47 protein-coding genes and 1 tRNA gene are annotated in these 57107 nt (G+C 70.3%); 29 read left to right on the top strand and 19 right to left on the bottom strand.

The window, feature by feature from the left end:
* Window positions 1-23: 23 nt before the first annotated feature.
* Entirely contained in the window at window positions 24-971 is a 948-nt protein-coding gene (locus ACIQM3_RS24340) for an NUDIX hydrolase (protein ID WP_401627530.1), read from the top strand.
* A complete protein-coding gene (locus tag ACIQM3_RS24335) occupies window positions 968-1798 on the top strand; it encodes an MBL fold metallo-hydrolase (protein ID WP_401627528.1) in 831 nt (276 codons plus the stop codon). Before ACIQM3_RS24340 ends, ACIQM3_RS24335 begins: the two co-directional genes overlap by 4 nt.
* A 71-nt stretch (window positions 1799-1869) precedes the next feature.
* Here the strand turns inward: ACIQM3_RS24335 and ACIQM3_RS24330 are convergent, their stop codons facing one another.
* The gene (locus ACIQM3_RS24330) at window positions 1870-2544 is read right to left on the bottom strand and encodes a Crp/Fnr family transcriptional regulator (protein ID WP_031090867.1); all 675 of its coding nucleotides are present in this window, start codon (window positions 2542-2544) and stop codon (window positions 1870-1872) included.
* A 277-nt stretch (window positions 2545-2821) separates the two neighbouring features.
* Here ACIQM3_RS24330 and nth point away from each other — a divergent pair, with 277 nt between their 5' ends.
* From nth to ACIQM3_RS24315, 3 genes are all read left to right on the top strand, one after another.
* The gene (gene nth, locus ACIQM3_RS24325; protein ID WP_401627526.1) at window positions 2822-3640 is read left to right on the top strand and encodes an endonuclease III; all 819 of its coding nucleotides are present in this window, start codon (window positions 2822-2824) and stop codon (window positions 3638-3640) included.
* Window positions 3641-3714: 74 nt separating this feature from the next.
* Window positions 3715-4452 (top strand): NUDIX hydrolase, encoded by a 738-nt coding sequence (locus ACIQM3_RS24320; RefSeq protein ID WP_401627524.1) that lies wholly within the window; start codon window positions 3715-3717, stop codon window positions 4450-4452.
* 91 nt (window positions 4453-4543) lie between these two features.
* Complete coding sequence (locus ACIQM3_RS24315; RefSeq protein ID WP_401627522.1) at window positions 4544-5749, top strand: MarP family serine protease; 1206 nt, start codon at window positions 4544-4546, stop codon at window positions 5747-5749.
* A 122-nt stretch (window positions 5750-5871) separates the two neighbouring features.
* Here the strand turns inward: ACIQM3_RS24315 and ACIQM3_RS24310 are convergent, their stop codons facing one another.
* From ACIQM3_RS24310 to ACIQM3_RS24285, 6 genes are all read right to left on the bottom strand, one after another.
* Window positions 5872-6075, bottom strand: a complete 204-nt coding sequence (locus ACIQM3_RS24310) for a hypothetical protein (RefSeq protein ID WP_401627520.1) — start codon at window positions 6073-6075, stop codon at window positions 5872-5874.
* 105 nt (window positions 6076-6180) lie between these two features.
* On the bottom strand, window positions 6181-7158 hold the full coding sequence (locus ACIQM3_RS24305) for an alpha/beta fold hydrolase (protein ID WP_104787027.1): 978 nt from the start codon (window positions 7156-7158) through the stop codon (window positions 6181-6183).
* Window positions 7155-7685, bottom strand: a complete 531-nt coding sequence (locus ACIQM3_RS24300) for a phage holin family protein (RefSeq protein WP_401627519.1) — start codon at window positions 7683-7685, stop codon at window positions 7155-7157. Before ACIQM3_RS24300 ends, ACIQM3_RS24305 begins: the two co-directional genes overlap by 4 nt.
* A 39-nt stretch (window positions 7686-7724) precedes the next feature.
* Entirely contained in the window at window positions 7725-9125 is a 1401-nt protein-coding gene (gene nhaA / locus ACIQM3_RS24295; RefSeq protein WP_401627517.1) for a Na+/H+ antiporter NhaA, read from the bottom strand.
* A gap of 399 nt (window positions 9126-9524) precedes the next feature.
* Complete coding sequence (gene acs / locus ACIQM3_RS24290; RefSeq protein WP_401627515.1) at window positions 9525-11492, bottom strand: acetate--CoA ligase; 1968 nt, start codon at window positions 11490-11492, stop codon at window positions 9525-9527.
* 186 nt (window positions 11493-11678) lie between these two features.
* On the bottom strand, window positions 11679-14186 hold the full coding sequence (locus ACIQM3_RS24285; protein WP_401627513.1) for a SulP family inorganic anion transporter: 2508 nt from the start codon (window positions 14184-14186) through the stop codon (window positions 11679-11681).
* Between the two features lie 298 nt (window positions 14187-14484).
* Here ACIQM3_RS24285 and ACIQM3_RS24280 point away from each other — a divergent pair, with 298 nt between their 5' ends.
* Window positions 14485-15858 (top strand): hypothetical protein, encoded by a 1374-nt coding sequence (locus ACIQM3_RS24280; protein ID WP_401627511.1) that lies wholly within the window; start codon window positions 14485-14487, stop codon window positions 15856-15858.
* Here ACIQM3_RS24280 and ACIQM3_RS24275 read toward each other — a convergent pair.
* On the bottom strand, window positions 15846-16841 hold the full coding sequence (locus ACIQM3_RS24275; RefSeq protein WP_401627509.1) for an ATP-binding protein: 996 nt from the start codon (window positions 16839-16841) through the stop codon (window positions 15846-15848). The genes ACIQM3_RS24280 and ACIQM3_RS24275 overlap by 13 nt on opposite strands.
* A gap of 101 nt (window positions 16842-16942) precedes the next feature.
* Between ACIQM3_RS24275 and ACIQM3_RS24270 the strand changes: the two genes are divergently transcribed.
* The gene (locus ACIQM3_RS24270) at window positions 16943-17767 is read left to right on the top strand and encodes an oxidoreductase (protein ID WP_401627507.1); all 825 of its coding nucleotides are present in this window, start codon (window positions 16943-16945) and stop codon (window positions 17765-17767) included.
* 436 nt (window positions 17768-18203) lie between these two features.
* On the opposite strand, the gene ACIQM3_RS24265 is transcribed toward ACIQM3_RS24270, so the two are convergent.
* Entirely contained in the window at window positions 18204-19043 is an 840-nt protein-coding gene (locus ACIQM3_RS24265; RefSeq protein ID WP_401627506.1) for an HAD family hydrolase, read from the bottom strand.
* A gap of 498 nt (window positions 19044-19541) precedes the next feature.
* Between ACIQM3_RS24265 and ssd the strand changes: the two genes are divergently transcribed.
* From ssd to ACIQM3_RS24230, 7 genes are all read left to right on the top strand, one after another.
* Window positions 19542-20681 carry a septum site-determining protein Ssd gene (gene ssd, locus ACIQM3_RS24260; protein WP_401627504.1) on the top strand — a complete coding sequence of 380 codons (1140 nt, stop codon included), beginning with the start codon at window positions 19542-19544 and terminating at the stop codon, window positions 20679-20681.
* Entirely contained in the window at window positions 20678-21826 is a 1149-nt protein-coding gene (locus ACIQM3_RS24255) for a TadA family conjugal transfer-associated ATPase (RefSeq protein WP_401627503.1), read from the top strand. Before ssd ends, ACIQM3_RS24255 begins: the two co-directional genes overlap by 4 nt.
* A complete protein-coding gene (locus ACIQM3_RS24250) occupies window positions 21823-22689 on the top strand; it encodes a type II secretion system F family protein (RefSeq protein ID WP_401627501.1) in 867 nt (288 codons plus the stop codon). The genes ACIQM3_RS24255 and ACIQM3_RS24250 overlap by 4 nt, the downstream gene beginning before the upstream one ends.
* A gap of 5 nt (window positions 22690-22694) precedes the next feature.
* Entirely contained in the window at window positions 22695-23498 is an 804-nt protein-coding gene (locus ACIQM3_RS24245) for a type II secretion system F family protein (protein ID WP_401628355.1), read from the top strand.
* 123 nt (window positions 23499-23621) lie between these two features.
* Window positions 23622-23858, top strand: a complete 237-nt coding sequence (locus ACIQM3_RS24240; protein WP_401627499.1) for a DUF4244 domain-containing protein — start codon at window positions 23622-23624, stop codon at window positions 23856-23858.
* On the top strand, window positions 23845-24225 hold the full coding sequence (locus ACIQM3_RS24235) for a TadE family type IV pilus minor pilin (RefSeq protein ID WP_401627497.1): 381 nt from the start codon (window positions 23845-23847) through the stop codon (window positions 24223-24225). Before ACIQM3_RS24240 ends, ACIQM3_RS24235 begins: the two co-directional genes overlap by 14 nt.
* 62 nt (window positions 24226-24287) lie before the next feature.
* Window positions 24288-24713: an Rv3654c family TadE-like protein gene (locus ACIQM3_RS24230; RefSeq protein ID WP_401627496.1), complete on the top strand. Its 426-nt coding sequence runs from the start codon at window positions 24288-24290 to the stop codon at window positions 24711-24713.
* Here ACIQM3_RS24230 and ACIQM3_RS24225 read toward each other — a convergent pair.
* Window positions 24631-27144: a DEAD/DEAH box helicase gene (locus ACIQM3_RS24225; RefSeq protein ID WP_401627494.1), complete on the bottom strand. Its 2514-nt coding sequence runs from the start codon at window positions 27142-27144 to the stop codon at window positions 24631-24633. The two genes, ACIQM3_RS24230 and ACIQM3_RS24225, sit on opposite strands and share 83 nt — an antisense overlap.
* Window positions 27145-27223: 79 nt before the next feature.
* Between ACIQM3_RS24225 and ACIQM3_RS24220 the strand changes: the two genes are divergently transcribed.
* From ACIQM3_RS24220 to ACIQM3_RS24170, 11 genes are all read left to right on the top strand, one after another.
* Window positions 27224-27577, top strand: coding sequence for an STAS domain-containing protein (locus ACIQM3_RS24220; RefSeq protein WP_003967428.1), 354 nt, complete (start codon window positions 27224-27226; stop codon window positions 27575-27577).
* Between the two features lie 205 nt (window positions 27578-27782).
* Window positions 27783-28232 carry an ATP-binding protein gene (locus ACIQM3_RS24215; RefSeq protein ID WP_401627492.1) on the top strand — a complete coding sequence of 150 codons (450 nt, stop codon included), beginning with the start codon at window positions 27783-27785 and terminating at the stop codon, window positions 28230-28232.
* A 401-nt stretch (window positions 28233-28633) separates the two neighbouring features.
* Window positions 28634-31087 carry a sodium-translocating pyrophosphatase gene (locus tag ACIQM3_RS24210; protein ID WP_401627490.1) on the top strand — a complete coding sequence of 818 codons (2454 nt, stop codon included), beginning with the start codon at window positions 28634-28636 and terminating at the stop codon, window positions 31085-31087.
* Between the two features lie 279 nt (window positions 31088-31366).
* Window positions 31367-32041, top strand: coding sequence for a small secreted protein (locus ACIQM3_RS24205; RefSeq protein WP_401627488.1), 675 nt, complete (start codon window positions 31367-31369; stop codon window positions 32039-32041).
* Window positions 32042-32214: 173 nt separating this feature from the next.
* Window positions 32215-33720 (top strand): methyltransferase, encoded by a 1506-nt coding sequence (locus tag ACIQM3_RS24200; protein WP_401627486.1) that lies wholly within the window; start codon window positions 32215-32217, stop codon window positions 33718-33720.
* A gap of 329 nt (window positions 33721-34049) precedes the next feature.
* Window positions 34050-34247 carry a hypothetical protein gene (locus ACIQM3_RS24195; protein ID WP_401627485.1) on the top strand — a complete coding sequence of 66 codons (198 nt, stop codon included), beginning with the start codon at window positions 34050-34052 and terminating at the stop codon, window positions 34245-34247.
* 281 nt (window positions 34248-34528) lie between these two features.
* Window positions 34529-37396: a type I DNA topoisomerase gene (gene topA, locus ACIQM3_RS24190; RefSeq protein WP_401627483.1), complete on the top strand. Its 2868-nt coding sequence runs from the start codon at window positions 34529-34531 to the stop codon at window positions 37394-37396.
* 190 nt (window positions 37397-37586) lie between these two features.
* Complete coding sequence (gene tmk / locus ACIQM3_RS24185; protein ID WP_401627482.1) at window positions 37587-40697, top strand: dTMP kinase; 3111 nt, start codon at window positions 37587-37589, stop codon at window positions 40695-40697.
* 115 nt (window positions 40698-40812) lie between these two features.
* Window positions 40813-42018, top strand: coding sequence for a DNA polymerase III subunit delta' (locus tag ACIQM3_RS24180; protein ID WP_401627480.1), 1206 nt, complete (start codon window positions 40813-40815; stop codon window positions 42016-42018).
* Between the two features lie 108 nt (window positions 42019-42126).
* Entirely contained in the window at window positions 42127-43656 is a 1530-nt protein-coding gene (locus ACIQM3_RS24175) for an alpha/beta hydrolase (RefSeq protein ID WP_401627479.1), read from the top strand.
* 98 nt (window positions 43657-43754) lie between these two features.
* Window positions 43755-43828 (top strand) — tRNA-Thr (locus ACIQM3_RS24170).
* Between the two features lie 276 nt (window positions 43829-44104).
* On the opposite strand, the gene ACIQM3_RS24165 is transcribed toward ACIQM3_RS24170, so the two are convergent.
* Window positions 44105-44950 carry an NAD(P)H-binding protein gene (locus ACIQM3_RS24165; RefSeq protein WP_401627477.1) on the bottom strand — a complete coding sequence of 282 codons (846 nt, stop codon included), beginning with the start codon at window positions 44948-44950 and terminating at the stop codon, window positions 44105-44107.
* Window positions 44951-45185: 235 nt separating this feature from the next.
* On the opposite strand from ACIQM3_RS24165, the gene ACIQM3_RS24160 reads away from it, so the two are divergent.
* The gene (locus ACIQM3_RS24160) at window positions 45186-45797 is read left to right on the top strand and encodes a TIGR03086 family metal-binding protein (protein WP_401627475.1); all 612 of its coding nucleotides are present in this window, start codon (window positions 45186-45188) and stop codon (window positions 45795-45797) included.
* 63 nt (window positions 45798-45860) lie between these two features.
* Here ACIQM3_RS24160 and ACIQM3_RS24155 read toward each other — a convergent pair whose 3' ends face one another.
* From ACIQM3_RS24155 to ACIQM3_RS24135, 5 genes are all read right to left on the bottom strand, one after another.
* A complete protein-coding gene (locus ACIQM3_RS24155) occupies window positions 45861-46895 on the bottom strand; it encodes a methyltransferase (protein WP_401627474.1) in 1035 nt (344 codons plus the stop codon).
* Window positions 46896-46938: 43 nt separating this feature from the next.
* The gene (locus tag ACIQM3_RS24150) at window positions 46939-48486 is read right to left on the bottom strand and encodes an FAD-binding oxidoreductase (RefSeq protein WP_401627473.1); all 1548 of its coding nucleotides are present in this window, start codon (window positions 48484-48486) and stop codon (window positions 46939-46941) included.
* Window positions 48487-48591: 105 nt separating this feature from the next.
* Entirely contained in the window at window positions 48592-50295 is a 1704-nt protein-coding gene (locus tag ACIQM3_RS24145; RefSeq protein ID WP_401627472.1) for an NAD(P)/FAD-dependent oxidoreductase, read from the bottom strand.
* A 111-nt stretch (window positions 50296-50406) separates the two neighbouring features.
* Window positions 50407-51882 (bottom strand): FAD-dependent monooxygenase, encoded by a 1476-nt coding sequence (locus ACIQM3_RS24140; RefSeq protein WP_401627471.1) that lies wholly within the window; start codon window positions 51880-51882, stop codon window positions 50407-50409.
* A gap of 199 nt (window positions 51883-52081) precedes the next feature.
* Window positions 52082-52477, bottom strand: coding sequence for a pyridoxamine 5'-phosphate oxidase family protein (locus tag ACIQM3_RS24135; RefSeq protein WP_401627470.1), 396 nt, complete (start codon window positions 52475-52477; stop codon window positions 52082-52084).
* A gap of 170 nt (window positions 52478-52647) precedes the next feature.
* Here ACIQM3_RS24135 and ACIQM3_RS24130 point away from each other — a divergent pair, with 170 nt between their 5' ends.
* Window positions 52648-53079: a winged helix-turn-helix transcriptional regulator gene (locus ACIQM3_RS24130; RefSeq protein WP_401627468.1), complete on the top strand. Its 432-nt coding sequence runs from the start codon at window positions 52648-52650 to the stop codon at window positions 53077-53079.
* A 63-nt stretch (window positions 53080-53142) separates the two neighbouring features.
* Here the strand turns inward: ACIQM3_RS24130 and ACIQM3_RS24125 are convergent, their stop codons facing one another.
* From ACIQM3_RS24125 to ACIQM3_RS24115, 3 genes are read right to left on the bottom strand one after another with little or no spacing between them, the layout of a single operon-like run.
* Window positions 53143-53682 (bottom strand): flavin reductase family protein, encoded by a 540-nt coding sequence (locus ACIQM3_RS24125; RefSeq protein ID WP_401627467.1) that lies wholly within the window; start codon window positions 53680-53682, stop codon window positions 53143-53145.
* A 13-nt stretch (window positions 53683-53695) separates the two neighbouring features.
* Window positions 53696-55039, bottom strand: a complete 1344-nt coding sequence (locus tag ACIQM3_RS24120) for a cation:proton antiporter (RefSeq protein WP_401627465.1) — start codon at window positions 55037-55039, stop codon at window positions 53696-53698.
* Window positions 55036-55485: a nuclear transport factor 2 family protein gene (locus ACIQM3_RS24115; protein ID WP_401627463.1), complete on the bottom strand. Its 450-nt coding sequence runs from the start codon at window positions 55483-55485 to the stop codon at window positions 55036-55038. Before ACIQM3_RS24115 ends, ACIQM3_RS24120 begins: the two co-directional genes overlap by 4 nt.
* Window positions 55486-55687: 202 nt before the next feature.
* Between ACIQM3_RS24115 and ACIQM3_RS24110 the strand changes: the two genes are divergently transcribed.
* Window positions 55688-56383, top strand: coding sequence for an antibiotic biosynthesis monooxygenase family protein (locus tag ACIQM3_RS24110; protein WP_401627461.1), 696 nt, complete (start codon window positions 55688-55690; stop codon window positions 56381-56383).
* Window positions 56384-56586: 203 nt separating this feature from the next.
* The coding region (locus ACIQM3_RS24105) for an SRPBCC family protein (RefSeq protein ID WP_401627459.1) at window positions 56587-57107 on the top strand (521 nt) is incomplete at its 3' end.

The following is a 57107-nucleotide window of genomic DNA, read 5'->3' as shown; positions in this document are numbered from 1 at the left end:
GCGGTTCCGGATAGCCTCCGGCCATGTCCAACGGTCAGTGGTACCCACCGGAATGGCCCGCCCGGATCCGGGCCCTCGCCAGCGGCGAGCTGACAGCCGTGACCCCCAGGCGTGCGGCCACGGTGATGCTGCTCCGGGACGACACGTCGGGGCCGGACACCTCCGGTCCCGCCGTGCACATGCTGCGCCGGCGCACCTCCATGGCGTTTGCCGGCGGTGCGTACGCCTATCCGGGTGGCGGGGTCGACCCGCGCGACGACGACCACCTCGTGCGCTGGGCGGGACCGTCCCTGGACACCTGGGCCGCCCGCCTCGGTGTCGCCACGGCCGCCGAGGCTCAGGCCGTCGTCTGCGCCGCGGTCCGTGAGACGTACGAGGAAGCGGGCGTCCTGCTGGCCGGGCCGACCGCCGACACCGTCGTGAGCGACACCACGGGCGCCGGCTGGGAGGCCGACCGTGAGGCCCTCGTCGCCAGGGAGCTGTCCTTCGCGGGGTTCCTGGACCGCAGGGGCCTGGTGCTGCGTTCCGATCTGCTGGCCGCGTGGGCGCGCTGGATCACCCCCGCCTTCGAACCGCGACGCTACGACACCTGGTTCTTCGTGGCCGCCCTCCCGGAGGGTCAGCGCACCCGGAACGCCTCCACCGAGGCCGACCGGACGGTGTGGATCCGGCCCGGCGACGCCGCCGACGGCTACGACAAGGGCGAACTGCTGATGATGCCGCCCACCGTGGCCACCCTGCGGGCGCTGAGGCCGTACGGGACGGCCGCGGAGGCGCTGAAGGCAGCGGATTCCCAGAACCTTGCTCCCGTGCTGGCAGAAGCCCGTATGGAGGGCGACGAGCTGGTGTTGAGCTGGCCGGGCCATGACGAGTTCACCAAACACGTCCCGACGGCAGGCGGAACCGCTTCCCCCTCAGCTGCGGAGGGCGCGGATCCCACCACCGGCATCACGGACGGGGCCGCCTCGTGAGCGACGCGGCCGCACTGCCCGGACAGCCCCGCGGCGGGGTCCTCCCCGGGCCCGCCACCACCCGTACGGTCAACGTCCTGGCCCCCAACGCGTCCGCGATGACCCTGGACGGCACGAACACCTGGATCGTCGCCGAACCGGACTCGGACCTGGCGGTGGTGATCGACCCGGGGCCGCTCGACGACGTACACCTGCGGGCCGTCATCGACACCGTGGAACGGACGGGCAGGCGCGTCGGTCTCACCCTGCTCACGCACGGGCACCCTGATCACGCGGAGGGTGCGCCCCGGTTCGCCGAGCTCACGCGCACGAAGGTGCGCGCCCTGGACGCGGCGCTGCGGCTTGGCGACGAGGGGCTCGCCGCAGGCGACGTGATCACCACGGGCGGGCTGGAACTCCGGGTCGTCCCCACGCCGGGACACACCGCGGACTCGCTCTCCTTCCACCTGCCGGCCGACCGGGCCGTGCTGACGGGCGACACGATCCTCGGGCGCGGCACCACCGTCGTCGCCCACCCGGACGGGCGGCTCGGGGACTACCTGGACACTCTGCGGCGGCTGCGCTCGCTGACCGTCGACGACGGGGTGCACACGGTGCTCCCGGGGCACGGGCCGGTGCTGGAGGACGCGCAGGGCGCCGTCGAGTTCTATCTCGCCCACCGGGCGCACCGCCTGGCCCAGGTGGAGACGGCCGTGGAGGCGGGGCACCGGACGCCCGCCGAGGTCGTGGCGGCGGTGTACGCGGATGTGGACCGTTCCCTCTGGCCGGCGGCGGAGCTGTCGGTGCGGGCCCAGCTGGAGTACCTGACCGAGCACGGCCTGATCTGACCCGGACCGGCCCCGGGAGGTACGCGAAAGGCCCCACCGGCGGTGGGGCCTTTTCGGCGAGCGTGCGTGCGTCAGCGGGACCGCTTCGCCAGCCGCTCCACGTCCAGAAGGATCACGGCGCGCGCCTCGAGCCGCAGCCAGCCGCGGCCCGCGAAGTCCGCGAGCGCCTTGTTGACCGTCTCGCGGGAGGCGCCGACCAGCTGGGCCAGCTCTTCCTGCGTCAGGTCGTGCACGACGTGGATGCCCTCCTCCGACTGCACGCCGAAGCGGCGCGACAGATCGAGGAGCGCGCGGGCGACGCGGCCCGGCACATCGGAGAAGACCAGGTCGGACATCTGGTCGTTGGTCTTGCGCAGGCGGCGGGCGACGGCGCGCAGCAGCGCGGTGGCCACCTCGGGGCGGGCGTTCAGCCAGGGCTGGAGGTCTCCGTGGCCGAGGCCGAGGAGCTTGACCTCGGTGAGCGCGCTCGCGGTCGCGGTGCGCGGGCCGGGGTCGAAGAGCGACAGCTCCCCGATCAGCTCGCCGGGGCCGAGGACGGCCAGCATGTTCTCCCGCCCGTCGGGTGAGGTGCGGTGGAGCTTCACCTTGCCCTCGGTGACCACGTACAGGCGGTCGCCCGGGTCGCCCTCGTGGAACAGCGCGTCACCGCGTGCGAGGGTCACCTCACTCATCGAGGCGCGGAGCTCCGCGGCCTGCTCGTCATCGAGCGCCGCGAAAAGCGGGGCGCGCCGCAGAACGTCGTCCACGAGTTCTCTCCTTGTCGGCCTGTTCAGGGAAGCGTCGTTTCCATGATGCCGGACGGTAAAACAGTGCGATCGATCACAAACCAGTTTGACGCACGGGCGTGCCGGACCCTACGGCAGGGGGCCGATTGGGCGTGGATACGCGGTGACCGGGGCGGATGTCAGCCCCTGGCTCTAGGCTGGCCGGGTGTCCGGAACGCCGGTGAGAGCGCAGGCCAAGGGGGCTGATGGGGTGTCGGGAGACAGGAATTCCGCTGTGGGCGAACAGGCCGCACGAGGTATGAAAAAAGCTGCAAATCGCCCGACGGGAGCAGCGTCGGGCAAGTCCGCGAAGCCTGAGTCGCATCTCGCGATGGTCCGCCGTGCCCGCCGGATCAACCGCGAGCTCGCCGAGGTCTACCCATATGCCCACCCCGAGCTGGACTTCCGCAATCCGTTCGAACTCCTGGTGGCCACGGTTCTCTCCGCCCAGACCACCGACCTGAGGGTCAACCAGACCACCCCGGCACTCTTCGCCGCCTATCCGACGCCCGAGGACATGGCCGCCGCCGTTCCCGAGAAGCTGGAGGAGATCATCCGGCCGACCGGTTTCTTCCGGGCCAAGGCGCGCTCCCTCATGGGCCTGTCGGCCGCTCTCAGGGACGACTTCGGCGGAGAGGTCCCCGGCCGGCTGGCGGATCTCGTGAAGCTGCCCGGCGTCGGGCGCAAGACGGCCAACGTCGTCCTCGGCAACGCGTTCGGTGTACCCGGCATCACGGTGGACACCCACTTCGGCCGGTTGGTCCGCCGCTGGAAATGGACCGAGCAGGAGGACCCGGAGAAGGTCGAGGCCGAGATCGCCGCGATCTTCCCGAAGAGCGAGTGGACGATGCTCTCGCACCGCGTGGTCTTCCACGGGCGCCGCATCTGCCACTCCCGCAAGCCCGCCTGCGGCGCCTGTCCGATCGCGGCCCTCTGCCCTGCCTACGGGGAGGGCGAGACGGACCCCGAGAAGGCGAAGAAGCTCCTGAAGTACGAGAAGGGCGGCTACCCGGGCCAGCGCCTCAGCCCGCCCCCGGACTATCCGGGCAGTCCCGCACCGCCGCTGGGAGCCGGGTGAGCGGCCGGCCCGCCCAGGCGGGCCCGTGCGGAACGAAATGGCCGACGACAGGCGTTGGAACGACGGGGGTGCCCATGACGCACGCACAGAGGACACGGGCCGCAGCCGACGCGGCCGCCACCGGGACGAGCACGCCCCAGGACAGCGCGCTCACCGTCACCACCGACGGCCTGCCCGGCTGGCTGGAGCCGGTGGCCCAGGCGGCGCGCACGGTGCGGGCGCACCAGCTCAGCCGCTTCCTGCCGCCTGAGAGCGGCGCCGGGCGCCAGTCCGCCGTCCTGATCCTCTTCGGCGAGGGTGAGCGCGGTCCGGAGGTTCTCCTGATGGAGCGTTCCGGTTCCCTGCGCTCCCATGCCGGCCAGCCGTCCTTCCCCGGGGGCTCCCTCGACCCCGAGGACGGCGACCACACCACCACCGGGCCGCTCAGGGCCGCGCTGAGGGAGGCCGAGGAGGAGACCGGACTCGATCCGAGCGGAGTCCAGCTCTTCGGGGTGCTGCCCCGGCTCTACATCCCGGTGAGCGGCTTCGTCGTCACACCCGTCCTCGGCTGGTGGCGGACGCCGAGCCCGGTGGGAGCCGTCGATCCGGCCGAGACCGCCCGGGTCTTCACCGCCCCCGTGGCGGATCTCACGGATCCCGCCAACCGTGTGACAGCCGTCCACCCCAGCGGCCACGAAGGTCCCGCATTTCTGGTCGAATCCGCCCTGGTGTGGGGATTCACAGCCGGGGTGATCGACAGGATTGTGCACTACGCGGGGTGGGAACGCCCCTGGGACAGGACCAGGCAGGTGCCGCTCGACTGGCGCGCATGACAGGCTGACTCCCGTGCTGCGCTGTTCCGGGCCTGGCCCGGACCCCGTCGAACCGGACGGGCCAGGTGACGAATCTGCGAGGCTATAGACGGTGAACGTGCTGGACATCCTGCTGCTCGTCGGCGCCGTGTGGTTCGCGGTCATCGGCTACCGCCAGGGTTTCGTCGTCGGCATCCTGTCCGTGATCGGCTTTCTGGGCGGCGGGCTCGTGGCCGTCTACCTGCTGCCGGTCATCTGGGACCAGGCGACCGACGGGTCGGAAGTCTCCTCCACCGCCGCCATCGTCGCGGTAGTGATCGTGATCGTGTGCGCCTCGGTGGGCCAGGCTTTCACCACCCACCTCGGCAACCGGCTCCGCCGGTACATCACCTGGTCGCCCGCACGGGCCCTGGACGCCACGGGCGGCTCCCTGGTCAACGTGGTGGCCATGCTCCTGGTGGCCTGGCTGATCGGCTCGGCGCTGGCCGGTACGTCACTGCCGACCCTGGGCAAGGAGGTCCGTAGCTCCTCGGTCCTGCTCGGGGTCTCCCGGGTGATGCCCGATCAGGCCTCCAACTGGTTCACGGACTTCTCGTCCGTCCTCGCGCAGAACGGCTTCCCGCAGGTCTTCAGCCCGTTCGCCAACGAGCCCATCACCGCGGTCGAACCGCCGGATCCCGCGCTGGCGGGAAGCCCTGTCGCCGCCCGCGCGAAGAAGTCCATCGTCAAGGTCGTCGGCATGGCCCCGGGGTGCGGCAAGGTCCTCGAAGGGACCGGTTTCGTGTTCTCCGACCGCCGCGTGATGACCAACGCCCACGTGGTCGGCGGCGTCGACGAACCGACCGTCCAGATCGGTGGCGAAGGCCGGCTGTACGACGCCAAGGTCGTCCTCTACGACTGGCAGCGGGACATCGCCGTACTGGACGTCCCGGACCTCGACGCCGAGCCGCTGCGCTTCACCGACACCGACAAGGACGCGGGGAGCGGTGACAGCGCCATCGTCGCCGGCTTCCCGGAGAACGGCGCCTACGACGTGCGCTCGGCGCGCATCAGGGGCCGTATCGACGCCAACGGCCCGGACATCTACCACCGGGGCACCGTGCGGCGCGACGTGTACTCGCTCTTCGCGACCGTCCGCCAAGGCAACTCCGGTGGCCCGCTGCTCACTCCGGACGGGAAGGTGTACGGAGTGGTGTTCGCGAAGTCGCTCGACGACCCGGACACGGGTTACGCGCTGACGGCCGACGAGATCCGCGAGGACATCGAGCTCGGCAGGTCCACGGCCCAGCAGGTCGACAGCCAGGGTTGTGCGCTCTGAGCCGTGGGTAGGCGGAACCGGGAACCCCGGACCACCTGACACTGCCGTACTGACCCACGTACGGTCCCCGGTCCTCACGGGCCGGGGACCTGCGCGCGGCGTGCTGTCGAACGGCTACCGCGTCATCCGCGGGGATGGCGCAGGCGCGCCGAGACCCAGCGGGCCCGGCGGTGGAGAATGCGCGGAATGCCCAGCCGGAGATCATGGAAATCGCTCACATCGTGCACCCGGCTCAGGGAGCCGCCCCCCTCATGAATGCTCTGACCAGCAGGAGCGGTCGAGCGGCGGTTGCGTGCTGCGTCATTGAAGTCGCGCGTCCAGCTCATACCCCGACGTCTGCCCGTGACCCAAGGTCGGTAATCGTGCGCGAGTCAGCCAATTGGCTTATGCGGCAGGCAATTGGCTGTTCGTCGGACAACTGTGCCCGTCGACTACCGGTCGGGCTCAGGATCCTTGAGCCAGTTGATGAGTTCGGCCGAGAAGCCCACCGGATCCTCCTCGTGGGGGAAGTGCCCCAGACCGTCGAAAAGTCGCCACCGGTACGGCGCCTCGACGTACTCGCCGGACCCCGCGGAACTACGGGTCCGGATCGCCGGGTCGAGCGAGCCGTGGAGATGCAGGGTGGGCACACGCACCGGGCGCTTCATTCGCCGGTTGAACTGGACGCCGTCCGGACGGGCCAGTGAGCGGACCATCCAGCGGTACGGCTCGATCGAGCAGTGGGCCGTCGAGGGGATGCACATCGCGCGCCGGTAGACGTCCGTGGTCAGGTCGTCGGGGAAGCCTGGTGTCCGCGGCCCCGACCAGTCGCGGATCAACCGCGCCACCAACGCCGCGTCGTCCGCGACGAGCTGACGCTCCGGCACCCACGGACGTTGGAAGCCCCACACATGCGAACCGGCGCGGGACTGAGCGAAGTCCGAAAGCATCGAGGAACGCCAGCGGCGCGGATGCGGCATCGACGACACGACGAGCCGCCGGACCAGCTTCGGCCGCATCACAGCCGCCGTCCAGGCGAGATAACCACCCATGTCGTGCCCCACGAGCGCCGCGTCCGGCTCGCCGAGGGAGCGGATCACGCCGGTGACGTCGAGGGCGAGATTCGCGGGGTCATAGCCCCGGGGCGTACGGTCGCTGCCGCCGACCCCGCGGAGGTCCATCGCGACCGCGCGGTATCCGGCGTCGGCCAGGGCGGTCAGCTGATGGCGCCAGGTCCACCAGAACTGCGGGAAGCCGTGCAGCAACAGCACCAGCGGCCCGTCGCCGAGCTCGGCGATATGGAAGCGCGCGCCGTTGGCGGCCACATCACGGTGGGTCCAGGGCCCGTCGAGGCGGACAGGGCTGCCGGAACCGGCAGCCGGCCCCAGCGGCCCCACCGGACCGGATGCGCTGAAATCGGGGTCGGTCATGTGGACGAGCGTGTCACAGAGACCGCCTTGTCCTGGACAGGACGGCTCTCGATGGCCATGTCCGCGAGTGTGCTGCCCTGTGCCTGCTCGATCGCACGCGCGCCAGCGGAGGGGCGGGGGTGGGGCTTCACGCCCTGGAGGACCGCCGCGGTCTGCTTGGCCGAGGCGATGGACTTCTCCGGCGGCTTGACCTTCTTGAACTTGGCGAGCCCGAAGAGGGCGAGCAGAATCCCCAGCAGGATGAACGCACCGCCGACGATCAGGAACGACCAGGCGAGCCCGAGCCCGAGATTGTGGATGCCGTAGGCGGCGGCGAAGCTCAGCACGGGGATCGCGAACAGGATCAGCACACCCGTGACGATGAAAGCCACGCTGCCGATCGCGCCACGCTTGACGTCCTGACGCATCTCGGCCTTGGCCAGCGCGATCTCGTCGTGCACCAGCGCGGACATCTCAGCGGTCGCCGAAGCGAACAGCTGTCCGAGACTACGATCGGTGCTGCCCGCGTAGTTGCCGGGGTCGCTCATCCCTGACTCCCTCTCTTCTTCCGTACATCCGATGTCAGATCATGCCGGACTGTCCGGCTTGCTGCTCGCTGCCCCCGCCCGTTCGGCAAGGCGACGGTGCTCGGCAGCCTTCCTGTCGTAGATCGCGGCCATGCGCAGGTGATACTCAGGGTCGTCCTGCTCGTAGACGTCGGGCACCCCCGATTCGTCCGCGTCGATCTCCTCGGCCTCGTACAGCGCCCTGTATCTGCGTACCCGCAGTTTGAGCAGTACACCGGAGAGTACGGCGGCAATCAGGGAACCGATGAGCACCGCTGCCTTCACGTCGTTGATCATGTCCTCGTCGCCGGTGAAGGCGAGCTCCCCGATGAGCAGCGAAACCGTGAAGCCGATACCGGCCAGCGTGGCTACGGCGAAGACATCTGCCCAGGCGAGGTCCTTGTTCAGCTGAGCCTTGGTGAAGCGGGTGATGAGCCACGTGCCGCCGAAGATGCCCACGGTCTTGCCGATGACCAGACCGAGAACCACGCCGAGCGTCTCGGGCCGGGTGAAGACACCGGCCAGGGCATCGCCCTTGAGGGTGACACCGGCCGAGAAGAGAGCGAAGAGCGGAACCGCGACGCCAGCCGACAGAGGGCGCACCAGATGCTCGATGTGCTCGCCCGGGGAGTGCGTCTCTCCCTCGCGCCTGGTGCAGCGCAGCATGAGCCCCATGGCCACGCCGGCGATCGTCGCGTGGACGCCGCTGTTGTACATCAGTCCCCAGATGACCAGGGCGAGCGGCAGATATACGTACCAGCCTCGCACCCCCGCGCGCAGCAGCACGTAGAAGACGAGCAGACCCGCGAAGGCGCCGCCGAGTGCCAGGAAGTCGAGGTCCTCGGTGAAGAAGACCGCGATGATGAGGATGGCGAAGAGGTCGTCGACGACGGCGAGCGTCAGCAGGAAAGCGCGTAGCGCCGACGGCAGCGAGGTGCCGATGACCGCGAGAACGGCGAGCGCGAACGCGATGTCGGTGGCGGTGGGGACGGCCCAGCCGTCGAGGGACCCTCCACCGAGTGCGGCGGTCAGTGTGTAGACGACGGCGGGGACGGCCATGCCGCAGAGCGCCGCCGCTACGGGCAGGGCCGCGGCCCGGGGGTCGCGGAGCTCGCCGGCGACCAGCTCCCGCTTGAGCTCGACGCCCGCGACGAAGAAGAAGATCGCGAGCAGCCCGTCGGCCGCCCAGTGGGACACCGAGAGATTGAGCCCCAGCACCTCGGGACCGAAGTGGAAATGGCTGACGGACGCGTACGTGGAGCCGAAGGTGTTGGCCCAGATCAGCGCGGCTACGGCCGCGACCAGCAGGATGACGCCACCGACCGTCTCGGTGCGCAGGGCCTCCGCGACGTAATTGCGCTCGGGGAGGGAAAGCCGGCCGAGCAGAGTGCGGCGGCCGGAAGGGGGGACGGGCGGGGCCACGAGGGAGACCTCCGGGTCGGATTACGGCAGTGGTGGCATGGCGGATACACATGCCGACCAGACTTCCCGGCGCCCCTGTGGAGATTTTCTTGTGCTGTTGTCGCTCGCGCGCCGCGCTAGGCGTTCGGGCTTCTCACCGGCGGGCACGTGATCGCGCTGACGCGCTTCGCCGACGAAATCACCACTCTACCTGGGCTATCGGAAACGTATCCGGATGCGGCGTGCCCCGCGCGACGGCGCGCACCGGCATCCGTACGTCTCTGCCATTCCCCGGCAGCCGGAAGGGGCACCCGCGTGATTCCGGGTGCCCCTCGGGGTATGCGAACGGAGCCCCTTCGGGCCCAGGTCCGTGTATGGGCCTGGCCCGACTCGACCCGTCTCCGCTCTTTCCGGCCCGGTCTAGTCCTCGGACGAGGCGGAAGGCAGTTGTGTCTGGATGAGTGCCATGACCGAGGAATCCGTGAGCGTGGTGACATCGCCCAGCTCGCGGTTCTCGGCGACGTCACGCAGCAGGCGGCGCATGATCTTGCCGGACCGGGTCTTCGGCAGCTCCGCCACCGGCAGGACGCGCTTGGGCTTGGCGATCGGCCCGAGCGTGGTGCCGACGTGGTTACGCAGCTCTGCGACCAGCTCCTCCGAGGCGGTGGCCGTCCCGCGCAGGATCACGAAGGCGACGATGGCCTGGCCGGTCGTCTCGTCGTTGGCGCCGACGACGGCTGCCTCGGCGACGGAGGGGTGCGACACGAGGGCCGACTCGACCTCGGTGGTCGAGATGTTGTGCCCGGACACGAGCATGACGTCATCCACCCGGCCGAGCAGCCAGATATCGCCGTCCTCGTCCTTCTTGGCACCGTCGCCGGCGAAGTACTTGCCCTCGAAGCGCGACCAGTAGGTGTCGAGGAAGCGCTGGTCGTCGCCCCAGATGGTGCGGAGCATCGACGGCCACGGCTCGGTCAGGACGAGATAGCCGCCCCCGCCGTTCGGCACTTCATGGGCCTCGTCGTCGACGACGGTGGCCGAGATGCCGGGCAGGGCCCGCTGGGCGGAGCCGGGCTTCGTCGCCGTGACCCCGGGAAGCGGCGAGATCATCATGGCGCCGGTCTCGGTCTGCCACCAGGTGTCCACGATCGGGCAGGCATCGGCGCCGATGTGCTTGCGGTACCAGATCCAGGCCTCGGGGTTGATCGGCTCACCCACCGAGCCCAGGACGCGCAGGGAGGTGAGGTCGTACTTCGCGGGGATGTCGTCGCCCCACTTCATGAACGTCCGGATCGCCGTCGGCGCGGTGTAGAGAATCGTCACGCCGTACTTCTGGACGATCTCCCAGAAGCGCCCCTGGTGCGGGGTGTCGGGCGTGCCCTCGTACATGACCTGGGTCGCGCCGTTGGCCAGGGGTCCGTAGACGATGTACGAGTGTCCGGTCACCCAGCCGATGTCGGCGGTGCACCAGTACACGTCCGTCTCGGGCTTGAGGTCGAAGACCGCGTGGTGGGTGTAGGCCGTCTGGGTCAGGTAACCCCCGGAGGTGTGCAGGATGCCCTTCGGCTTACCCGTGGTTCCCGATGTGTAGAGGATGAAGAGCGGCTGCTCCGCGTCGAACGCCTCGGGCGTGTGCTCGGCAGACTGCCGGGCGGTGATCTCGTGCCACCAGACGTCCCGGCCCTCGGACCATGCGGTGTCCTGCCCCGTGCGGCGGACCACCAGGACGTGCTCGACGCTGTCGATGCGCGAGACTGCGTCGTCCACCGCGGGCTTGAGCGCGGAGGGCTTGCCGCGGCGGTAGCCGCCGTCGGCGGTGATGACGACCTTGGCGTCGGCGTCCTGGATGCGGGCGGCGATGGCGTCCGCGGAGAAGCCGCCGAAGACCACCGAATGCGCTGCGCCGATACGGGCGCAGGCCAGCATCGCCACGGCGGCTTCCGGGATCATCGGCAGGTAGACGGCGACCCGGTCGCCCTTGCCGACACCGAGCTCCGTCAGCGCGTTGGCGGCGCGGGAGACCTCGTCCTTCAGCTCCGCGTAGGTGATCGCGCGGCTGTCGCCGGGCTCGCCTTCGAAATGGATCGCGACCCGGTCGCCGTTGCCCGCCTCGACATGGCGGTCGACGCAGTTGTACGCGACGTTGAGTTTGCCGTCCGCGAACCACTTCGCGAAGGGTGGATTGCTCCAGTCGAGCGTTTCGGTCGGCTCCGTGGCCCAGGTCAGGCGGCGGGCCTGCTCGGCCCAGAAGCCCAGCCTGTCCGCCTCGGCCTGCTCGTACGCCTCCACTGTCACGTTGGCGTTCGCGGCCAGATCGGCAGGCGGTGTGAACCGCCGCTCCTCCTTGAGCAGATTGGCCAGGCTTTCGTTGCTCACGACATCTCCCATTCCCAGGGTGTCCGTTGTGTCCCGGGGGACAGCTCATCAGGCTGCGGGCCAGGTGACAAGTGTCTGCCGGAAATTGGTTTAGACCTGTGCCTCGTGTTAGGGAGCCACACGTCCCGCTTTCGCAAGCAGCGCTGTGCGGTGCGAAAGCGGGACCACAAGGTCTCACGGACCGGGCGGGTGAGTGGTTCAGGCGTCGACGGCGGTACCGGGAGCCGGGTGCGGTGTCTCGATGCCGTCCTCGGCGCCCCATACCGCGCCGGGGGCGACCCGGGCGAAGACCTCGTCGGGTCCGGTACCGGAACTGGCGCCCTCGGTCAGTAGATAAGCCTGCGCCTCACCGACATGAAAGTACATGCCGTGCAGCTGCAGGGTCCCCGCCGCCAGTCGGCGGGCCACCGATTCGTGCGCCCGCAGGTGCTCCAACTGCTGCACCACATTGGTCAGACAGAGCTGTTCCACCGCATCGGTGGGCAGGCGTCCGGCGATGCGGGCCCAGGAGTGGTGGCGGGAGCGCATGCGCTCCAGGCTCGGCAGACCGTGCCGCAACCAGCGCCACAGCGGTGTCCGGGGTGTCTCCGGTGCGGCTCCCAACAGGGCCTGCATCGCCCCGCATCCGGAGTGGCCGCAGATGGTGATGGACTCGACCTCCAGCACATCCACCGCGTACTCGATGGCGGCGGCGACGGAATCGTCGTTGCTCTCAGCATCCCCTGCGTCCGGAGGCGGCACCAGATTGCCGACATTCCGCACGGTGAAGAGGTCTCCCGGGCCACTCGCGGTGATCATGCTGGTGACCAGACGGGAGTCGGCGCAGGTGAGGAACAGCTGCGAAGGCCGCTGTCCCTCTGCAGCCAGCCGGGCCAGCTCCTCACGGACCAGCGGGGCGGTGGTGCGCTGGAATGAACTGAGGCCACTGAGAAGCCGATGGGCGCCGCGCCGGCGACCCGAGGGGCTTTCCGGGGCCTTGGAAGGAGAAGCCTTCGAGACGACGTGCGAGTCTGGGGCCGCGGTGGTCGGCGCGGTGTCCTGCACGCCGTCGTGGCAGTGATGGTTGCGCCACGGCGTCCATGGGCGGCAGCAGGAATGGGCGGCCGAAGCAGGCTCGGCGATCCGGCCACCCGAGCGCCCGGTGAACTCGATCCGGCCACCCAGCGCGGTCTGCGCCGCATACCAGTCCTGGATCGTCTCGTACGCCGCGTGGTCCATGAAGAAACCGTCCAACTCGACCACCGCGTCGACCCCTTGCGGGAGCTTGCCGAGCACGCGGCTGAGCCGGGGGACGGCCAGGAAGGTCAGCTGCCCGCGAGCGGCCACCAGATAACGGCCGTCCTGCTCGGTCACGGTGATCCTCGTGCGTGCCAGCCGGTGCAGGGCGACGGCCACCGCCACGACGATGCCGATCGCCACCCCTTCGAGCACCCCGGCCAGAACCACGCCGCTGATCGTGGCGCCGTACACCAGGAACTCCCGGTGTCTGTGGACCTTGCGGATGTGGGCGAAGCTGACCATCTGGATCCCGACCACCATGACCAGCGCGGCGAGGGCGGCCAGAGGGATCCACTCCAGGGCTGTGACCAGCAGCATGGCCGCCAGCAGCACCCAGACGCCGTGCAGCACGGTGGAGGCGCGGCTCGTCGCGCCCGCCCGCACGTTCGCGGAGCTGCGCACAGCGCCGCCGGATACGGCCAGCCCGCCGGCGAGCCCTGATACCGCGTTGGCGACACCCTGGGCCCGCAACTCCCGGTCGAGGTCCGATCGCTTGACAGGAGCGGGCGGCGTCGATCCGTCCTTGGTCGCGGTTGTCGAGCGGTCTGCGGCCAGCTTGTCCACCGAGACAGCGGCCAGCAGGGATTCGAGGCTGGCGACGAGCATGACGGTGAACACGGCTGTGGCCAGTGCGGCCACCGGGCCCTGCGGGAGTTCAGGCAGTGCGTGCGAGTGCCATGACGGCAGGTCCACCCGGGCGATGCCGGGTGCCGCCGCGGCGGCGACAGCAGTCGCGATGACCACGGCGGCGAGCGCGGCAGGAATTCTGCGCAGCGCCGCTCCGATCTGTCCGGGCATGCGCGGCCACGCGATGAGAAGAGCGATCGTCAGTGCGCCGACGAGGGGCCCGGCCGGCTCGAAGTGCGCCAGGTGGGAGGGGAGCGACAGGACGTTGTCGAGGGCGGAGCTCCGAGGTACCTCGCCGAACACGATGTGCAGCTGGGCGAGAGCGATGGCCACGCCGATTCCGGCGAGTGTGCCGTGCACGATGGCCGGGCTGACGGCGAGGGCACTGCGGGCCGCCCTGAGTGAACCCAGCAGGATCTGCAGGAGTCCCGCGCCGACGGTGATCGCGCACGTGGTGCGCCAGCCGTAGATCTGGATCAATTCTGCTGTGACTACGGTCAGTCCGGCGGACGGGCCACTGACCTGGAGCGGCGTGCCGCCCAGCAGTCCGGCGACGATGCCGCCGATGGCCGCCGAAACCAGTCCGGCGGCGAGCGGTGCGTCCATGGCGACGGCGAGACCGAGCGACATGGGAACGGCGATCAGGAAGACAGTGATCGATGCGGACAGATCCGCACCCGAGACGCGGAAGCGTCCGCGGCGGGGAGGCGGCGGACTGTGTGGACGCTTGAATCCCGAGGCCCGAGAAGGGCGCGAACTGCGGGATGAGTGGTCGTTGCGAGTGGGGACGCAGGCAGACATGTTCCCGTCTCCTCCGGGGCAGCGCGGTCGCGGTATGTGAATGACGGCGGCCGTAGGTCACGGCGTGCAGCGGTGGGGTACAACGGCGGGATTTCTCAACTCTCCGTAAACGAATCGTAATGGAGGGTAAAGAAAGGTGTCCATGCTTTCGAGCAAATAGCCCAGCCAGTCACTCTTCTCAGTGAATAAGCAGCTTTTCATCCGGCTTGTCGTACTGATTCCGGCAGAGCTGCGTGTGAGGTTGACCGCGCCGCGTCGGCACGTCAACGCACGAATCTGCAAGGAAGAGGGTGGACGGATGATGGCCGCCACGAAGCGGATCGCCCTGGGTGCCGTGGTCACGGCGCTGATCGCCGGCCTGGCCGGCTGCTCGGAGCCAGGTACGGGGGCAGCCGGATCCGCGCCCGGAACCGGGAAGCGGTCCGCCCCCGACGCGGATGAGAACTCTCCGGCAGCGGCGCCGAAGGGCGCGGTCAAGCTCATCGGCGACGGCTCCACCGCCTTTACGGGAGCCCAGCCGAAACTCCCGGTCGCCAAGCGTCTCAAGCCCGGCCAGAAGCCTCCGCAGTTCGTGGTGTTCTCCTGGGACGGTGCGGGTGAGGACAGCCAGAAACTGTTCTCGCATTTCCGCTCGGTCGCGAAGAAGTACGACGCCAACATGACGTACTTCCTCAGTGGCGTGTACCTCTTGCCGGAGAAGAAGAAGGAGCTCTACGACCCCCCGCAGCATTCGGCGGGCCGTTCCGACATCGGCTTCAACGACGCGGAGGGAATCCGCGACACGCTGACGGAACTGCGAGCCGCGTGGCTGGAGGGCAACGAGATCGGCACGCACTTCAACGGGCACTTCTGCGGCCCGGACGGGGGTGTCGGCACCTGGTCGGTCGACGAGTGGAAGAGCGAGATCAGCCAGGCGAAGTCGTTCGTGAAGAGCTGGAAGACCAACACCCCGGGCCTCAAGGGCGAAGCGCCGCTGCCCTTCGACTACGACAAGGAGCTGATCGGCGCTCGCACCCCGTGCCTGGAGGGGCAGAAGAACATGGTCGCTGCCGCGCGGACCATGGGGTTCCGCTACGACTCCAGCGGCATCGGAAACCAGGTCTGGCCTGCGAAGAAGGACGGGCTCTGGGATCTCCCCCTGCAACTCGTCCCCGTGCCGGGCCGCGCGTTCGAGACGCTCTCGATGGACTACAACTTCATGTTCAACCAGTCCGGTACCACGCAGGGCGACCCGGACAAGCACGAGTACTGGGGCAACCAGATGCGGGACGGCCTGCTTCAGGCGTTCGACCGCGCCTACAACGGGAACCGGGCTCCCCTGATCATCGGCAACCACTTCGAATCCTGGAACGGCGGCACCTACATGCGCGCGGTCGAGGAGACGATCAAGACGGTGTGCACCAAGCAGGACGTGCAATGCGTTTCCTTCCGCCAGCTCGCCGACTGGCTGGACGTGCAGGATCCGGCGACGCTCGCCAGACTCGGGACGCTGAAGGTGGGCCAGGAGCCCGAGCCCGGCTGGACCGCGTTCCTCGCGGGGACGGCTCCGGGTAAGCCCGCGGGCAGCCCCGTGCCTGCCAGGCCGGCGGATCAGCCGGCAGGCAAGGGGGCCGACGGGAGCGCGGAACAGGGTTCGTCCTCCGGCGTCGCTCCGTCCGGTCAGGCCGGCTGAACGGCGCCCGTCTCGGCGCGGTGCTCCTGCAGGACGAAGGCGGGGTCGACCTGGGCAGCCAGGTCGGCGCCCGTCTTCTCGTTGCCCCAGCTCTCCGCGTTCTTCAGATGGAAGTGCACCATCTGCCGCGTGTAGCGTTCCCAGTCGCGCAGCCCGTACGAGTCCTCGGCGGCGTCCTGCAGGGCCTGCAGCGCCATCCGGTTGTCCGCTTCCAGCAGTTCGAACGGGGCCGGCCGGCCCTTTTCCATCGTCCGGACCCAGTCGGACTGGCCGACGCCGACCAGCAGGTCGTCGCCGACCTCGGCGCGCAGGAAGTCGAGATCGTCCTCCCCCTGCACCTTGTTGCCCACGACCTTCAGGGCGACACCGAAGTCACGCGCGTACTCCTTGTACTGGCGGTAGACGGAGACGCCCTTCCGGGTCGGTTCGGCGACCAGGAAGGTCATGTCGAAGCGGGTGAACATTCCCGACGCGAACGAATCCGACCCTGCCGTCATGTCGACCACCACGTATTCGTCGGGGCCGTCGACCAAGTGGTTGAGGCAGAGCTCGACCGCTCCGACCTTGGAGTGGTAGCAGGCGACACCGAGATCGGACTCGTCGAACGGTCCGGTGGCCATCAGCCGGATTTCCCCGTCGTCGAGACGGACCGTGCGGGCGCAGGCGTCGTAGACCGGGTTGTCCTCGCAGACGCGCAGGAGCCGGGATCCTTCCCCGGGCGGCGTCGTCTTGATCATCGTTGCGGCGGAAGCGATGCGGGGGTTGCTTCCGCGGAGGTAGTCCTTGATGAGGGGCAGCTGGGCACCCATGGCCGGCAGAGCGGCGGCTTCCTTCTCGTCCAGGCCGAGGGCGGCCCCGAGGTGCTGGTTGATGTCGGCGTCCACCGCGACGACTTGGGCTTCATTGGCAGCGAGGTGGCGGATGAAGAGCGAGGACAGCGTGGTCTTGCCGCTGCCGCCCTTCCCTACGAAAGCGATCTTCATGTTCACCTAGGGTAGCGGTGTCATCGCTCACTGCTGTCATCTTCGTGAAGAAGGACACTCCTGGGCGGTATCCGTGGCGGGGGCGCGTAGCCTCGCTACTTATGAGTACGACTTCCCCTGACCCGCTTGCCGCTCTGGGTGACCTGCCGGGGGTCTCCGACGCGGTGGACTCCGTACGCAAGGCCGTGGACCGGGTCTACGGGCACCGGGTCATGCGGCGCCGCAGCAACGAAGTCACCGCGGAGGCGGCCCTGCGTGGAGCTCGTGGTTCGGCGGCGCTCTCGGGCGCCGACTGGAACCTCGAGGAGGTGCGCCGGCGCACGGACTTCAGCGGTGAGGACGAGGCCCGCACCATCGGTGCCGCGTTGAGACTCACGGCGGAGGCGGGGCAACTGCTCTCGATCTGGCGGCAGTCACCACTTCGTGTGCTTGCCCGCCTGCATCTGGTGGCGGCGGGCGGAGCGACTCCGGACGAGACGGTCGGCAGGCCGCGACTGGTGGGCGAGCCGGTCGACGAGCCGTTGATCGAAGCGCCCGTGCCGGGCGCGGACGAGGTGTCCGGACGTCTCGAAGGGCTGTCGCAGCTGATCATCGCCGGCGGCTCGGCGCCCGCACTTGTGACGTCCTCGGTAGTCCACGGCGAACTGCTCGCGTTGCGCCCCTTCGGGTCACACAACGGGTTGGTCGCCCGGACCGCCGAGCGGATCGTGCTGATCGGCAGCGGGCTCGACCCCAAATCGATCTGTCCTGCTGAAGTCGGTCATGCGGAGCAGGGCCGCGCTGCTTACGTGGCTGCGTTCGAGGGATATCTCTCGGGCAGGCCGGAGGGTATGGCGGCCTGGATCGCTCACTGCGGACGCTCTGTGGAGCTGGGCGTCAGGGAGTCCACGGCTGTGTGCGAGGCGCTGCAGCGCGGCGCGGCCTGAGCCGCGTTGCCCGCGGGGCTGATCGCGCGGTGGGCGCGGCCGGGTGCAGGGAGAGGGTTTCGGGCATGTGGGCAGGTCCCGGAAAGGGTTGCGGCGGTACCGGTTCCGGTACCGCCGCTGGCACGTCCGCCCAGTTACCAAGCGTCCTCGTTGTTTGCCCATCAGGTCGGGTTCTTTGCCCGTCACCTGGTGCGGCTGGCCCGTAATCGACGGGTCGACGTCGCGTGGGTACTCGGCTTTCGTGCTCGGTCCGTGGGGCCTTCTGCGTAACAGGTGATCCTCTCGGATGTCCTTGGTCTCGCGGGCCGTTGAGTCCTTTGTACTCCAGGACAAGGGGGAGCGGAAGTCCTGGCCGTTTTTCTTTACTTTTGTATTCAAATACGGGTGAGTCGGGCATTGAGGGTCGACGACAGCTCCCGCCCTCGACGGCCGGCTGTCAGGCGGTGATCGCGGCGGCGCGGCGACGATTGGCGTACCAGACGAGCCCTGCGGTCGCCGCGGCCGCGCCCACTGCCGCTGCCGCCACGAGCGCCGGCCGCGGTGGCATCGAGAACCCGGGCAGGCGCTGCTTGAGCCGGACCGGACGGTCGAAGGTGAGAATCGGCCACTCCCGGAGCGTGGCCTCGCGCCGAAGGGTCCGGCTGGGGTTGACGGCATGGGGGTACCCCACGGACTCCAGCATGGGTACGTCGGTGGCGGAGTCGCTGTACGCGTAGCAGCGCGACAGGTCGTACCCTTCCGACTCGGCGAGCGTCCTGATCGCCTCGGCCTTGGTCGGCCCGTAGGCGTAGTACTCGACCTCGCCGGTGAAACAGCCGTCGTCGCCCACGACCATCCGGGTCGCCACGACCCGGTCGGCACCCAGTAGTTCTCCGATAGGTTCTACGACTTCGGCGCCGGAGGTCGAAACGATGACCACGTCACGCCCGGCGGTGTGATGCTCCTCGATGAGAGTCGCAGCCTCGTCGTAGATGATCGGGTCGATCAGGTCGTGCAGGGTTTCGGCGACCAGATCCTTGACCTGCTGGACGTTCCACCCCTTGCAGAGCGCTGAGAGGTATTCGCGCATCCGCTCCATCTGGTCGTGATCGGCGCCCCCGGCGAGGAACACGAACTGTGTGTACGCAGTGCGCAGTACGGCACGACGGTTGATCAGCCCACCTTGGTAGAAGGACTTGCTGAAGGTCAGTGTCGATGACTTCGCAATGACCGTCTTGTCCAGGTCAAAGAAGGCTGCTGTACGCGGCGAGAAGCAGTTTTCCACAAAGGTGAGCATAGGGGCCCGCCATTCGGCGTAAAATCCGGCAGGTGGGTTTGCCTGAGAAGGGGCTCGGGTACACCATGGAAGTCACGGATCGTTCGCGACCGTGCTAACCCGGTCCGACTCCTCCCCCCCCGAGTCGGCCGTGGGGACGACCCCCGCTCTCCCCCCCGGCGGGGGTCGTCGCATGTCCGGATGCGTTTCGCGGCCGGGCATTTCGGCCCCCCTCTCTTGTTGCCGGTGTCGGCTGCCCTCTCGTGCGGGTTCACTCGATCATGACTCGTCACCGTACGTAGTGGAAGGGCTGCGCTGCGAAAGTCCCCTGTACGAGCTACCGAGATATTCACAACGCTTGAGTTGTCCACAGTTTTTGAGCAAGATCCACATGTTTTTCCGTGCCGTTGCATGTTGATTCCACCCGCGAAGTCCGTGGGTTCCGGAATCGCGCGTCTCGGAAGCGTTCGAGATCGCCGCGAAACCGCACTGGAGGAGACAGTGAGAGGGGCGGAGATCGTGGCTGGATCTTTCGTGGGCCAAGGGCCGTCGGGCGCCGAAGGGCGGCGGGACGGACCGCTGATCCTCACCGAGGACCCGGATCTGCTGGACGATCTGCTCAGGCTGTGCGCGGCGGCCGGGGCGGTGCCGGAAGTGCAGCACAGCCCTCCGGGGGAGAGGGGAGGCTGGGACCGGGCGCCGATGGTCCTGGTCGGTGACGACGCGGCGCGGGGATGCCGTGGAATGCCTCGCAGGCCCGGCGTGATGCTCGTCGGACGGGACCAGGAAGACCCCGACGTGTGGCGCCACGCGGTGGAGATCGGGGCCGAATACGTGCTGAGACTGCCCGCTTCCGAAGGCTGGCTCGTCGACCAGATCGCCAATGCGGTGGAGGGCGTGGGCAGGCCTGCGCTCACCGTGGGAGTGATGGGAGGCCGCGGCGGTTCCGGCGCGTCCACGCTGGCCTGCGCACTTGCCGTGACAGCCGCGAGGTCGGGCCGGCGGACGATGCTGATCGACGGTGACCCCTTGGGCGGCGGGATCGACGTCCTGCTCGGCGGTGAGGAATCCGAGGGCCTGCGGTGGCCGGATTTCGCCCGTTCGAAAGGGAGGCTGGGCGGAGGTGCGCTGGAGGACTCACTGCCGGCGTTGCACGGGCTGCGGGTGCTCAGCTGGGGCCGGGGCGACGAGGTGATCGTTCCGCCACAGGCCATGCGGTCCGTGCTCGCCGCCGCTCGCCGGCTGGGTGGAGTGGTGGTCGTGGATCTGCCGCGCCGGTTCGACGAGAGCGTGACAGAGGCGCTGGCGCAGCTCGACGTGGGGCTGCTGGTCGTGCCCGGGGAGTTGAGAGCGGTGGCGGCGGCGCAGCGCGTGGCGGCTGTGGCCCGCACGGTCGTGGAAGACCTGCGCGTCATTGCGCGGGGGCCCTACACGGCAGGTCTGGACGAGCAGTGGGTGGTGCGGGCGCTGGACCTGCCGCTCGTCGGTGACCTGCCCGCGGAGCCGGCGCTGTCTTCGGCTCAGGACAGCGGTGTGCCCCCGGGCGGTAATTCCCGCGGGCCACTGGCCCGCTTCTGCACGGCCTTCTGGGATCTGGCGGATGTCCCGGTCCGTCCGGACGCCGTTCCGGCCCGGTCTCGCGGGGGAGTGGCGTCATGACGGACGCGCTGCTCGAGGCCGTACGTCAACGACTGGCCCGTAGCGGTGCGGCGCCCACCCCGGCGGGGGTGGCTGCCGCGCTCAGGGAGCAGGGCCGGCTGCTCGGTGACGCGGAAGTGCTCGGTGCGGCCGAGGAGCTGCGGGGAGAGCTGGTCGGCACAGGAGTGCTGGAGCGGCTCCTGGCAGACCCGGCGGTGACCGACGTGCTGGTGTCCGCTCCGGACCGGGTGTGGGTGGACCGTGGCGGCGGACTCGAGCTGACCCGGGTCGTCTTTCAGGACGCGGCGGCTGTCCGGAGGCTGGCTCAGAGGCTCGCCGCGGTAGCGGGGCGACGACTGGACGACGCCCGGCCGTGGGTGGACGCGCGGTTGCCGGACGGGACGCGCATGCACGCTGTCCTGCCACCGGTGTCCGTCGGATCGACGTGCCTCTCGCTGCGTGTGGTGCGCCCCCGCGCCTTCACCTTGGCGGAGCTCGTGGCGGCGGGGACGGTCCCGCCCGGCGGCGACCGGCTGCTGAGAGCTCTGGTGGAGGCCCGGGTCTCGTACCTGATCAGCGGAGGGACGGGCGCGGGGAAGACGACACTGCTGTCGAGTCTGCTGGGTGCGGTCGGTGAGCGGGAGCGCATCGTGCTGGCAGAGGATTCGGCGGAACTGCGCCCGGATCACCCGCATGTGGTCCGGCTGGAGACACGGCCCGCCAATCAGGAAGGTGCCGGGCGTGTGACGCTACGGGACCTGGTGCGCCAGGCGTTGCGTATGCGTCCTGACCGGCTGGTGGTGGGAGAGGTCAGGGGCGCCGAGGTGACGGAGCTTCTGGCAGCCCTCAACACCGGGCACGAAGGCGGTTGCGGCACGGTGCACGCCAATGCGGCCGAGCACGTCCCGGCGCGCCTGGAGGCTCTCGGGACGGCTGCCGGCCTCGACCGGGCCGCTCTGCACAGCCAGTTGGCGGCAGCGCTGTCCGTGGTCGTCCATCTCGTACGCGACAGGGGCGGGCAGCGGCGTGTGGCCGAGGTGCATGTCCTCGAGCGGGATGCCGCAGGCCTGGTCGTCACTGTGCCCGCGTTGCGCTGGGGTGCCGAGGGGTTCGGGACGGAGCGGGGCTGGGAGAGGCTCGGGGCGCTGATCGGAGACAAGCCATGACCCCGGTGGGATCCGACGCGCTGATGCAGGTGCCGGCGTGGTCGCTGGCCGGTTGCGCGGGCCTGGCGGGCGCTCTGGCCGTGGCCCGGGGCCCAGGAGCCCGGCGCGCCCGGGTGCTGACAGCTCGGCGGGAGGATCCGTGGGGGCCGGCGGTGTGGGCCACGGCCCGCGCGATCCTCGACGGGCGGAAGGAATGGCTGTGCGCCCCTGTAGCGGCTCTTCTCGCGGCGCTGGGCGAATCGGCGCTTCCCCTGTTCGCAGGCGCTGTGGCGGTACCGCTCGTGCGGCGCTGGCTGCGTCGGCGGGCACGGCGGCGTGAGCGTGAGGAGGCGGCCGACGCGGTGACGTCGCTCTGCGGGGCAGTGGTCGGCGAGCTGCGAGCCGGGCACGAGCCAGGGCAGGCCTTGCTCGCCGCCGCGCGGAACGCTGGTGCACTGGGCGCCGCCGAGCCTGCAGTGCTGGCCGCCGCGCGGTTCGGTGGCGATGTGCCGGATGCGCTGCGGCAGGCGGCGGCAGGGCCCGGTCTCGACGGGCTCGCCGGTATGGCGGCGTGCTGGCGGGTGGCGGTGGACGGCGGAGCAGGTCTGGCGGCCGGCCTGGCGCGCCTGGAGAGCGCACTGCGGGGCGAGAGACGGCGGCGGGAGGAGCTGCGGGCACAGCTGGCGGGCGCCTGGTCGACGGTTGTGGTCCTGGCGTTGCTGCCGGTGGTGGGTCTGGGGCTGGGGGCGGCACTCGGCGCGGATCCGCTGGAGGTTCTCCTGCACAGCCCGGCGGGACTCGTCTGCCTGGCGGCGGGTGGGCTGCTGGAGGCGGCGGGGCTGTTCTGGGCATCGCGGATCGTGCGGGCCGGGGAGGCGGTGTGAGCGGGATGTCCGGTGCGGGGGGCGCGGCGGGGGCGGCCGGGGCGGTGGGGGTGGCGCTGGGCACAACCGCGTACCTCGCCTTCGCGCTCACAGGCCGGCGGCATGAGCGGGCGATACGCAGACGGGGGGCGCTGCTGGCCGGGTGCTGCGCGAGCGGCCCGGGACCGAGGCGGATGGACCTGCGGGCGCCCGGGTGGAGCCGTGCGCGGCGGTGGACGGTGTTCCTGGCCGTCTGGGCAGGCGTCTGGATTCTCGTCGGCGGAGTGGCCGGGAGCGGGGCCGGTCTTGCGGCGGCGTACGGCGTTCGGCGGTGGCGGCGCTCCGTCAGGGGGCGTGGGACCGCCGGCCGGGACGCCGAGGCTGCTCTGGTCGCCCGGCAACTGCCGATCACCGCAGATCTGTTGGCGTCCTGCCTCTCGGCGGGTGCCGGACCGCGGGAAGCCGCCGAAGCGGTCGGGGAGTCCGTCGGAGGCCCGGTCGGTGAGCGGCTGGCACGCACAGCGGCCGAGATCCTGCTCGGAGGTGAACCTGCTGAGGCATGGGGCCGGTTCGGGGAGCTTCCCGGTGCCGCGCCGCTGGCCCGCTGCCTTGAGCGTGCCGCGACGACGGGGGCTCCTGCCGCGGAGCCGGTTTCCAGGCTGGCCGACGAGATGCGCGCCGAGCGGGCGAGTGCGGCTGTGGCACGTGCCCAGCGGGCCGGTGTGCTGATCACCGCACCGGTGGGGCTCTGCTTCCTGCCCGCCTTCCTGGCCGTGGGTGTGGCGCCGGTGGTGATCGGGCTGGCGACTGGCCTGTTGCACCGCGGGTGAGCGGGAACAGCCGCCTCTCCCGGAAGCAGGCATCGAAGGGCGCGGGGCCGGACTCCCGCTTGCTCGAAGTGCGGGACCGAAGTTCTGAACGAAACAACGTGGTTTGCGGACATGGGGGTTGAGATGAACAGGAAAGCCGTGGAGTGGTCTCTGAGTGCGCTGCGTCGTGCGTGGGAGGCCAGGTTCGGCACGCGTGCCCGGCCCCGAGGCCTCGACAGGGGGATGACGACGTCCGAGTACGCGGTGGGGACCATCGCCGCCTGCGCGTTCGCGGCGGTGCTCTACAAGGTGGTTACCAGCGGGGCGGTGCTGTCGGCCTTGCAGTCGCTGATCAAGGACGCCCTAGATGCGAAGTTCTGAGGAGCTGTGGAGGGGCCGGAGCGGCGACCGGGGAGCGGTGACGGCAGAGGCAGCCATGGTCCTTCCCGTGCTGGTGGCCTTCGTCCTCGCCCTCGTCTGGGCGCTGGTTGCTGCCTCGGACCAGATCCGCTGTGTGGACGCCGCACGTGCCGGAGCGCGGGCCGCTGCCCGGTCGGAGCCGGAGGAATCGGTGCGGTCCGCGGCTCAGGCGGCGGCGCCGGGAAGGGCCCGGGTCGCGGTGGAACGGACCGGAGGGCTGTGGCGAGTCCGGGTGGAGGCGCCGACGCCGGGGCCTGGACCACTGGGCCTGACGCTGAGCGCTGAGGCGGTCGCGTTGGCCGAGGACACCGTGGGGGCAGAGCCGTGAGGAGGGGGAGTGCCGCTCCTGGGGCACGGGACCGGGGGCTGGCGACGGTCTGGACGGCCGTCATGACGGCGACGCTCTGCGTGGTGTTCGCGACGGTGCTCGCTCTCGGACAGGCCGTCTCCGCCCGTCACAAAGCCGGCGGCGCGGCGGATCTGGCTGCGCTCGCCGCGGCTGACCAGGCGTTGAGGGGTACGGAGACGGCGTGCGGGGCCGCTGGAGAGGTCGCCTTGGCCCAAGGGGCGGAGATCGTGCGCTGTGCGGTCCAGGGCGAGATCGCCGACGTGACCGCTCGGGCGCGCTTCGGCCCGTACGCACCTGAGGTCAGGTCGAGGGCGGGCCCTCCGGGCCTCTCGCCGCCCCCGGCGGCGCCGTCGTCCGCCGAGGAGGCCCGGCATGCGCGTGGCCTCATCCCGCCGCGCTCTCCGGCCTGGGGCCCTCCGGGCCCTCCGCCGGACGGCCTTCCGTGGGCTCGGACGGCGCGGTCCTGAGCAGCTCTGTCAGGAGGCGTACGGCGCCTCGCTTGTGCAGTGGCTCGTTGCCGTTGCCGCACTTGGGGGACTGGATGCAGGACGGGCAGCCCGCGTCGCACTCGCAGGACGCGATGGCCTGGCGCGTTGCCGTGAGCCACGTACGGGCCGTGTGGAAGGCGCGCTCCGCGAAGCCGGCACCACCCGGGTGGCCGTCATAGACGAACACTGTGGGAAGGAGCGTGTCGGGGTGGAGCGGCACGGAGACACCGCCGATGTCCCAGCGGTCGCAGGTGGCGAAGAGCGGCAGCATCCCGATGGAGGCGTGTTCGGCGGCGTGCAGGGCCCCTCCGAGGATCTCCGGGGTGATTCGGGCGGCATCGAGCTGGTCCTCGGTGACCGTCCACCACACGGCACGGGTGCGCAGGGTGCGGGGCGGCAGGTCGAGTTTGGTCTCGCCCAGGACCTCCCCGGTGATCAGCTTGCGGCGCAGGAAGGAGACGACCTGATTGGTGACCTCGACGGAGCCGAAGCAGAGCCGCCCGTCACCCCAAGGGATCTCGGTGTCCGTCTCCAGCACGGCGATCGCGGTCGTGTCCCGGGCGTTGGTCGAATACGGAGGGACGGCTTCCTCCACCAGGGCCACGGAGTCCTCCAGGTCCAGTGCGCGGACGAGATATGTCCGGCCCTGGTGGAGATGGACGGCACCCTCGTGGACGGCGGTGTGCGCCGCTGATTCGTCGACGGTCCCCAGCAGCCGGCCGGTGCCCTCCTCGACGATCTGGATCGGACGGCCGCCCCCACCACGGATGTCGGTGAGGTCGGCAGCACGTTCACGGCGCGTCCAGTGCCAGCCCGTCGTACGTCTGCGCAGCAGCTTCGCTGCCTCCAGCTGGGGCAGGAGCTCGGGTACAGCGGGGCCGAAGAGCTCGATGTCGGATTCCGTCAGGGGGAGTTCCGCGGCCGCGGCGCACAGGTGGGGAGCAAGGACGTACGGGTTGTCCGGATCCAGGACGGTCGACTCCACGGGCTGCTGGAACAACGCCTCGGGGTGGTGGACGAGGAAGGTGTCCAGCGGGTCGTCCCGGGCCACGAGGACTGCGAGGGCGCCCTGCCCCGAGCGCCCGGCGCGGCCGGCCTGCTGCCAGAGGGAGGCACGGGTACCCGGATAGCCGGCGATGACCACGGCGTCCAGGCCCGAGACGTCGATGCCGAGCTCCAGGGCGGTCGTGGCGGCCAGGCCGAGCAGGTCTCCCGAGTGCAGCGCTCGTTCCAGGGCCCGGCGTTCCTCAGGCAGGTAACCGCCGCGGTAGGCGGCGACGCGCCCGGGCAGCGAGCGGTCCACCTCGGCGAGCCGCTCCTTGGCGATGAGGGAGATGAGTTCGGCGCCGCGCCGGGAGCGTACGAAGGCGACCGAGCGCACACCCTGCAGGGTCAGGTCGGTCAGGAGGTCGGCGGTCTCGGCCGTGGCGGTACGGCGTACGGGTGCCCCCTTCTCGCCGTGCAGTTCGGTCAGCGGAGGCTCCCAGAGGGCGAAGACCAGCTCTCCCCGCGGCGAGGCGTCGTCGGCGACCTCCTTGACGGGCAGGCCTGTGAGACGGCCGGCGGCGACCGAGGGCTGCGCCGCGGTCGCGGAAGCGAGGAGGAAGACGGGTTCGGATCCGTAGCGGGCGCAGAGACGGCGGAGGCGGCGGAGCACCTGGGCGACGTGGGAGCCGAATACGCCCCGGTAGGTGTGGCACTCGTCGATGACGACGAAGCGGAGAGAGCGGAGGAACGAGGCCCAGCGGGGGTGGGACGGGAGGATGCCCCGGTGCAGCATGTCGGGGTTCGTGAGGACGTAATTGGCGTACTGACGCACCCATTCGCGTTCTTCGACCGGCGTGTCCCCGTCGTAGACCGCAGGCCGGATCGCGGAGCCGAGGGGCTCCGCGAGCGCCTTCACCGCACGGCGCTGGTCGGCGGCCAGAGCCTTGGTGGGGGCGAGGTACAGAGCGGTGGTGCCGCGGCCGTTCGGAGCACGGGAGCCGTCGAGGAGGGTACTCAGCACCGGAGCGAGGTACGCGAGCGATTTGCCGGACGCCGTCCCTGTGGCGATCACCACGGACTCGCCGTCCAGGGCGTGCTCAGCCGCGGCGGCCTGGTGCGTCCACGGATGGTCGATTCCGGCCCGCCCGATTGCCGAGACCACTTCCGGGCGGATGCGATCAGGCCAGAGGGCATGGGTTCCCGCACGCGGGGGCAAGTGCTCCGTATGAGTGATGCGCGCTGCCCGGCCCGCCGCTGCGGCGAGCCGGTCGAGAACCACCGTGGGAGAGGGGCGCGAGCCCGCGTTCTCGGGTGGTCGACTGGGGCGGTGATTCTTGGCCATCGGCACCGAGTGTGTCACTGGCGTGACGGACAATGGTCCCAAGGCGTCGTGCATGGCTGCTGGTAAGTGATTGAATGCCATCGCGGCTGGCGATCCGTCCCCTGGCCTCCGTCGGGGAGACCGAGGGGCGACCGCTCGATAGCAAGGTGCTGGAGGATCCGTGGACCTGTCCCTGTCGACTCGCAATGTGTCCGGACCTGGTGGCGACCGTACGGTCGTCGAGGTCGGTGGCGAGATTGATGTGTATACCGCGCCCAAGCTGCGCGAGCAGTTGGTCGAGTTGGTGAATGACGGCAGCTACCACTTGGTTGTCGACATGGAAGGCGTCGACTTCCTCGACTCCACCGGCCTCGGCGTGCTCGTGGGCGGCTTGAAGCGTGTCCGGGCCCATGAGGGCTCGCTGCGCCTGGTGTGCAACCAGGAGCGCATTCTCAAGATTTTCCGGATCACAGGTCTGACCAAGGTGTTTCCCATCCACACCACGGTCGACGAGGCTGTCGCGGCTACCGACTGACCGTCGGTGCAGGCCGGCGGCTCCAAGGCCGGCAGGCACGCTGCGACAGACCGGCAGGCGGCAGCAGACAGGCCGCCACGAGCAGGCGGTCGACCATGTGGTCGGCTGCCGGCTTCGTCGGTTCCCGGAGGAGAATGAGAGCAGGGGTACCGGGCGCCACGCCCGGGCCCCTGAGATGCACGCCCGTACGTTCGAGGGGGATGGCATGCCAACCGTTGAACTCCGCTTCAGCGCTCAGCCCGAACACGTCAGGACGGCCCGCCTCGTGGCAGCCGCCGTGGCGCGCCGGGCCGGTGTCGACGAGGCGGTGCTCGACGAGGTCAGGCTCGCGGTCGGCGAGGCGTGCAGCCGCGCCGTAGGGCTGCATCGCAGCCATGACATCGCCGCCCCGGTCACGGTCGTCCTGACCGAGGAGGACAAGGCGTTCTCCATCGAGGTCGGCGACGGGCACGTCGCCCCGGGTAGCGACGCCTCGGCGACGGGAGCGCCTGGCGGTGGAGGCCCGGACGATCCGGAGACCGACGCCGACAGCGAGGACGAGATGGGCCTCGCGGTCATCAGCGGGCTGGTCGACGACGTGGAAGTCCGCACGGGTGCGGACGGCGGAGTGATCCGCATGTCCTGGCCGACGACTCCCGCCGTAGTGCTTCCCTGAGACTGCGCCTGACGCCTGACGCCTGACGCCTGACGCCTGACGCCTGACCCGAGCCCTCCGGACCACTGTGCGCGGTACGGCCCCTGCTCTGCCCGGTGCGGTGCGGGCTTTCGCCAGCCGACGCCTCGTCCCGCGCCGTCCACACCCCGTCGGGTGGCAGGTATGATCATGTTTTCCGGTCCTGCTGAGCAGGGCCTTTTTATTTGTGCTTGATCAATGATCTACGGCAATTTTGTGGATGCCATGCGTCTGTCCCATTACTGCATTCGGGTTCACATGCGAGCGAGATCATTTGCCATTGGGTGGACGGAAGTCGATTTCATTGACCACCCACTGTTTTGATCAGGCTCCGCTCCCTACAATCCGTCCACGACTTGAGCGCTCAGCGTCAAGGAGGACGTATGGCGGAGTTCTTCAATACCCCACTGGCAGAACTGACGCACGTTCCCGTACCTTCCGGCCGGTCCACCTCACTCGCAGCCGCAGTACTCACCGACAGCAACCGGCTGATCGTCGTCGTCATCGCGGTCGTCGCCCTTGCCGCGCTGGTCGTGGCCCAGTTGCTCGTACGCCAGGTGCTGGCGGCGGGTGAAGGCACCGAACGCATGAAAGAGATCGCGGCAGCCGTCCAGGAAGGCGCGAATGCCTATCTGGCCCGGCAGCTGCGTACCGTCGGCATCTTCGCCGTCGTCGTGTTCTTCCTGCTCCTGCTGCTTCCGGCCGACAACTGGTCGCAGCGTGCGGGGCGCTCGCTGTTCTTCCTGGTGGGGGCGCTTTTCTCGGCGGCCACCGGATACATCGGCATGCGGCTCGCAGTACGCAGCAATGTGCGTGTGGCCGCCGCCGCGCGTGAGGCGACTCCAGCGGAAGGAGAACCGGAGAAAGATCTCACCACCGTTTCGCACAAAGCGATGAAGATCGCTTTTCGCACAGGCGGTGTGGTCGGAATGATCACGGTGGGCCTCGGCCTGCTCGGTGCCTCCTGCGTGGTGCTCGTCTACGCCGCCGACGCGCCGAAGGTACTGGAGGGGTTCGGCCTCGGCGCCGCGTTGATCGCCATGTTCATGAGGGTCGGGGGCGGCATCTTCACGAAGGCCGCCGACGTGGGTGCCGACCTCGTGGGCAAGGTGGAGCAGGGCATCCCCGAGGACGACCCGCGCAACGCCGCCACCATCGCCGACAACGTGGGCGACAACGTCGGTGACTGTGCGGGCATGGCCGCCGACCTCTTCGAGTCGTACGCCGTGACGCTCGTGGCCGCGCTCATCCTGGGCAAGGTCGCCTTCGGCGACGCGGGGCTCGCCTTTCCGCTGATCGTCCCGGCGATCGGGGTGGTCACGGCGATGATCGGGATCTTCGCGGTCGCTCCCCGGCGCGCGGACCGGAGCGGGATGAGCGCCATCAACCGCGGATTCTTCGTCTCCGCCGTGATCTCGCTCGTCCTCGTGGCCGTGGCCGTCTTCGTCTATCTGCCGTCGTCGTACGCCGGGCTGGACGGGGTCACCGACGACGCCATCACCTCGCACGGCGGTGACCCGCGCGTCTTCGCCCTGGTCGCCGTGGCCATCGGGATCGTGCTCGCCGCCCTGATCCAACAGCTCACCGGGTACTTCACCGAGACCAGCCGGCGTCCTGTCCGGGACATCGGGAAGTCCTCGCTGACCGGCCCGGCCACCGTCGTGCTCGCGGGCATCTCCATCGGCCTGGAGTCGGCCGTCTACACCGCGCTCCTGATCGGTCTCGGTGTCTACGGGGCGTTCCTGCTCGGCGGTACGTCGATCATGCTGGCGCTCTTCGCGGTCGCCCTGGCAGGGACGGGCCTCCTCACCACCGTGGGTGTCATCGTCGCGATGGACACCTTCGGACCGGTCTCCGACAACGCCCAGGGCATCGCCGAGATGTCCGGGGACGTCACGGGTGCGGGAGCCCAGGTCCTCACCGACCTGGACGCCGTCGGCAACACCACCAAGGCCATCACCAAGGGCATCGCGATCGCCACAGCGGTCCTGGCCGCGGCCGCGCTCTTCGGCTCGTACCGGGACGCCATCGCCACCGCGGTCGACGATGTGGGGGCGCGGGCGGGGGAGCTCGGGCTGAGCCTGGACATCTCGCAGCCGAACAACCTGGTCGGTCTGATCCTCGGAGCGGCGGTCGTCTTCCTCTTCTCCGGGCTGGCCATCAACGCGGTCTCCCGTTCGGCGGGGGCCGTGGTCTACGAGGTGCGGCGGCAGTTCCGGGAGCACCCCGGGATCATGGACTACACGGAGAAACCGGAGTACGGCCGTGTCGTCGACATCTGCACCAAGGACGCGCTGCGGGAGCTGGCCACACCCGGGCTGCTCGCGGTCCTCGCGCCGATCGCGGTGGGATTCTCCCTGGGGGTCGGTGCCCTCGGCTCCTATCTCGCGGGCGCGATCGCCACGGGCACCCTGATGGCCGTGTTCCTCGCCAACTCCGGTGGTGCGTGGGACAACGCCAAGAAGCTCGTCGAGGACGGCCATCACGGCGGCAAGGGCAGCGAGGCCCATGCCGCGACGGTCATCGGCGACACGGTCGGCGACCCGTTCAAGGACACGGCGGGCCCCGCCATCAACCCGCTCCTCAAGGTGATGAATCTCGTGGCGCTGCTCATCGCCCCCGCGGTGGTGCAGTTCAGTTACGGGGACGACGCGAGTGCGGGCGTGCGGGCCCTGGTGGCCGTCATCGCCGTCGTCGTCATCATCGGCGCCGTCTACGTGTCCAAACGGCGGGGAATCGCCGTGGGCGACAGCGACAGCGGTGGCCCGGGCGGCGACGGCGGTGACGACGGCGGGGGCGGCCCAGCCAAGTCAACCGACCCTGCGTCCGTTTCCTGACGCGAGAGGTCATGTGAGGAGCGGGCCCGTATCCGACACCCGCTCAGTACGGCGGCGGGCGACGCATTCTGATGCGTCGTCCGTCGTCGCATGTCCAGACGCCTCGCAGTCGGCAGGGCCACTCGGACATGTGTCCGAGTGGGCAGGTGAGTTGTATCTCCCTCGTTACCCTTGGTGCAAATGGCTGCAAAAGAATATATATCGGATGCACGCCGCCTGATTGCCGCCCGCTTGGCGTGTAAGTTCCGGGGCCGAGAGCCTTGGAAGGGACCCAATCCGGTGAACAAGAAGCTTGCAGCCGCACTGTCCGGCGGTGCGGTACTCGTACTGACGCTGTCGGGCTGCAGCGACGACAGCGACAACAAGGTGAACGACTGGGCGAAGAAGGTCTGCGACCAGGTTCAGCCGCAGTTGCAGAAGATCGCGAACGCCAATGCCGCGATCCAGCAGCAGACTGCCGACAACAGCAAGCCCGCTGACGTCCAGAAGACCGACTCGGCCGCCTTCCAGCAGATCTCGGGGGCCTACAAGGCGCTGGGCACGGCCGTGCAGTCGGCGGGCGCACCGCCCGTGGACGGCGGGGAGACCACCCAGAAGGAGGCCGTGAAGGAGCTCAACGCCTCCTCGGTGGCCTACGCGAACCTGAAGACGAAGGTCGACGCGCTCGACACGAAGGACCAGGCGAAGTTCGCCGACGGTCTCAAGGACATCGCCGACGAGCTGAACAAGATCAGCACCAACGGTGACCAGGCGCTGAAGAAGCTTCAGTCGGGCGAGGTCGGCTCCGCGATGGCCAAGCAGAAGGGCTGCCAGAAGCCGACGGCCTCGGCCCCGCCCGCCTCCGCTCCGTCCGCCCCGGCGTCGCCTTCGACGAGCGAGAAGGCGAGCGACGAGAAGGCGAGCGAGAAGGCGAGCGACGACAAGGCGAGCGACAAGGCGAGCGAGAAGGCGTAACGGCGGACAACGCCGGACGAGGGGCAGCGCGCAGCCGTCGTGGCGGACGAGCACCACCGCGACCTGCTGTAACAGCGCGACGCCGCCGTGGAGGAGACCTCCTCGCAGCGGCCGGCCGTCCCCATGGGCGCCCGGCCGCTGCCGTTGTCGGCGGGAGCGGACACAATGGGCGGGTGAGTACGTCCAGCCTTCCCGCATCCGACCGTGCCCCCCGGCTCCGCGAAGCCCTGATTGCCGCCGCCTTCACCGCCGACGGCCTCCTGGAACGCCTCGGCGCGCCCGCGTACACGGCGCTCGCCCGTAGCGAGACCGTCCCGGCGCTCCGGGCCACCCGCGGGGGCTCGCCGCTCGACACGCTGGTGCGGCTGTTCCTTCTGCAGCGCCCTGTCCCGGTCGCCGAGGCCTCCGCTGCCCTCCCGCTGGAGGCGTGTGTCGAGGACGGCTGGGTGGTCCACGAGGGCGACCTGGTCAGAGCGACCGTCGACGTGCGGCCCTACGGCGGGCCCGAGGGTCAGGACTGGTTCATCGTGTCCGACCTGGGATGTGCCGTCGGCGGGGCCGGCGGCATCGGCTCGCACGACGAGGGCGTCGTCCTCGGCGTCGGCGGTGCCTCCACCACGCTCGCCGGGATCACCGTGCGCAGGCCCGTGGCCTCCGCTCTCGATGTCGGTACGGGGTCCGGCATCCAGGCCCTGCACGCCGCCCAGCACGCCACCAGGGTGACCGCGACGGACGTCAACCCGCGCGCCCTGGAATTCACCCGCCTCACCCTGGCGCTGTCCGGAGCCGCCCCCGCCGACCTGCGTGAGGGCTCCCTCTTCGAACCGGTCGGTACGGAGACGTACGACCTGATCGTGTCCAACCCGCCCTTCGTCATCTCGCCCGGCGCCCGACTGACCTACCGCGACGGCGGCATGGGCGGCGACGATCTGTGCCGGGCCCTCGTGCAGGAGGCCGGGGACCGGCTCAACGAGGGCGGGTACGCGCAGTTCCTCGCCAACTGGCAGCACGTGGAGGGCGAGGAGTGGCAGGACCGGGTGCGCTCCTGGGTGCCCGCGGGGTGTGACGCCTGGATCGTGCAGCGCGAGGTGCAGGACGTCACGCAGTACGCCGAGCTGTGGCTGCGCGACAGCGGCGACCACCGGACCGACCCCGCCCTGTACACCGAGCGGTACGAGGCGTGGCTGGACGAGTTCGAGGCCCGCAGCACCAAGGCCGTCGGCTTCGGCTGGATCACACTCCGGAAGTCCGCCGCGGCCGCCGCCGGGAATCCCTCGCTCGTCGCCGAGGAGTGGCCGCACTCGATCGAGCAGCCCCTCGGGCCTGCCGTCGAGGCCCATTTCGTGCGGCAGGACTATCTGCGCGAACACGACGACGCGGCGCTGCTCGCCGCGCACTTCACCCTTGCCGAGGAGGTCGTGCAGGAGCAGGTCGGGCTGCCGGGGGCGGAGGATCCCGAGCATGTGGTGCTGCGTCAGCACCGCGGGATGCGCCGGGCGACCAAGGTCGACGCCGTCGGCGCCGGCTTCGCGGGCGTGTGCGACGGATCGCTGCCCGCGGGGCGGATCCTGGACGCCATCGCCCAGCTGATGGCCGAGGACCCGGTGCTGCTGCGCGACCGCACCCCGCAGGCGATCCGGCTGCTGGTGGAGGAAGGTTTCCTGGACCCCGTGCGGTGACGCGGCCGCCGCGCCACCGGTCTCCCGGCTCCTCCGCCGCGCCACCGGTCTCCCGGCTCCTCCGCCGCGCCACCGGTCTCCCGGCTCCTCCGCCGGGCTCCGCTCCGTATGTCCGAGGCTCGCGCTCCGGCGCTCAACACCCCTCTGACCAGGGCCTGCCCGTCTGCTCGCGCGCCGTCCCGGTGCGGTGGGCGGGTTCCGCTCACGGTCGTTCGCCGGGTGGCCGCACGGCGTTCATCCGGGGTTCGCGCCGAGGTCTCCCCGGCGTGGCAGCCTCCCCTCTGCCGAGGGCCGAGGCGCCCGCAGGCCAGAGCGTGAGGGGTACGGACATGGAGAGTGTCACCGCGGTCTTCGCCGGTGCGGCCTTCGCGCTGTTCGGTGCCGCCCTCCTCGTCTGGACGGGGGCTCGCACGATCCAGCGCGCGCCGGTCGCACTCGGTGTGAGCCCTGTCGCCTCCACCGCTCTCGCCACCCTCTTCGGCGTACTCTTCCTCGCCCTCGGCGTGTGGTGCTTCATGGGCGTCTGATCCGCATGTCCGGCGGGGGCACCGTCCGCCGGACGGCCGTCCCCGCAGGTCCCCCCGCTGGACCGCGAAACCCGCAGGCGACAGCCGGGCGCGGAGCGGACCGGGCGGTCCGGGCGGCAGGAATGGCGGAAGTCGGGTTACCGTTCGAGTGGCCGTTGCGGGCTTTTGCCGTTTGACACGGGGGCGGGTTGTACCGTCACACTCCGCAGCGACAGCACCGCGGGCAGCGTAAGAGCGCTGCCCGGATGCCCCACGAGTGCCGACCGGAGAGAAGAGCGAAGTTGTCCCCGACCAGCGAGACCGCAGGCCGCCGACTCGTCATTGTCGAGTCGCCTGCCAAGGCGAAGACGATCAAGGGCTATCTCGGCCCCGGATACGTCGTCGAGGCGAGCGTCGGGCACATCCGCGACCTGCCGAACGGCGCCGCCGAGGTGCCGGACGAGTACACCGGTGAGGTACGCCGCCTCGGCGTGGACGTCGAGAACGACTTCCAGCCGATCTACGTCGTCAACGCAGACAAGAAGGCCCAGGTCAGGAAGCTCAAGCAGCTCCTCGCCGAATCCGACGAACTCTTCCTCGCCACCGATGAGGACCGCGAGGGCGAAGCCATCGCGTGGCACCTGCAGGAAGTCCTCAAGCCCAAGGTCCCGGTCCACCGGATGGTCTTCCACGAGATCACCAAGGACGCGATCAGGGCCGCCGTAGCCAACCCGCGCGAGCTCAACCAGCGCATGGTCGACGCCCAGGAAACCCGCCGTATCCTCGACCGCCTCTACGGCTACGAGGTCTCGCCGGTCCTGTGGAAGAAGGTCATGCCGCGGCTCTCGGCGGGCCGTGTCCAGTCGGTCGCCACCCGCCTCGTCGTCGAGCGGGAGCGCGAGCGCATTGCCTTCCGTTCCGCCGAGTACTGGGACCTGACCGGCACCTTCGCCACCGGCCGCGCCGGTGACACCTCCGACCCCTCGACGCTCACCGCCCGCCTCAGCGCGGTCGACGGGCGCCGCATCGCCCAGGGCCGCGATTTCGGCTCCGACGGGCAGCTGAAGCAGGGGTCCGCGCAGACACTGCACCTGGACGAGGCGAACGCCCGCGCCCTGGCCGCCGCCCTCGCCGACTCCTCGTTCGCGGTGCGTTCGGTCGAGTCGAAGCCGTACCGCCGCTCGCCGTACGCGCCCTTCCGTACGACGACCCTCCAGCAGGAGGCGAGCAGGAAGCTGGGCTTCGGGGCGAAGGCCACGATGCAGGTGGCGCAGAAGCTGTACGAGAACGGCTTCATCACCTATATGCGTACGGACTCCACGACCCTCTCGGACACCGCGATCTCCGCGGCCCGGGCGCAGGTCACGCAGCTGTACGGTGCGAACTACCTGCCCGACAAGCCCCGCACGTACGCCGGGAAGGTCAAGAACGCGCAGGAGGCGCACGAGGCGATCCGCCCCTCCGGGGACCGCTTCCGCACCCCGGCCGAGACGGGCCTCACCGGCGACCAGTTCCGGCTCTACGAGCTGATCTGGAAGCGGACCGTCGCCTCCCAGATGAAGGACGCCACGGGTAACTCCGTCACGGTGAAGATCGGTGGCCGGGCGAGCGACGGCCGTGACGCCGAATTCTCCGCGTCCGGCAAGACGATCACCTTCCACGGCTTCATGAAGGCGTACGTCGAGGGCGCGGACGACCCGAACGCCGAGCTGGACGACCGTGAGCGCAGGCTGCCGCAGGTCGCCGAGGGCGACGCGCTGACCGCCGACGAGGTCACGGTCGACGGCCACGCCACCAAGCCGCCGGCCCGTTACACCGAGGCCTCGCTGGTCAAGGAGCTCGAAGAGCGCGAGATCGGCCGCCCGTCGACGTACGCCTCGATCATCGGGACCATCCTCGACCGCGGTTACGTGTTCAAGAAGGGCACGGCCCTGGTGCCGTCGTTCCTGTCGTTCGCCGTGGTCAACCTGCTGGAGAAGCACTTCGGCCGGCTCGTCGACTACGACTTCACCGCCCGCATGGAGGACGACCTCGACCGCATCGCGCGGGGCGAGGCCCAGTCCGTGCCGTGGCTGCGGCACTTCTACTTCGGCACGGGTGACGACACGACCGGCGCGGGCGCGGCCTCCGCCGCGGGCAACGGCGACGGGGACCACCTCGGCGGTCTGAAGGAACTGGTCACCGACCTGGGCGCCATCGATGCCCGGGAGATCTCCTCGTTCCCCGTCGGCAACGACATCAAGCTCCGCGTCGGCCGCTACGGCCCGTACATCGAGCGCGGCGAGAAGGACTCCGAGGGCCACCAGCGCGCGGACGTGCCGGAGGACCTGGCGCCCGACGAGCTGTCCGTGGAGCTCGCGGAGGAGCTGCTGGCCAAGCCGAGTGGCGACTTCGAGCTCGGGGCGGATCCGGTCAGCGGCAACCAGATCATCGCCAAGGACGGGCGCTACGGCCCGTACGTCACCGAGGTGCTGCCCGAGGGCACGCCCAAGACGGGCAAGAACGCGGTGAAGCCGAGGACCGCGTCGCTCTTCAAGTCCATGTCGCTCGATACGGTGACGCTGGCCGACGCGCTCAAGCTGATGTCTTTGCCGAGGGTCGTCGGCGAGGACGCCGAGGGCGTCGAGATCACCGCGCAGAACGGCCGCTACGGTCCGTACCTCAAGAAGGGCACGGACTCGCGTTCGCTGACCTCCGAGGACCAGCTCTTCGACATCACCCTCGAAGAGGCGCTGGCGATCTACGCCCAGCCGAAGCAGCGCGGGCGGGCCGCCGCCAAGCCGCCGCTGAAGGAGCTGGGCACGGACCCCGTGAGCGGAGCCCCGGTGGTCGTGAAGGACGGCCGCTTCGGTGCGTACGTCACCGATGGCGAGACGAACGCGACGCTGCGGACCGACGACAGCGTCGAGGACATCACGCCGGAGCGCGGTTACGAGCTGCTCGCCGAGAAGCGGGCCAAGGGGCCGGCGAAGAAGAAGACGGCGAAGAAGGCTCCGGCCAAGAAGGCGACCGCGAAGAAGGCCACGGCGGCGAAGAAGACGACCGCCAAGAAGGCCACCGCCACCAAGACGACGGCCGCGAAGAAGACGACCGCCGCCAAGAAGGCGCCGGCGAAGAAGGCGACCGCCACGGCGAAGAAGACCGCTTCGGCCTCCTCCGAGGAGAGCTGACCGCGAGCTGAGCCGCCGGCAGTCGGCTGCGGGAGCCGCGAGGAGCAGGTGGTCAGGCGTGCACGAACGCCGGAAGGGCCGGGGAGACCCGGCCCTTCCGGCGTTCTCGCGAGGTGCGGACAGCGTTCCCGTTGGGCATATGTTCGGACGCGGCCCCCGGGCACCGCACCGCTCCCGATAGGCTGGGCGGATGACGCGAGCCGAGCAGCCACCGGTCGTGAGCCCCACCTCCGACACACTTGCCGCAGACTCACGCGAGCGCGCCGTACGAGCCCTGTTGCGTGTTCCCCCGCTCAGGCGGTTGTGGAGCGCCCAGCTCGTCGGCAGTATCGGCGATTCACTCGCCCTTCTTGTGCTTGTGCTGTTGTCGCTGCAGGCGGCGGTCCTCGAGGGCTCCTTCGGGGCCGGATACCGCGGGGCGGCTTTTGCCGTCGCCGCCGTGTTCGGTGCCCGGATTCTTTCCACCGTGCTCTTCGGAGCCGTACTACTGGGACCTCTGACGGCGCTCACGGCGCCCGGCGGTCCGATCGACCGGCGCTGGCTGATGATCGGGGCGGACGCTCTGCGGCTCGCCCTGTTGGTCGTCGCGCCCCTGTGGATCGACTGGATGCCGGACAAGGCACTCATGATGATCCTGATCACCGTCTTCGTGGCAGGCGTCGGCGAACGGCTGTGGGCGGTGGCCAAGGAGAGCGCGGCTCCCGCGCTGCTTCCCGCCCCGCCCCTGGAGGGCGCCGCCGTGCGCCCGCTGCCGGACCACCTCGACGCCCTGCGCAGGCTCTCCCTGCGGACGAACTTCCTGTCGGTGCCCGCGGCCGCGGTCGTGCTGGTGGTCGCCGCGCTGATCGGTGAACTGCTGGGTACCGGCTTCGACTGGTTCTCCTTCCACCAGGCCGCCCTCGGTTCCTACATCGCGGCCGGGCTCTTCTCCGCCTCCGTCTCGACGCTGTACTTCCTCGAGCTTCCGGCCACGCAGACGCCCCGCCCGCGCTCGCCCCTGGAGGGCCTGCGCCGGCCGGCCACCGGAGCGGGGTCCGACAAGGGCCGCACCGGGAGCGTCCCGCTGGTCGTCGCCGCGTGCTCCGCGGTCGCCGGGGCCATCGCGGCCGCGGCGGGCGTCTCCGTGCTGCACGCCGCCGACCTCGGTGGCGGACCCGCCACCTTCGCCCTGCTGATCCTGGCCCTGAGCGGTGGCACCGCGCTCGGTATCCGTACCGCGCGGAAGGTGCTGCCCGCCCTGTCGCGCCGTCGGCTGCTGGCCCTGGCGGTCGCAGTCACGGGCGTGGCGCTCCTCGCGCTCGGCCTGGTGCCCGACACCGCCACCGGGCTGCTGATCGCGCTGCTCGCCGGTTACGCGGCGGGGGTCGCCGCCAACATCGGGCATGCGGTCATCGACCAGGAGACGGAGGCGTTCCGGCAGGCCAGGGCCACCGAGCACCTCCAGGCCGTGGTCCGGGTGCTGGTCGCGCTCGGGGCGGTGGGCGGACCGCTGCTGGCCGCCGCCATCGGACGGCACCGTCTGGGATCCGGTGACTTCGTCTTCGCTCACGGCGGCGCGGCCTTCACGCTGATGCTCGTCGGCGCGCTGCTGCTGCCCGTCGCGGTGATCGTCCTCGCCAGGACCGACGACCGTGCAGGTGTGCCGCTCCGCCGCGACCTGCGTGAGGCACTGCGCGGCGGCGACCCCGCCGTCGCGCCCGCGGCGAACGGTTTCTTCCTCGTCCTGGAGGGCGGAGACGGAGCCGGAAAGTCCACCCAGGTCGAGGCGCTCGCCGAATGGATCCGAGCCAAGGGCCACGAGGTCGTCGTGACGCGCGAGCCGGGGGCCACCCCGGTCGGCAAGCGCCTGCGGTCGATCCTGCTGGACGTGTCGTCGGCCGGTCTGTCGAACCGGGCCGAGGCGCTGCTGTACGCCGCCGACCGTGCCGAGCACGTCGACTCGGTCGTCCGCCCGGCACTGGAGCGCGGCGCGATCGTGATCTCCGACCGCTACATCGACTCGTCCGTCGCGTACCAGGGCGCGGGCCGGGACCTCGCCCCGACCGAGATCGCCCGGATCTCGCGCTGGGCGACGAGTGGGCTCGTACCGCACCTGACGGTTCTTCTGGACGTCGACCCCGAGACGGCACGGGAACGCTTCACCGAGGCGCCCGACCGGCTGGAGTCCGAGCCGGCCGAATTCCACACCCGGGTGCGGTCCGGCTTCCTCACGCTCGCGGCGGCCGACCCGGCCCGCTACCTGGTGGTGGACGCCGGACAGGAGCCGGAAGCGATCACCACGGTCGTACGCCACCGGCTCGACCGGCTGCTCCCGCTCTCCGAGGCCGAGATCAGGGCCCAGGAAGAGGCACGCAGGGCAGCCGAGGAGGAAGCCCGGCGCAAGGCCGAGGAAGAGGCCGCGCGCAAGGCCGAGGAGGAGCGGCTGGAGCGCGAGCGGCAGGCTCAGCTCGCCAAGCTCCGCGCCGAGGAGGAGGAGCGCAAGCGCCGCGAGGAGGAAGAGGCGCGGCAGCGCGAGGCCGAACGGCAGGCGGAGGAGGCACGGCAGCGTGCCGAGGAGGCCCGCCGCCGTGCGGAGGAGGAGCGGGCCCGTCTCGAGGCCGAGGAGCGGGTGCGCGAGGCCGAGCAGGAGCGGCTGCGCCTGCAGGCCCAGGAGGAGGCGCGGCTGCGCAAGGAGGCGGAGGAACTGCGCCTGGAGAAGCAGCGCAAGGCGGAGGAGGCGCTGGTGCGGGCCGAGGAGGCCCGCCGCCGTGCCGAGGCCGAGGCTGCCGCCCGGGCGGAGGAGGCGGCTGCGGCCGCCGCCGCGGAGCGCGCCCGGGAGTCCGGCTCCGGGTCCACCGGGCCGTCCGTGCCGGACAACGAGCTCACCGTCCCGACTCCGGTCGTGAACCCGAACGAGATCACGCAGCCCGTGCCGGTCGCCCGGCCGGACCGCCCGGCGCCCGACGCGGACGAGACGACGGTCCTGCCGCCGGTGCGCGACGCGGACGAGACGGCTGTCCTGCCTCCGGTGCGCGACGGGAACCCGTCGGACCGGGTTCCGCCGGGCGTCTTCCGCGACGAGCGCGGGGCGTCCCGCCCCGAGAGCGAGAACGAGCGCACGCGTGAACTGCCCCAGATCAGCGACGACCCGCAGGCGGGACCGGCGGCGCAGGGCGCTTCCGGCCGCCAGAAGCGTCCGCGTCCCGACTGGGCCGAGGAGACGCCGCTCGACGATCTGCCGTCCCTGGCCGACGAGCTGCTCGGCGGCAACGACGACGATCAGGGCGGCTCCGGACGGGGCGGGCGACGGCCCCGCCGCTGACGGGCGGACGCCGGGCGCGGGCACGGAACGCCGGGACTGTCGGACCCTTCCCGCACAATAGGGAGGCGCCGGGGTTCCGGCGTTCCAGCACCACGCCACCGGAAGGGCGGTGACCATGACCGTTTGGGACGACCTGGTCGGACAGGACCGGGTGCAGGAGCAGCTCGGTGCCGCCGCCCGGGACGCCGATGTCCTGGTGACCGCCATCTCCGAGGGCGAGCCGGTGCCCCCCGGCTCGAAGATGACGCATGCCTGGCTGTTCACGGGCCCGCCCGGATCCGGCCGGTCCACCGCCGCCCGTGCCTTCGCCGCCGCGCTCCAGTGCACCAGCCCCGACCGCGCCCTGGGCGGGGCTCCCGGCTGCGGCTTCTGCGACGGCTGCCACACGGCCCTGATCGGGACCCACGCCGACGTCGAGGTGATCCGGACGGATCTGCTCTCGATCGGTGTGAAAGAGACCCGTGAGCTCGTCCGCCGTGCCCAGCTGTCCCCCGCGGTGGGCCGCTGGCAGGTCATCGTCATGGAGGACGCGGACCGCCTCACCGAGGGCGCGGGCAACGTCCTGCTGAAGGCGGTGGAGGAGCCCGCGCCCCGCACGGTGTGGCTGCTCTGCGCGCCCTCCCTCGAGGACGTCCTGCCCACGATCCGCTCCCGCTGCCGTCACCTCACGCTGCGTACGCCTCCGGTCGACGCCGTGGCCGATGTGCTGATCAGGCGGGACGGCATCGACCCCGAGCGTGCCGCCTCGGCCGCCCGTGCCACGCAGGGGCACATCGGCCGGGCGCGCCGGCTGGCCACGGACGAGCGGGCGCGTGCCCGGCGTGCCGCCGTGCTCAAGCTCCCGCTGCGTGTCCATGACGTCGGCGGCTGCCTCAAGGCGGCCCAGGAGCTGATCGACACGGCGACCGACGACGCCAAGCAGGTCGCCGAGGAGGTCGACGTCAAGGAGACGGACGACATGAAGGCGGCGCTCGGCGGCGTGGCGGGGGGCCGGATGCCTCGCGGGACGGCGGGTGCGATGAAGGAGCTGGAGGACAGGCAGAAGCGCCGCAGGACGCGTACGCAGCGCGACAGCCTGGACCTCGCGCTCAGTGAACTCACCGGCTTCTACCGCGATGTGCTGGCGCTCCAGCTCGGCTCCCGGATCGCCCTCGCCAACACCGATGTCCGGGACTCCCTCGACCGGATCGCCGAGTCGTCCACCCCCGAGCGCACCCTGCGCCGGATAGAGGCTGTGATCGCCTGCCGCCGCGCCCTCGACCGTAACGTCGCGCCGCTGCTGGCCGTGGAGGCCATGGCGGTCGCGCTCCGGGCGGGCTGAGGCCGGCGTCCCCGCTCGGCGCGCTCCCGAGGTGCGTGGGGGGCGGGTGAATTCACCCGTATGAGCAGGGAATCGGTTGAGTCGTCACACGACGGCTACGCTCCGGGGATGGACACCAGGCGCCTGCTCCGCATCTTCGCCACCGCGCTCGGCACTGCCGGCCTCCTCGTCTCCGGCTGCAGCAGCGGAAGTTCGGCGCCGAGCGCGTCGGCGACGGGTTCGGCCGCCACCGAGGAACTCGAGCCGTACTACGGGCAGAAGCTGCGCTGGCGGAACTGCGGCGTGGAGGGCTTCCAGTGCACCACGATGAAGGCCCCTCTGGACTACGCGAAGCCCGACGGCGGGGACGTCGAGCTGGCCGTCTCGCGCAAGAAGGCCACCGGACCGGGCAAGCGGATCGGTTCCCTCCTGGTCAACCCGGGTGGCCCCGGCGGCTCGGCCGTCGGCTACCTCCAGGGGTACGCCGCCATCGGCTACCCCGCCCCGGTCCGCGCCCGGTACGACATGGTGGCCATCGACCCGCGCGGAGTGGCCCGCAGTGAACCGGTCGAGTGCCTCACCGGCAAGGAGATGGACGCCTACACAAAGGTCGACCAGACTCCGGACGACAAGGGCGAGATCACCAGGCTGGACAAGTCCTTCAAGAAGTTCGCCGACGGCTGCGCGAAGCGCTCCGGCAAGATCCTTCCGCACGTGTCCACGGTCGAGACGGCGCGTGACATGGACATCCTGCGGTCCCTGCTCGGCGACGAGAAGCTGAACTACGTCGGCGCCTCGTACGGCACGTTCCTCGGTGCGACCTACGCCGATCTGTTCCCCGCCCGGGCGGGGCGTCTCGTCCTGGACGGGGCGATGGACCCCTCGCTCCCCGCGGTCGACATCAACCGCGATCAGACCGCCGGCTTCGAGACGGCCTTCCAGTCGTTCGCCGCGGACTGTGTGAAGCAGGCCGACTGCCCGCTCGGCACCAGGTCCACCGCGGCGGCTGCGACCGCGCTGAAGAAGCTCTTCGCCGATCTGGACTCCGAGCCCGTGCCGACCGGCGAGCCCCGGAAGCTGACCGAATCCCTGGCGACCACGGGTGTGATCGCCGCCATGTACGACGAAGCCGCCTGGCCCCAGCTCCGCGAGGCCGTCGCCTCGGCTCAGCGCGGTGACGGCTCCGGCCTCCTCGCCCTGGCCGACAGCTACTACGAGCGTGACCCGAGCGGCAAGTACGCCAATCTGATGTTCGCCAACGCCGCCGTGAACTGCCTCGACCTGGCCCCCGCCTTCGCCCGCCCCGCAGAGGTGGAGAAGGCGGTCCCGGAATTCGAGAAGGCCTCCCCGGTCTTCGGCAGGGGCTTCGCCTGGGCCGCGCTGAACTGCGGATCCTGGCCCGTGGACCCCACCGGCACCCCGCACCGCACCGAGGCGGAGGGCGCCGCCCCGATCGTCGTGGTCGGCACCACCCGGGACCCGGCCACCCCGTACAAGTGGGCCGAGTCCCTCGCGGAGCAGCTCTCCTCCGGCACTTTGCTGACCTACGAGGGCGACGGACACACGGCGTACGGCCGGGGGAGCGACTGCGTCGACACGGCGATCAACACCTACCTGCTGGACGGCACTCCGCCCAAGGACGGTAAGAAGTGCACCTGACCTGCTAATACGGCAGCGGCGCCGGGCGGTACGGAGCACCCCCGGAAACTGTGTAGACTTGGCGTCGCTGCTGACCGCACCATGGTGCGACAGAGCGTGCCGCCTTAGCTCAGTTGGCCAGAGCAACGCACTCGTAATGCGTAGGTCTCGGGTTCGAATCCCGAAGGCGGCTCTGTGGAAGCCTCAGGACTCACTCGCCGTGACCTGGGGCTTTTGCTTTTGCCGGACTCCGCCAAGGGCGGGGTGCCGGCCGCGCGAGTACCGACGGTCTCAGTTCTGGTTTCGGTGGGGCCTGGATCCGGCCTCGGATCGTCGTCCGTCCCTGACGCCCGATCGTGCACCCGGACATGCCGCCGGGCGGCCGCTGCCCACGGGGGAACGATGGCAGCGACCGCCCGGCGGCGGCACGGTGGGGCGGGGGCCTACGGACGCCCCTCCCGCCGGCTTGCTAGCGGAACGCCGGCAGGTTGCGGGTCACCCAGTCGCCGAAGGGGCGGGCCGGGCGGAGGAGGACCTTCTCCACGTCGGGGCTGACCTGCTGCTCGACCGGGAGCGGGGAGCCGAGGACGTCGAGGGTGCCCTCCACGACGGGCGGCGGCATGAACTGGGACATCTGCTCGGCGGCTGCCTCACGGGTCAGGTCCACATAGGTCACCTGCTCGCCCAGCGCCTCGGAGATGATCTCGGCCTGGCGGCGCGGGGTGATGGCCTCGGGGCCGGTGATCACATAGGTCTGGCCGGCGTGACCGTCCTGGGTCAGCGCGGCGGCCGCGATGTCGGCGATGTCCGCCGGGTCGACGACCGGCAGGGCCACGTCGCCGAACGGGTGGAAGACCGACCGCTGGGTGCGGATGGGGTCGGCCCAGGCGAAGGAGTTGGACGCGAAGCCGCCCGGACGCAGAATCGTCCACTCGAGCCCGGACTCGCGGACGGCGGCCTCGAACTCGCGCAGGCGGTTGTGCGAGAGCGTGTCCGAGCGCGTACCGGCCAGCTGGGAGGAGACGAGGACGACGCGCTTGACGCCGGCCTCCTTGGCGATGCCGAGCAGGTTGACCGCGGGCTCGCCGGGGCCGTTCAGCTCACCGGCCAGCAGGATGAAGAAGGCGTCGGCACCCGCGAGCACCGGGCGGACGCTCTCGAAGTCGCCGAGGTCGGCCTGGGCGTGCCGGACGCCCTCCGGAAGACCCGACGCCAACGGACGGCGCGAGACGGCCACGACCTCCTGGCCGGCCTCGGCGAGTTCCGTGACCAGCAGACGGCCGATGTTACCTGTGGCTCCGGTGACAACAATCATGAAACTGCTCCCTCGTGGGTGGGTCAGGGGTGAGATTGCCGCTGCCAAGCAGCCGCGTCGTACGGGTCCGACGGCGATCCCCGTCGTCACGTCAGGAAAGCTAGCATCGGCGGCATAGTAGGTACCTAGGGGAAAGTGACTGCCCCTCAGGTGCAAGTCGCGACCGGAGGGCTCGTTCCTACAAGTCCTTGTCAAGTGGCTGCACGGAGATCGGTCGGTCCGGAAAGCTGGCGTCATGACTGACGCCACGTTCCCCTCGTCCACCCCCTCAGCCGACGCCACCGACCCGCGCGACGGCCTCTTCAAGGCCGTCGCCCTGGCCGGCGAGACGCTCGCCGCACTGCGGCCGGAGCAGTACGACGACGCCACTCCATGTCCCGAGTACTCGGTCCGTGACCTCGCCAACCACCAGGTCTCGGTGTTGCGCCGGCTCGCCGTCATGGGGGCAGGCGGCTCGTTCATGAGCCACCCGCACTTCGCCCAGGACGTCGCCGACGGCGAGTGGGACCGGGCGTGGGCAGAGTCCCGCAAGGAGTTCGACGAGGTGTGGTCCGACCCGGCCGTGCTGGGGCGGGAGATCGGTCTGCCGTGGGGCCCGGTACCGGGAGCGGTCGCCTCGGTGATCTATACCAACGAGTTCGTGCTGCACATCTGGGACCTGGCCAAGGCCACCGGTCAGTCGCCCGAGTGGGACCCGGAGATGCTCGCGGCCCCGCTGGCTTACATGCACCGGGCCGTGCCCGCCGAACCGCGCGGCAACCCGGTGCCGTTCGGTCCGGTGGTGGAGGTCCCGGAGGACGCTCCGGCCATCGACAGGCTGGTGGGCTGGTACGGCCGGCGCCCCTGAGGTCCTCCGTCCGCCGCTTGCCCCTCCGCTCTCGCACAGGGAGCGGAGGGGCAAGCGGGCGGTTCACGCGCGTACGGCCTCGACGATGCTGCACAGGCCGCCGCCCGGCAGGATCCGGGACAGCTTCAGCCCGGCCCGCGCGAACAGTTCGGCGTACTGCTCCTCGCTGCGCTGCACCCCGTCCGCGTGGGCCATCATGTTGAGGTCCATGAGCTTGACGGTGAGTCCTTCGGCACCGTCCGGGGGCATCACGACCTCGACCAGCAGGACACGGGCGTCGTCGGTCATCGCCTCGCGGATGCGGGTGAGGATGGCCTGTGCCTTCTCGTCCTCCCAGTTGTGCAGGACGTTGACCACCAGATAGCCGTCACCGCCCTCGGGCACGGACTCGAGGAAGTCCCCGCCGGCGATCTCCACGCGGTCGCGCACGCCCGCCTTGTCGAACTCGTCGCCCGCCCCGGCCACCACCTCCGGCTGGTCGAAGAGAACGCCCTTCGTCTCCGGGTTGGCCGCGAGGACGGCTGCGAGGAGCTGGCCGTGACCGCCGCCCACGTCGACCAGCCTGCGGAACGAGCTGTAGTCGTAGGACTGCACCACCGGTGTGGTGACCTGCGAGGACGTGTCGGTCATGGCCAGGTCGAAGATCCGGGAGACCTCGGGGTTGTCCCGCATGTACTCCCAGACCGGCTTGCCGTGGACGCTCTCGAAGACGGAGCGGCCGGTGCGGACGGAGTCGGCGAGTCCTGTCCAGGTCGAGCGGTCGGCGGGCAGGCCGACCCAGCGGGCGAAGTTGCGCATCGAGTCGGGTGCGTCGCTGCTCAGCGCCCGGCCCACCTCGGTGACGGCGAAGGTGCGGCCCGCGCTCTCCTCGAAGAGGCCGATGTCGGCGGCGGCCCGCAGCAGCCGGTAGAGGTTGGTGGGGTCGGCGTCGAGCTCCTTCGCCAGGGCCTCGATGTCCTGGGGGCCATCCGTCAGGGCGTCGGCCACGGCCAGTTCGGCGACGGCGCTGACCGCCGCGGCGACCCAGCTGGCCATCGACAGCTGGAGGATCCGGGCGGAGGGGGGAATCTCGGTGGGTGCGGACGACACGGCGGTCACAGCCTTTCGGTACGGGGTCTGCCGGGCAGGGGACGGAGGCGGGTCAGGCGGCGCCGACGGACTGCGGGAAGTTGAAGAAGCGCTTCGGGTCGTACTTCTTCTTCACCGTGAGCAGCCGGGCGTAGTTGTCGCCGTAGTAGGACCGCTTCCAGTCCGGGAGGGCGGGGTCCATGTAGTTCACGTAGGTGCCGCCGTTGGAGTACGGGTCGACCGCGGCGAATCCGCCGTTCACCCACGCCTGCGAGACGGCCTTGCCCGCAGCGGTGGCCTGTGCGGTGTCCGCGATGGTCGACCGGTAGCTCACGCAGTAGAGCGTGTCCCGATGGGGGTAGGCGGTGGCGGATTCGGCGATGTCGTTGGCGGCGCCGCCGAACCAGTGCACCTCGAGGGTGCGTCGCTGGCCGGTGGCGCGGTGCGCGTCGAATGCGGCCATGACCTGTGACCAGCCGGCGGCCGGAAGCGGGTCGGTGACCATGCGCATCCGCTCGACGCCGAAGGCGGGCCGGGGCAGGACCCCGGTGGGACTCTTCTCCGAGCGGCGGCAGGCGTCCTGGCTGAGGCTGCCGCAGCCGAAGATGTTCACCATCAGGTCCCGGTAGGACGTGGTCATGTCCTGCCGGCCGACGGGCTGGCCGGTCATCGCGAGCAACCGGGCTGTCTCTGCGGCCAGTTCGGCGGAGGTGCCACGGGAGACCAGGGTGATGGCGGTGTCGGGCACCGCGCCGGGCGCGGCGTCGGGCAGCGTGATGTAGACGCCGCCGCTGATGGAGCGGGGCGCGTCGACCAGCCAGCGGGTGGAGGCGTCCATGATCTCGGCGGCGCGCTCGTACGGGAAGAACAGGTACGAGACGAGCAGGGGGCCGACCACGTGATGGGTGAGTTCGTACGACGTGATGATGCCGAAGTTGCCGCCGCCTCCTCCGCGTATCGCCCAGTACAGGTCGCTGTTCCTGTTCGCCGAGGCGGTGACGGTGCTGCCGTTCGCGAGCACGACCTGGGCGGAGCGCACGGAGTCGCAGCCGACTCCGAGGGTGCGCGTCATGAAGCTGAGCCCGCCGCCCTGGAGGAAGCCACCGGTGGCGACCGTGGGGCAGCCGCCGCTGCTGAGGGCGACGCCCTTGGCAGCAAGGGCGTTGAGGACATCGATGTTGAGGGAGCCGGGGCCGAGGGTGACCGTGCTCGGCCCGACGTTGATCGCCTTGATCTCCGAGACGTCGATGACCAGGCCGGGGCCGGTGGAGGCACCGGCGTAGTTGTGACCGCCGCTGCGGACGGCGACGGGCACACCCTGCTCCTGGGCGAAGCAGACTGCCTTCGACACGTCGGCGGAGCTGGTGCAGTAGGCGACCGCCTGGGGGCGGATGACGTCGAACTGGGCGAGTTCGAGCTGCTTGGCGACCTCGTAACCGGCGTCGGCCGGCAGCACCAGGCGGCCGGCCAGCTTGCCGGCCAGCTGGTCCCAGGCGGCGGCGGTGGGAGTGCCGGCGGCGGCGCCGGACGCCGTTGTGGCGAGGGCGGTCGTGGTCTGCGGGAGCAGGGCGGCGCCCACGCCGCCCGCGGTCGCACCCAGCATCGTTCTGCGGCTGATCATGGGTATTCCAGGTGTCCGTTCTGGAGAGTGGGAAAAGGGAATTCCGGAGGAGACTCCGGGAAGGGGCGCACACGGAAGGGAGCGGCGGGTGCGCGAGGGGCCCTGTCAGGAGACCTTGCGGCCGCGCAGGCCCTGCCTCACGACACCGGTGAGGAAGGAGCGGCCCAGGTCGCGCATCTCCTTGGGGCCGGAGGTGTTCGCCCACCACATGAACTTCATCATCGTGGGGGTGGTGGCCCGGAAGAACCGCTGGTCCTCGGGGCCCTTCCAGCCGAAGGGCGTGTTGACGGACTCGCAGTCGCGGATCGCCTCGAAGACGATGTCGGCTGCCTTGTCCCCGTCGATCTCGCCCGCCTCGTACCGCTCACAGGTCTCCACCGTGAGCTCGAAGAGGTGCTTGAAGGCGTGGCTGTCCGGCCACCACAGACCCGGGTAGGGCGCCTTCTCCATTTCCTTGAAGTGCCGGTCGTCACCGTCCAGCGCGAACTTCTGGCGGGCCATGATCTGCCGCATGGTGGCAGGGGTGGTGAAGCAGGCCCAGACGCGGAACACCGCGTTCCACAGGCGGAAGTGGCTGAACGCGATGTAGGAGCTGTTGACGATCTTGTCGTTGTGGTCCAGGAGCCCTTGCTCCAGGGTCTCGACGTAGGCGAACCGCTTCTCGTCGAAGTCGTCCTCGCGCAGGGCGTCGAGCAGTCGCCAGACGAGCGCGTCCACGACCTCGAAGGTGTTGGACAGGCCGCGGGAGTAGAGCGGGTCGACGAAGCCGGCCGCGTGCGACATCAGGCACCAGCGGTGGCCGACGGTCTGCTTGGAGGAGTACTGGATGCGGTCCGGGGTGGAGACCCACTCCCTGATCCGGCTCGCCCCCTCGAACTGCCGCTTCACCGCGGGGTACTTGTCGAGGTAGTGCTGGAACTCCTCGTCCGGCGTCATGTCGTCCGGCTTGGGGTACAGCCGCTCGTCGAAGGTGAGGCCGACGCTGCAGGCCGGGTTCTTGGAGTCCTTGTAGTTGTCGAAGGGGATGATCCAGAACCAGCCGCGCTCGATGAGGTGGTGCAGTGTGCCGCCGTGGAAGGGCGACTCGGGCGGCGGGCGCAGTGTCTCCGGGTAGTTGCAGACATCGTCGTACGGCTTGATGCCGATGTAGTGGGTGAAGAGCGAACGGGCGTGGTGCTTGAGCCGTGACGGCTTCTCCCGCAGGTCGAGCTTCTGCGCCAGCGGGGAGCGGAAGCCGCTCGCATCGATGAGATAGCGGGCGCGGAAGACCTCGCCGTTGCGGCCCGTCACGGTGACGCCGTCCTCGTCGAGGTCGAGGTCGGTGGCGAGCCAGTTCTGCCGGATGGTGCAGCCGTACTTCGCGGCGACGTTCAGGTAGTACGAGTCCGTGTCCTGGCGGTAGAGGTGGACTGCTTCGGTGAGCATCTTCGGGATGACGAACATCGTCGCCTCCCGCGGATCGGGCTCCTGGTCCTCGCGGTGGTTGACGAAGCCGAAGCTCTGCTTGCGGCCGTGGTGCGGACCCATGTGCTCGGTGATCGCCTTGATGTCGAGCATGTGGGCGATCTCGGGGACGTCGTAGCGGTCGGCCAGGATGTGCAGCCACTCCACGAGCTGCGGATTCTGGGACTCTCCGACGGCGAACCGGGGGTGCTGGCCGGCGTCGATGAGTACGACGTCGATACCGTGGCGGGCCAGGATCGCTCCCGTGATCGAGCCGGCGAGGCCCGATCCGAGGATGGCCACGTCGCACGTGGTCGGATCGGGGGTCTGCGCGGACTCGTTCGCTGTCTCGGCCTTGGTGGGCAAGACGGCACTCCTCTTGTCTTGGGCGGACCGGTGGTTCCGGGGTGTCCGGGGGCCGGCTCGGACGGGCCGGGTGCGCCGGAGACCGGGCTCACCCGGCCTTCGGACGTGGGCTCAGGCGGCTGCGCGCGGCGTGCCGAACCAACGGCCGAGCGCGTCGGCCAAGCCCTCTGCGGAGCCGGCACCGCTCGCCCAGGCGACGTAACCGTCGGGCCGGACGAGCAGGTTGGCGGCCGGAGCGCCGGCCTCGGGGCGGGTGGCGGTGACGATGTCGACGCGGTCCGCCCAAGGGGCGGCGGCCTCGCGCAGCCCGCCGTCGTCGAACAGGTCGAGCAGCACCGGGCGGCCCGCGTGCAGCAGTTCGTACGTGGTGGTCTTGGCGTCGCCCACCAGGAGGTCCTGCTCGGGCAGCCGGCGGCCGAGCAGTGGGTGGCCGCCGGTCGCCGCGCCGTAGGTGATGTCGAGGCCGGTGACCAGGCCGACGAGGTGGTGGCGTACCTGTTCGATGCGGACCAGTTCCGCGAAGAGGTCCCGCAGCGGCTGGGCCTCGGGGCCGCCGAGGTACAGGGTGCGCTGCACGAGGGTGTTCTGGATGACGCGGGCGCCGACCGGCTGCCGCTCGGCGTGATAGGTGTCGAGCAAGCCGTCGGGGGCGTGTCCCTTGATCTCGGCGGCGAGTTTCCAACCGAGGTTGACGACGTCGCCCACGGCGGCGCTGATGCCCTGGGCGCCGATCGGCAGGTGGATGTGCGCGGCGTCGCCGGCGAGGAAGACCCGGCCCTTGCGGTATTCGGTGGCCTGACGGCTGGCGTCGGTGAAGTAGCTGGTCCACAGCGGGGTGGCGCCGCTGATGTCCTCGCCGGTCACCCGCTGGAAGGCGGCGGCCACCTCGTCGAAGGTGGGCGGCTCCTGCGTGGGGCGGACCCCTGCCCCGCGTTCGAAGACGACGACGCGGGTGGCGTGCGGACCGAGCGGGAGGACGACGACCATGCCCGCGTGGCCCACCTCGCCGGTGGGGCGGATGCGGACCTGGACACCTGTGACGTCGGCCATCTTCATCTCGATGGTGGCGCTGACGCCCGGGAAGCCGATGTCGGCCAGACGGCGCACCGAGCTGCGGGCACCGTCACAGCCGACCAGATAGGCGGCGCGGAGGGTCTGGGGGCCGTCGGGGCCGACGACCTCGACCCGGACGCTGTCCTCGTCCTGGGTCAGACCGGTGACCTCGTGGCCCCGGCGTATCTCGGCGCCGAGTCCGGCGGCCCACTGGTGGACGATGGCCTCGGTGCGGGACTGCGGGACGCCGCGCACCCCGAAGTTGCCGCCGTCGACGATGGTGTAGTCGAGCGGAATTCCACCGAAGTGGCCACCGGGAATGGTCTCCAGTTCACCGAAGTCCCCGAGCAGACCGCGCTGTCCGAATTCCTCGATGGTGCGGGCCGAGAAACCCAGTGCCCGCGACTGCTGCATGGGCTGGGTGAGCCGGTCGAGCACGAGGACGGAAACACCCTGAAGGCGTAGTTCCCCCGCGAGCATGAGTCCCGCGGGGCCCGCACCGGCGATGATTACATCGGCGTTCAACTTTTCCATATTCCCTCTCCCGCTGCCGTTTCTCCCAGTATTCCGAGGCGGCTCGGGAAGCTGAATGGGCGGCGGTACAGGGTTGTGACAAGTTCGTCAGAGTTCCGGCAGTTGGGCGGGTGAATTGCCAAGAGGGTGCAGGGGACGTCCCGGCACCCTCCTCTCCGCTCGCTCCCGCGCCGGCCGGGCACGGTCGGGAGGGAGCCGGTCAGTACAGGCCCATGACGCGGTCCACGGAGATCTCGACGACGGCGAGCCCGGGAAACTGCGGCGGCGAGGACCAGTAACGCGCGGTGTAGCGACGGACCCCCTCCTCGACCCGGGCCGGGTCGGTGGAGACGGTCGCCACGCCCTCCAGGGTGATCCAGCGCGGGCCGGCCGACTGGCAGACGGCGACCGGGCTTTGCGCCCTGGCCAGGATGTTGCGGGCCTTGCGCCGCGAGACCGTGGTCATGACCCGGGCCGTTCCCGTCTCGCCGTCCCAGGTGAACCGTACGGGCGCGACGTGCGGAGTGCCGTCGGGGCGCAGTGTGGTGAGGGTGCACTGGTGGTTCTCGGCGAGGAAGGCCTCGGCCGTGGCGCCCAGGGGCAGGTGCAGGGACATGCCACTCCTACGAGCTGGTTCGGACATGGGCGTACCGGCGTACGCGAGCAACGGAGCGCTGCAATGGGCGAGTTGACGGTCAGTAGGTTGCCGGTGCCGACTTCCGGGAACCTAGCAGCACGGGTAAAGTGAGTACCTAGGGGAAAGTGACTTTCTAAAAGGGAGCATGCATGGACAGCGTGACCTCGGTGGGGCCGGGCGGGAGCGCCGTGGCTCTCCCGGAGCGGGTCGGGGCGGAGCAGGCGTGCCCGATCGCCCCGGTGCTGGACATCGTCTTCAGCCGGTGGACGACCCCGATCCTGTGGACGCTCAACGCCTACGGGGTGCAGCGCTTCGTGGAACTGCACCGCAACATCGGGACGATCACGGCCAAGGTGCTGACGCAGCGACTGCGTCAGCTGGAACGGGACGGCCTGGTGCTGCGCACGTACTACCCCGAGGTGCCGCCGAGGGTGGAGTACGAGATCAGCGACCTGGGCCGGAGCCTGGCCCCGCTCTTCGCCTCGCTCGCCGAGTGGTCCTCGGTGCACCTGCCGAAGGTGGAACAGGCCCGGCAGGTGTTCGACGGTCGCGGGGAACCGGCCGGTCCGCACGGGCGCTGAGGCCGGTGCGGACCGGAGGGGGCGCCGGCCCGGCCCCCGCCGGTCCACGGCCCCCGCCCGGCGTCAGGTCGTGCTGGGTACGGGCGGGCCGGCGAGGCCCCGCATGGCACCTTGGTAGAAGATCAGCGGGTCCACGTCCGCGGCGGGTGCCGCGAGTCCGACGACCTCGCCCAGCAGGATCGTGTGGTCACCGCCGTCGTACTGGGCGGACAGCCGGCACTCCAGGTGGGTCAAGGCGCCCTGGAGCACCGGGAGCCCGCCGTCGGTTCTGGTGTGCGGGACCTCCTCCAGCCTCGCCGTCCGCCGCCCGGCGAACGCCCAGGCCACCGGTTCCTGCCGTTGGGTCAGGAGGTTCACCACGAATCCACCGGAATTCCGGACGACCGGCAGCAGACGCGAGTTCTCGTGCAGGCAGACGAGGACGAGCGGCGGGTCCAGGGAGACCGAGGTGAAGGAGTTCACCGTGGTCCCGGCGCTCTCGTCCGCACGGCCCGAGGTGATGACGGTGACGCCGGTGGCGAAGTTTCCGCACACGGTGCGCAGCGTGCGGCCGTCGACCGGTGTACGTCGTCCGGGGGCGGAGGTCTGTGGAACGGGTATCACGACAAGCCTCTCGTCAGGTGCGCGGCGGGGTGGAGCCCGCGACGGATTCGGACGTACGCGGCGCGAGGCCGCTCCCCCCGGTGGCCGCGGGTGCCCCCGGCCGGTCGGGGCGGTGGTGCCGGGACAACAGAGGACCCGCCATCGCGGTCGTGACCAGGGCCATGATCACCAGCATGGTGAACATGCGCCCGTCGAGCACGCCCAGGCTGACGGCCGCGTTGAGGATGATGAGTTCGGTCAGACCGCGGGTGTTCATCAGGAGTCCGAGGTCCTTCGACTCCCGCCAGGAGAAGCCGGCCATCCGGGCCGGGACGATCGCGCCGATGAGCTTGCCCGCGCAGGCGACGATGACGATGGCGACGAGCGCGACGACGTCTCCGGCGGTGAGCGCGCCCAGGTCCACGTTGAGGCCGGTGACGATGAAGAACACCGGGAGCAGCACGCGGCTGACGTGTTCCATGGGGGTGCGCACGTGCTGCGCGAGGACCAGGGACGGTTCACGGGGCATCACGAAGCCGAAGAGGAAGGCGCCGAAGATGGCATGGATGCCGATCCATGTCGTCACCCAGGCGGAGACCAGGGCCCCGGCGCAGAGCACCGCCAGCAGCATCGACCAGCGTTCGGTAGCGGCCCAGCGCCACATCAGGCGGGCGGCGAAGGGCCGGACGACGATCAGCATGAAGGCCACGTAGACCACGCTCAGCGCGCCGATGCGGGTCAGGTCCGCGTAATCGCCGTCGGCGGCGACCAGCGCCGATACGTACGCCAGCAGACACCAGGCGAGCAGGTCGTCGATGGCGGCGCTGGCGAGAGAGACCGAGCCGACCCGGGTCTCCAGGAGCTTGTTCTCGTTCAGGATCCTGGCCAGGACCGGAAAGGCGGTCACCGACATCGCGGTGCCCAGGAAGGTGGCGAAGGCGAGGAAGGTGATCTTGTGGCCGGCGACGACGGAGTGGTGCTCGTACAGCGGCACCGCGAGGGCGAACCCGAGGCCGAAGGCGACCAGGATCGACGACAGAGACACGCTCGCGGCGAGCTTTCCGTGCCGCCTGACCAGCCGTTTGTCGAATTCCCAGCCCACGAGGAACATGAAGAGGATCAGGCCGACCTGGGAGACAGCCGACAGCAGAGGCCGGACCTCCGGGGGGAAGATCCTGTCGGTGAGGTCACCCGGCAGCAGACCGAGGACACTGGGGCCGAGCAGGATGCCGGCGGTGATCTCCCCGATCACCGCCGGCTGACGGACCTTCTGGGCGAGCCGCCCGAGCACGGCACCCGCCACCAGCACCAGACCGATGTCGGCGAGCATGACGGCCAGCTTCATCTCCTGTGCGTCGGCAGCCGCCAGGGCGGTCATCGGGCCTTCTCCGCGCCGTTGGGCGGGGTGCCGCGGATCCACAGCACCTGGAAGGAGAGCACCGACATCCGCCATCCCTCCGGGCCGCGACGGGCCTCGCCGGACGCCAGCGTGCCGGCCTGGAACAGCGGCTCGCCGGGTGCTCCGGGGTGGTGGACGTGGGTGGTGAGGACGTTGGCGCGGAAGGTCGCGTGTTCCCCGTCCTCGTCGACCGTGACGACCGCCGGGGAGCCGTGGTGCTGGGTCGCGGCGAACGCCTCCAGCGACGCGCGGTGGTAGCCGGCCAGTCCCTCGATACCGTCGTGCCGGCTGATGGGGAACACGACGGCGGCGTCCTCGGTGAAGAGGCCGCGCACCCACGCGTCGTCGATCTCGTCGTCGTCGAGTCCGACGAGATACCGGTCCAGCAAGGAACTCGTCTCGAATGCTTCCTGCCCTGGATTCATTGTCCGAGGATGCAGGTAGGCGCGCCCGGCGGCCAAGGGCGCTTTTCATATTCCTGACGAAGTCCGTGGAGTTCCGTGACGCCGCCCTCGGGGGCTTGGCAAAGGCGTATGCAAACCTGAGAGGGAAGGTCTTCAATTCCCCTTCGGCGCCTTGCCATGCTCTTTGCGTATCGATCCTTCCTCCGACGAAAGCGACGAGAGAATGCCGAAGATCGCAGCCGACGGCCAGCATCTGACCGTGCTCAACCTTTTCTCGACCGACGCTCCCGAGAAGCAGGAAAAGCTGCTCGCCGCCATGCGCGAGATCGTCGACTCGGCGGCCTACGAGGGCTGGATCTCCAGCACGGTCCACTCGGGCCAGGATCGGCCGGGCACCGCCAACCTCATCCAGTGGCGCAGCACCGAGGATCTGGAGAAGCGTTACGCGGGCGAGGAGTTCAAGCACCGCACGCTGCCGCTCTTCGGCGAGATCACCACCTCGATCCGGCTGCTCCAGAACGAGATCGCCTTCACTCAGCAGAAGCCGGAGCTCGGTGGTGTCACCGAGGTCTCCCCCACGCGCGACGACTACACCGTCATCGAGCTGTTCGGGGTGGAGGAGAAGGACCAGGAGGATCTGGTGGACGCGCTGGGCGAGTCCCGCACGTGGCTGCTGGACGTGCCCGGTTACCGCACGCACACCGTCCTGCGCGGTCTGCGCGCCCGGGGCATCGAGGGCAGGTTCGTCGTCGTGTACTCCCAGTGGGACGGCAAGGAGGCCTACGACACCTTCCGCGACCAGCCGGAGGACGGGCGTACGGCCGACCGCCGGAAGACCGAGGACCGGGTCTCGGCTCTGCGGACCTGGCAGGAGGAGAACACGTACCAGGTGGTGCACACCCGTACGGCGGGCGAGTGACCCCGGGGCGGTCCGGTGAGGTGACCTTCCCGCTGTCGGACGGGCCACCGCCGGGCTCCCCTTTCCGGTGGTGCTTCGCCGCCGCCCGGCCGCCCCTCCGCGTCCGCCCGCCTCGCCCGGTCCCGCACACGCGGGGCCGCGGTCGCGCGGCAGGACACGGTCTGTCGGACCGGGGACCTTCGGAACGAAAAGGAGAGGGCAGCATGCGGCTGCACCCGAATGCGCGCCAGGGCGCGCACGAGATAGACGTGCGCGTACCGGCGGACACGGTCCATCGGCGGATCGCTGAGGCCGGCGACTGGCCGCTGGTCTTCCCCGAGGTGCTGCACTCCGAGCACACCGAGGCTCCCGAGGGCGAGGAGCTCCTGCGCGTCTGGGAAGTCAGGGACGGCGGAGTCCCACGCGACCGCCTGCTGCGGCGGATCGTCGAGACGGCGGCTCGCCGGGTCAACTTCCAGCACCTCGCGGTCGATCCCCCGATGGCCGGCCGGGCCGGTGCCTGGGTGGTCGAGCCGCTGGGGGCGGAGGAGTCACGGGTCCGGCTGCTGCACGAGTTCTGGACCGAGGAGGACGACCCCGCCTCCGTGGCGGAGGCCCGGAGCCGGGTCGACCGGGACGACGTCGCCGCGCTGGCCGCGTTGAAGGAGAACGTGGAGGCCGCGCACACCGCGCGGGAGCTGACCTTCTCCTTCGAGGACACCGTCCTGATCCACGGATCGGCCAA

Source organism: Streptomyces sp. NPDC091271, from assembly GCF_044757505.1.
GTDB lineage: Bacteria > Actinomycetota > Actinomycetes > Streptomycetales > Streptomycetaceae > Streptomyces.
This window is presented reverse-complemented; position numbering and strand designations above follow the sequence as displayed.

Coding starts and splice junctions, on each gene's coding strand:
- ACIQM3_RS24340 (WP_401627530.1), top strand. CDS start 24: ATGTCCAACGGTCAGTGGTACCCACCGGAATGGCCCGCCCGGATCCGG.
- nth (WP_401627526.1), top strand. CDS start 2,822: ATGAAAAAAGCTGCAAATCGCCCGACGGGAGCAGCGTCGGGCAAGTCC.
- ACIQM3_RS24320 (WP_401627524.1), top strand. CDS start 3,715: ATGACGCACGCACAGAGGACACGGGCCGCAGCCGACGCGGCCGCCACC.
- ACIQM3_RS24310 (WP_401627520.1), bottom strand. CDS start 6,075: ATGAGCTGGACGCGCGACTTCAATGACGCAGCACGCAACCGCCGCTCG.
- ACIQM3_RS24305 (WP_104787027.1), bottom strand. CDS start 7,158: ATGACCGACCCCGATTTCAGCGCATCCGGTCCGGTGGGGCCGCTGGGG.
- ACIQM3_RS24300 (WP_401627519.1), bottom strand. CDS start 7,685: ATGAGCGACCCCGGCAACTACGCGGGCAGCACCGATCGTAGTCTCGGA.
- acs (WP_401627515.1), bottom strand. CDS start 11,492: ATGGGAGATGTCGTGAGCAACGAAAGCCTGGCCAATCTGCTCAAGGAG.
- ACIQM3_RS24285 (WP_401627513.1), bottom strand. CDS start 14,186: ATGTCTGCCTGCGTCCCCACTCGCAACGACCACTCATCCCGCAGTTCG.
- ACIQM3_RS24280 (WP_401627511.1), top strand. CDS start 14,485: ATGATGGCCGCCACGAAGCGGATCGCCCTGGGTGCCGTGGTCACGGCG.
- ACIQM3_RS24275 (WP_401627509.1), bottom strand. CDS start 16,841: ATGAAGATCGCTTTCGTAGGGAAGGGCGGCAGCGGCAAGACCACGCTG.
- ACIQM3_RS24270 (WP_401627507.1), top strand. CDS start 16,943: ATGAGTACGACTTCCCCTGACCCGCTTGCCGCTCTGGGTGACCTGCCG.
- ACIQM3_RS24265 (WP_401627506.1), bottom strand. CDS start 19,043: ATGCTCACCTTTGTGGAAAACTGCTTCTCGCCGCGTACAGCAGCCTTC.
- ACIQM3_RS24255 (WP_401627503.1), top strand. CDS start 20,678: ATGACGGACGCGCTGCTCGAGGCCGTACGTCAACGACTGGCCCGTAGC.
- ACIQM3_RS24250 (WP_401627501.1), top strand. CDS start 21,823: ATGACCCCGGTGGGATCCGACGCGCTGATGCAGGTGCCGGCGTGGTCG.
- ACIQM3_RS24245 (WP_401628355.1), top strand. CDS start 22,695: ATGTCCGGTGCGGGGGGCGCGGCGGGGGCGGCCGGGGCGGTGGGGGTG.
- ACIQM3_RS24240 (WP_401627499.1), top strand. CDS start 23,622: ATGAACAGGAAAGCCGTGGAGTGGTCTCTGAGTGCGCTGCGTCGTGCG.
- ACIQM3_RS24235 (WP_401627497.1), top strand. CDS start 23,845: ATGCGAAGTTCTGAGGAGCTGTGGAGGGGCCGGAGCGGCGACCGGGGA.
- ACIQM3_RS24230 (WP_401627496.1), top strand. CDS start 24,288: ATGACGGCGACGCTCTGCGTGGTGTTCGCGACGGTGCTCGCTCTCGGA.
- ACIQM3_RS24225 (WP_401627494.1), bottom strand. CDS start 27,144: ATGGCATTCAATCACTTACCAGCAGCCATGCACGACGCCTTGGGACCA.
- ACIQM3_RS24215 (WP_401627492.1), top strand. CDS start 27,783: ATGCCAACCGTTGAACTCCGCTTCAGCGCTCAGCCCGAACACGTCAGG.
- ACIQM3_RS24210 (WP_401627490.1), top strand. CDS start 28,634: ATGGCGGAGTTCTTCAATACCCCACTGGCAGAACTGACGCACGTTCCC.
- ACIQM3_RS24195 (WP_401627485.1), top strand. CDS start 34,050: ATGGAGAGTGTCACCGCGGTCTTCGCCGGTGCGGCCTTCGCGCTGTTC.
- tmk (WP_401627482.1), top strand. CDS start 37,587: ATGACGCGAGCCGAGCAGCCACCGGTCGTGAGCCCCACCTCCGACACA.
- ACIQM3_RS24180 (WP_401627480.1), top strand. CDS start 40,813: ATGACCGTTTGGGACGACCTGGTCGGACAGGACCGGGTGCAGGAGCAG.
- ACIQM3_RS24175 (WP_401627479.1), top strand. CDS start 42,127: ATGGACACCAGGCGCCTGCTCCGCATCTTCGCCACCGCGCTCGGCACT.
- ACIQM3_RS24165 (WP_401627477.1), bottom strand. CDS start 44,950: ATGATTGTTGTCACCGGAGCCACAGGTAACATCGGCCGTCTGCTGGTC.
- ACIQM3_RS24160 (WP_401627475.1), top strand. CDS start 45,186: ATGACTGACGCCACGTTCCCCTCGTCCACCCCCTCAGCCGACGCCACC.
- ACIQM3_RS24150 (WP_401627473.1), bottom strand. CDS start 48,486: ATGATCAGCCGCAGAACGATGCTGGGTGCGACCGCGGGCGGCGTGGGC.
- ACIQM3_RS24140 (WP_401627471.1), bottom strand. CDS start 51,882: ATGGAAAAGTTGAACGCCGATGTAATCATCGCCGGTGCGGGCCCCGCG.
- ACIQM3_RS24135 (WP_401627470.1), bottom strand. CDS start 52,477: ATGTCCCTGCACCTGCCCCTGGGCGCCACGGCCGAGGCCTTCCTCGCC.
- ACIQM3_RS24130 (WP_401627468.1), top strand. CDS start 52,648: ATGGACAGCGTGACCTCGGTGGGGCCGGGCGGGAGCGCCGTGGCTCTC.
- ACIQM3_RS24120 (WP_401627465.1), bottom strand. CDS start 55,039: ATGACCGCCCTGGCGGCTGCCGACGCACAGGAGATGAAGCTGGCCGTC.
- ACIQM3_RS24115 (WP_401627463.1), bottom strand. CDS start 55,485: ATGAATCCAGGGCAGGAAGCATTCGAGACGAGTTCCTTGCTGGACCGG.
- ACIQM3_RS24110 (WP_401627461.1), top strand. CDS start 55,688: ATGCCGAAGATCGCAGCCGACGGCCAGCATCTGACCGTGCTCAACCTT.